The following is a 55,383-nucleotide window of genomic DNA, read 5'->3' on the forward strand; positions in this document are numbered from 1 at the left end:
GAGAAGGTGAGCAGCATCCGACCGCGTCGTTCTTGACAGAGACCTCGCGCTCCCTAAAGTGGTTGCAGAACGCAACCGCTATGGGGGATGAGGGATGGGCCGATGCTGAGGCAGGTCGCGGAGGGTGTGCTCGTCCACCAGAGCGAGTTTCTCCAGAGCAACACCATTGTCGTGCGGGGCCTCGACGGCGTGTTGCTCATCGACCCCGGGCTGCAGGACCACGAGATGGCCTGCCTCGCGGACGACCTGTCCCGGGCCGGCCAGACCGTGGTGGCCGGGTTCTCCACGCATCCGCACTGGGACCACCTGCTCTGGCACGTCCGGCTCGGGACGGCCCCTCGTTACGGCACCGAGCGTTGCGCGGCGACCGTCCGCGAGGAGCTGTCCCACCCGGACGCGAAGGCCGACATCACCGCCCACCTGGAACCGACCGGCATCGCCGAGCAGGTCTCGCTGGACCTGTACGGGCTGATCACCGGCCTGCCCGCCGGCACGGAGCGGATCCCGTGGGACGGGCCCCGGGCACGGATCATCGAGCACCAGGCGCATTCACCGGGCCATGCGGCGGTGCTCGTCGAAGGGGTGCTCATCGCCGGCGACATGCTCTCCGACGTGTTGATCCCGATGCTCGACCTGAACGGGACCGCCGACCCGGTCGACGACTACCTCGTCGCGCTGCGCCTGCTGGAGGGCGTGGCGGGTGACGTCGAGGTCGTCGTGCCGGGTCACGGCTCGGTCGGCGGAGCCGATGAGCTGCACGCGCGGATCGAGCGGGACCGGGCCTACGTGCTCGCCCTGCGCGACGGCCGGGTTCCCGACGACCCGCGGATCGGCCCGTCGGCCAAGCCCGGCTGGGAGTGGGTCAGCGACGTGCACGACGGGCAGGCCGAGCGCCTGGCCGGACAGAACCAGGCGCGGTGAACCACTACCGTTGAGCGGTGACGTTGGGAGAGCTCGTCGAGCGGGTGGCCGGGTGGCTGGAACGGCTGATGCCGGCCGACGATCGGCGGGATCAGCTCGTTCTGGAGCTGCAGCAGCGGTTCGGGGCCGATCCGACCGAGGTGACGGCGGCCGCCTGCCGCGAGGTGGAGCGTGTCGCCTGGGCGTACAGCCGGCATCTGCTCCTGGTCTTCGAACCCGACGGGACGGATCCCGCGGACGAGGTGAGTAAGGGGTGGCCGCCGCCGGACGGCGAGGACATCAAGCGGCGCGCCGGTGGGGTCGGCGAGGTGCGGCGGCTGGCTGGCGGGACCGCGCTGATCCGGGTCGACGCGCTCGACGCGGTGGGACCGGCGCGGCCGTTCGTGGAGGCGGCCGTCACGCTGGCCGGTGGCGCCGAGCGGATCGTTCTTGATCTGCGCGGGAACGGTGGCGGTGATCCGGCGACGCTGGCGCTGATCGCGGGGCGGCTGCTGGGCGACGAGGCCACGAAGCTGTCCGAGGTGGTCTACCGGGATCGGCGGCGGCAGTGGTGGACGCCGGATCTGGCGCCGGGGACCGCCCTCACCCAGCCGGTCGCCGTGCTGGTGGGTGAGGGGACGTTCTCGTCGGGGGAAGCGCTCGCCTATCACCTTCAGGCGCGCGGGCGGGTCACCGTGGTGGGAACGCGGACGCCGGGGGCGGCCGACCACATCACCCCGATTCGGCTGGGGCCGAGCGTGCTCGGGCTGCTGCCGGAGGCGTACGTGGTCGACTCGCACACCGGGACCAACTGGGAAGGCCGCGGCGTCGTGCCCGACGTCTCCTGCCCGGCCGACGAAGCTCTCGCCGCCGCCCTCAGGCTCTAGCACCTCCGTCGACGCGCAGGACCGTGCCGGTGACGAAGGAGGCGCGGTCGCTGAGCAGCCACGCCGCCGCCTCGGCGATCTCGGACGGGTCGGCGCCCCGGCCCATCGGTGTGGCCGCGACGATGCGTTCCTGGAGGCCGGGCGACTGCCTTCCTGGGACCGCACCTGTTCGGGGTGTCCGACCTCGACGCGTTCCGGGGGCACGCCGCGCTCAAGCTCCGGGCCGCGGCCGCCCGCTACCCGGGCGATCCCGAGGTCGCCGACCTGGTCGCCGGCCTGCTCGCGGGCAGCCCGGAGTTCGCGGCCCTCTGGAACGCCCACGACGTCACGGCCGGGCCGGCGATGGTCAAGACGTTCGACCATCCGCAGGTCGGGCCGGTCACGGTCAACTGCGACCAGCTCGACATCACCGACCGCGACCAGAACGTGGTGATCTACACGGCCGAGCCGGGTTCGCCGGCCGAGGCGACGCTGCGTCTGCTGTCGGTCATCGGGACTCAACGGATGGACGTTCCCCGGTAAGCTGCCGCCTCGACGTTGGGGGGCGGTCGATGGCTGGGACGGGAGATGCCGCGCGGCGGGGGCGCCGGGAGGCCACGATGGACGCCGCGCTGCCCGAACATCGGGTCGCCTTCGCGTCGCGGTTGCGTGATCTGCGGCGGGACTGCGGGCAACCGACCTACCGCACGATGAGCGAGCTCGCGCACTGCAGTCTGGCCTCGCTCTCGGGGGCGGCCGCGGGCCGTCGTCTGCCGACCTGGGAGACCACGCGGGGGTACGTGATCGCGTGCCTCCGCCACGCCGGACGGCCGGACGATGTCGACGCCGTCCTTCCGCAGTGGCGCCGCCTGTGGGAGGACGCCTCGCTGCGGGAGAAGGCGCTGCGCGTCCCGGCCCCGGCGGCCGCTCCCCCGCCGCCGGTCCAGCGCCGGCACCGGGCCTGGTGGCCGGCCGCCGTGCTGGTCGTGGTGGCCCTGCTGGTGACCATGGCCGGGGCGAGCGCCCGGCCGCCCGCGCCGGCCCCGATGGCCGGGCTGTTCAACATCCTGGTGATGCCGTCGGCGGCGCTGCCGGCGCTGGAGAACACGCTCTCCCGGGAGTTGGAGCAGTGGGCGCGCGACGAGCCGATCGTCGCCGTACGCGGGCCCGACGGGGTTGATCCGGCCCCGTCCGCGGCGCTGGTGGACGTGGGCCGGAAGCATGGCGCCGACGTGGTCCTCAGCGGACGGCTGACCGAGGCGGGCGACCTGTGGACGATGACGATCGACGTGGTGCTGACCGAGCGGGTGTTCAGCGAGACGCCCGAGTTCGTCGGCCGCCACGAGATCAGCCTGACCGAGCCGGCCGACGTGATCGGCGGCAACGTCGAGGTCAACCGGCAGCTGGCCGGCGACGCGGTGCGCTACGTGCAGTCGGTGGTGGCGTTCGTGCGGGGGCTGGGCCGGTACGCGCTCGACGACTATCCCGGGGCCGAGCGTGACTTCCGGACGGCCGACCGGATCCGGTCCGGGATCACCGACACCGTCCGGGCCGAGGTCGTGCTGCTGATGCTCGGCAACGCGGTGGGCCGGGCCGGGCGCTACGGCGAGGCGGCGACGATCTTCCGGCGGGCGCTGGCCGAGCAGCCCGGGTACGCGCGGGCCACGGTCGGGCTGGCCGAGGCGTTGCGGGCGGGCTTCCACTCCGACCCGGCCGACCTCCGGCAGGCGATGGACCTGTACCGGGCGGCGCTCGGCCACCCGGGGAACGCGCTGCTGGAGATGAAGGCGCGGCTCGGGCTCGGGCTGACCTACCAGCGCCTCAGCATCGCCGGGCCGCCACGCTGGGCCGAGGCGGACGCCGAATTCGGGGCGGCGCTGCGGGCGTACCGCGGATCGGCCGGGCTGTCGCCGGAGGCCGGGCGGCAGTCGATGCGGCTGGCGGCGGAGGCACGGGCCGGCCAGGCGCTGTCGGCGTGGATGGCCGGGCGGAACGCGGAGGCGACGATCGGGTACGAGGAGGCGCTCGGCCTGCTGAGCCGGATCGGGGTCGACCGGCCCACGATCCGGGAGCGTGAGCTGCTGTTCCTGCGGAATCTGGGTGACGTCTACCGGGCCATGCGGGCGACCGGCCGGGCCGAGGAGATCGACGCCCGGATCCGGCGCGCCGGGGGTGAGCCGTGATCCGGCGGCGGTTCCTGTGGGCGGCGCCGGTGGTTGCCCTGGTGGCCGGCTTCGTCGTCCGGGCCGGTGGCGCCGGGACGGCCGCCGCGCCGGTGCCGCCACCGGCCGCGACCTCGGCCGGGCCGGACGCGTCACTGTCGCCCGTGGCGTCGCCCTCGGTGTCACCGGCCACGACCTCGCCGCCGCCGCGACGTCCGATCGATCGGCGGGCCGGGCCACAGCCCGGGGTGCGGCCGGGCTCGCCCACCCCCTCGTCGTCAACGGCGCCCGCGCCCGGGCCTTCGCCGTCCGCCGGGGGCACGCCGTCGCTGGACGACCTGCTGGAACGCCACGATCCGGTCCCGCCGGGCGTCGCCGAGCAGATCAGCATCTTCTCCGGCGGCGGCACGGACTGCCAGGGGATCCTGCCCGAGCCGCTGAGCGTGGGCGTGACCGACGTCCGTACCGTGCCCGGCGTACCCGTCATCTGTGTCAATGGTTTCGGCGACGCCGACCTGACCGTGACCGTCACCACGCCTTCCGGCCGCCGCAAGGTCATCACCCGCGCGGGCACGGCCGAGGGTGGCGACTCGATCCCCTACCCGCTCGGGCCCGGCAGCGAGACCGGCAAGTACCTGGTGCGCGTCGACCAGAACAAGGAGACCGCGGCCACCGAGTTCAAGGTGGAGCGGGCGACCACGCCGACGCTGTGGATCACCCCCGAGCATGTGGCCAAGGGCGAGGGCGTCGACGTCCTGCTGGGCGGCTTCCCGGCGGCCGGCCCGGTCAGCCTGCACCTCTACGTCTGCGGCCGGCAGCTCCGGTACCGCACCACGCTGACCGCCGCGGTCGATGCCACCGGCCAGGCCCGCGTGACGCTCCCCACCAGCACACGCACCCCGGACAACTGCTACGTGCTGATCAACCCGCTGGTGTACGACCCGCTCGCGCCGCGGGTCGGCAGCCTCCCGCCGCACCTGATGTTCTGGGTCGACTGAAAGACTCGAGCCGGCGTGCGGGCGGACCCGCACACCGGCTCGACCTGTCCTATCCGATCTGGCCTAGCCGATCGCGTACGCCCGGATGACCGTGATCGCCGCGGTGTTGCCGGCGCCGTCGATCAGGTGGACGCGCAGCGAGACCGCGCCCGAACCCGGGTTGGTGACCTTGATGATCCGGCTGTCACCGTCGCCGGTGACCCGGGCGGGCTGCCAGCTGTTCCCGTCGTCGGTGGAGAACTCGGCCGTGAACTGCCGGTTCGGCTTGGCCGCCGAACCCTTGGGCCGCTCCACCGTCACCGGCACGTTGAACGCGCCGGCCGGGGCCGCGTTGGTCTGGTCCAGCTTCGGGCTGAACCGTGCCGTGGACAGCGGGAGCCGGTATTCGCCGGTGCCCGAGGTGAACGTCCACGACCCGCTGACCGAGGTGGTCAGGCGGTGCGGAGCGCCGCGCGAAGCCGACATCTCCAGGCGGTACGGCTTCGCCTCGGCCGGAACCTCGAAGATCCCGTAGTCGGTGTCGCTCTCGCCGATCAACTCGTTGCCGGAGTAGAGCGCGGTCCGCGCCTTGTCCACCACCGACCAGCCGAGCTTGCCGTCGGCCTCGGAGAACAGCGGCACGCCGGCGTAGATCTCGTCGCCGAACCGTTCGGCGACGGTGATGTCGCCGCCGGTGAACGGGGCGAACGGCGCCCGGTTCCAGTCCTGCTTGTAGACCTTGCCGGCCTGATACCTGGTGTCGCCGACCGACGAACCGCTGAGGAAGTCCGCGAACTCGTTCGGGTCGGGCTGGTAGTCCTGCTCGAAGTCGGCCGACCAGGACTTCGGGCCGTCCGTGTTCAGGTATTCGTTGCGCTGGAACGGCAGGTGGAACGGGAGGCCCGCGGCCCAGCCGCCGATCTCGCCCAGGTTCGGCCAGTTGATCTTGATGCCGATCACGCCCTCGCCGGCCGCCTCCAGGTTGTAGTTGGCCTTGACCTGGGCCAGCGTGGCCGGGTCGATCTCCTTGACGAACCCGTTGTAGAACGAACCCTTGCGCAGGTACGAGGCCTCGTAGGTGTACGGGCTGTCCAGCGCGCTGCCGTCGGCGTCCAGCTTGGCGAACGCCGAGTTGATCGAGGCGGTGAAGGCGTCCGTCCGCTCGGCCCCCGGGACCTGCGCGGCGAACGTGTCGTCCTTGCTGAACGACAGGGCCGACGCGCCGGCGCCGAACTCCTCCCCGCTCCAGTCGGCGTTCAGGGCGACCAGCGCCTGGCCGGCGTCCTTCTTGGGCGGGGTGATCGCGACCGGCTTGCCACGGCGGGCGTCCAGCTTGATCGAGTCCGGGCCGTCCACCACGAGCTTCGGGGCGACCAGCATGGTGGTCGTCGAGAAGTCCTCGGGGCTGATCCAGCTGAACAGGCCGTACTCGCCCTTGGGCACGCGGGCCGTGGTGGTCGGCTCGCCGAAGACGTCGTACGAGGTGCCGTCGGTCAGCGAGACCAGCACGGTCAGGTAGCCCTCGTTGGGCGTGCCGTCCCGGCCGATGTGCTCGAAGGTGACGTCGTAGCTCTCCACCTCACGATTCACCGCGACCGGGGTCTCCACCTGGATGCCGTCGCCGGTGGCGACCACACGTCCGGTGAGGAAGCCGTCCGGGCCGTCGCCGCTGGTGTCCGCGGTGACGGTGGCCTGGGCGGTGCCGCCGGCCGGCACGGTGACCGTGGTCGTGCCGAGCGCGAACGCGTCCGACTCCGACTCGAGCGCCAGGTTCAGCGTGACCGCCGCGGCGCCGCCGTTGCGGTACGTGATGGTCTTGCTGACCGGGGTGTCGTCGCCGTGCGGCCACTCCTGGCGGCCGAAGCTGACGCTGCCCTCGTCCACCGAGACCGCCTGGTGCACGACCCGGGCCACGTCCACCCGGCCGGCCCCCTGCTCGAAGACGCTCGCGCCGGCGGTCGGCTTGGCCGCGCCCATCAGCAGCGTCTTGCGCTGCTTGGGGGACCAGCCGGGGTGCTGCTGGGTCACGATCGCGGCCGCGCCGGCCACGTGCGGGGTGGCCATCGAGGTGCCGGAGAGGCTGACGTACCCGTCGCCGGCCGGCTCGCCGATCACGCCGTTGGCCGCGCCGGCCGCGACGATGTCCACGCCGGGCGCGGTGATGTCCGGCTTGATGGCGTCGTCGCCGACCCGCGGGCCGCGGCTGGAGAAGTCGGCGATCTGGTCCTGGTCGTCGACCGCGCCGACGGTCAGGGCCGAGTCGGCGCTGCCGGGCGAGCCGACCGTGTGGTCGCCGAAGAAGCCCGAGTTGCCGGCCGCGATCACGAACAGCGCGCCGTGCGCCGCGGTCAGGTCTTCGACCGCCTGCTCCATCGGGTCGATGCTCGGGGCGTCGCCGCCGCCGAGGCTCAGGTTGACCACCGGCGCCACCTGGGCGCCCCACTGCATGCCGGCCAGGATCGCCGACTCCTCACACCAGTCCTGCTCGCACACCTTGCCGATGGCCAGCTTGGCGCCGGGCGCCACGCCCTTGTACTTGCCGCCGGACTTGGCCCCGCTGCCCGCGATGATCGAGGCGACGTGGGTGCCGTGGCCGACGTTGTCGTCCGCGGTCGGCAGGTTGGTGAAGTTCTCCGTCGCCACGATCTTGCCGGCGAAGTCGGGGTGGGTGGCGTCGATGCCGGTGTCCAGGACCGCCACCGTCACGCCGGCGCCGTCCAGGCCCTCGGCCCACGCGGTCGGCGCGCCGATCTGCGGCACGCTGACGTCGAGGTTGACCTTGCGCTTACCGTCCAGGTAGATCCGCTCGACGTTCTTGTCCTTGCGCATCGAGACCCACGAGTCGCCGCGGTCGGCCTGCGGGACATCCACGGCCAGCACGCCGACCCCGGTCAGATCGCGGGTGACGCGGGCGGTCGCGGTCGCCGGCCTGCTCTTGCTGTTCTTCGGGTACGCGAGCAGCACCGGGAGCGCGGCGTTGCCGGTGTAGCCGAAGTCCTTGAGCGCGGTCAGGTCGAACAGCCGCTGGTCGACCTTCCCGGCCCGGATCAGGGGCAGGGCGTCGGTCGGGATCACGTACCGGTGACCGTCGGTGTTCCGGCCCAGGAACCGGATCTTGTCCCGGCCGGGCCCGCGCCGCACGCTGACGCCCTTGTCGGTGAACGTGACCCGGTCGCCGGTGATGAGCGTGACGCTGGTGGTCTTGTCGTCGGTGGCGTGCTTCGGTGCCGGCGCCGCCTGTGCGGCCGCCGGGGCGACCGCGCTGAGCGCGGCGGCCGTCCCCACGGCTACCAGAGCGGCGGAAAGTCTTCTCAGGCGCATACCCAGCCTCCCCGTCGGCCGAGCCCCCTTTTGCCCGGCGCATCGATGCCGGTAACTCTCCCACAACAGCGCAACCATCCCCTGTAGACCGGATCACATCCCGTCCCTGCTGGTCATGTCCGCTTTGTTGACACGGCGTTGACGATCACGGCTGGGAGTTCGTGCACATACCCGGAAACCCGGGTCACCCCTGCAACGCGTTGGCCAGGGTGCGTTCCACCTGGTCGACGCGTTCGGCCGCCTCGGCCGCGGTGGCGCCGTGCAGCTCGATCTCGACGGCGTGGATGATGCCGCCGGCGCTGACGATCGGGTCCGGCGCGAAGAGGATGCCCCGCTCACGCAGCAGGTCGGCGGTGCCCGGGGCGTCGAGCTGGTTGTTGGCCGGGCCGGCGACCGCCGCGCAGCGCAGGACGGGCACGGTCGCCGGGGTGAGCAGGCCGCCGAGCGCGGCCGGCACGAGCACGTCGACCTCGGCCGCGAAGCACTCGGCCGGCGTCGTCCAGGTGGCGCCGTACTCCTCGGCGACCGCGCGGCGGGCCGGGTCGATGTCGCTGACGATCAGCTTGGCGTGGCGTTCGGCCAGCATCCGGACGAGATGGCTGCCGACGTGGCCGAGGCCGAGCACGGCGAAGCTACGGCCGGCCAGCTCCGGCGACCCGAAGAGGTGGGCGCAGACCGCGCGCAGGGCGGCGACGGTGCCGGCCGCGGTGCCCTCCGACGGGTCGCCCGACCTCGACGGCCGGCAGAAGACGTGCTCGGTGCGCTCGGCGATCACGTCCATGTCGGCCGGGCCGGTGCCGACGTCCGGGCCGGTGGCGTAGGCGCCGTTCAGGCTCGCGATGACGTCGCCGGCGTCCCTCAGCGCGTCGTCCCGGTCGAACGGCCCGTCCGGTGCGACGATCACGGTCTTCCCGCCGCCGTTGCGGAGGCCGGCCGTGGCGGCCTTGGTGGTCATGGCCTCGGACAGCCGCAGCGCGTCGGTCAGCCCGTCCCGCCAGTCCGGGTAGTGCTTGAGGCGGCAGCCGCCGATGGCCTGGCCCCGTTCGGTCGAGTGCACGGCGACGATGATGGTCAGGCCGGTGCGCCGGCCGCGTTCGATGACGATGCGTTCGTGATTCATGCCCTCAGTCCAGCGTCCGTTCACCTTCTCGGCGGCCGTACCGAACGAAATTCGGTTTTCGTGGCATGATCTTGGCCGTGGACGAACTTGATGCGGCGATCGTGCGCGAGTTGCAGTCGGATGCACGGTTGACCAACCGCGAACTGGCCGGCCGGGTCGGCCTCGCGCCGTCGACCTGCCTCGAGCGGGTACGCCTGCTCCGCCAGCACGGCGTGATCGGCGGCTTCCACGCCGACATCGACCTGGCCGCCCTCAACCGGCATGTCCAGGCGCTGCTGAACGTGCAGATCAGGCCGCTGAGCCGGGACGTGATCGAGGGCTTCAAGGCGTACGCGACCGCCCTGCCCGAGGTCCTCGAGGTCTTCGTGGTGGCCGGCGGCGACGACTTCCTCGTCCACGTGGCCGTGCCCAGCGTCGACGCCCTGCACGGGTTCCTGATGGACAAGTTCAGCAAGCGCCGCGAGATCGTCAGCTTCCGCAGCTCGGTGATCTACCAGCACGCCCGCAACCACGTGATCGCGGCATTGTGATGGTCGCCTTCGAGCTGGCCGTGCAGGACGCGCACGGGCTGGCGGTGGCCGCGCGCCTCGGCGTCGACCGGGTCGAGCTGTGCTCGGCACTCCCCCTCGGCGGCGTCACGCCGTCCCTCGCGCTGATCGAGGCGGCCGCGCCCGGCCCACCGGCGCACGTGCTGGTCCGGCCCCGGGCCGGCGGTTTCACCTACTCCCCCGACGAGGTCGCGCTGACGGTCTCGGACGTGCGCCACGCGGTCGCCGCCGGCGCGGCCGGGGTCGTGGTCGGCGGCCTGCGCTCGGGGGTCGTCGACCGCGACCTCGTGGCGCGGGTGGTGGACGCGGCCGGCGGGGCGGCGGTGACCTTCCACCGGGCGTTCGACGCGCTGGCCGACCCGCTGACGGCCCTCGACACGCTGGCCGCGCTGGGCGTCGCGCGGATCCTGACCTCGGGCGGGCCGGGTGCCGCGGCCGACGGGCTACCCGGCCTGGCCAAGCTGGTCGAGGCGGCGGCCGGCCGCATCGAGATCATGGCCGGCGGCGGGGTGCGGCCGGCCCTTGTCGAGGCGCTCGTGGCCACCGGCGTCGACGCCATCCACGCCTCGGCCAAGCGCGCGGTCGCCGACGCCACCGGCCTGTCGCTGGGCAGCGCGGCGTCCGGTGTGGCCACCCGAGAGACCACCGACGAGGACGAGGTTGCCCGCCTGCTGGCCGCGCTGACCGCCTGACGCGCTCGGAGTCAGGCAGTCCAGACCCAGGTCAGGCGCTCGTACCGGGGCGTGAAGCCGGCCCGGACGACGTTGCGGGCCGACGAACCGTCGGCGTACGCCTCGGTGATCAGCAGCCGGCTTCCCGCCGCCTGGGCGTCCCGGACCCGGGCCGCGATGAGCGCCGACTGCAGGCCACGGCCGCGGTAGCCGGGGCGGACGGCGCCGGAGACCAGGTGGGTCTCCTCGGCGTCGCGGTAGGCGAGCGCCGCGGCCACCATCTCGGTCCCGTCCCAGCAGGCCCACGCCTGGAAGCGCGGGTCGGCCAGCGCCGCCGTGGACAGGGCGATGTGCGGCTCGGTGGCCAGCCCGAAGGCCTCCCACGTCAGCGTGGCGCAGCGTTCGAACGACGGAGGATCGACCAGGCCGGTACGCAGCGCGGCGCCGGCGTCCGACGGCGAGAGCGGCGGCCGTCCGGAGTAGGCGATCACCCGGGACCCGAGGGTCATCCCGTGCTTGGCGACGATCGGCTCGACATCCCCGTTCTCGAACCGCGGCATGACGAACTCGGCCCGGCGTACCCCGCGGTCCCGGAAGTGGGCGACGATCTCCTCGATCAGGTCGGCCGTGGGCGGCGTCTCGAAGCCGACCGCCCGGCACCAGAAGCCGGCCGCCGTGACCGGTGTGCTGATCACGGTGATCCCGCCGATGGTGGTGACCTCGATGTCGTAGCGGCGGCGCAGCGACGACGGCGTGGCGAGCATCGACACGGTGGCGACCTTGGCCAGCGACTGCTCCAGCATCAGGCGGTCCACAGCCAGGTCTGGCGTTCGTACTGCGGGACGAAGCCGGCCCGTATCAGGTTGCGGGCCGAGACGTTGTAGCCGTCCGGCGCCGTGCCCGTCTCCACGACGATCACGGGGCAGCCGGCCTCCTGGGCGGCGGCCATCCGGGCCGCGATGATCGCCGCCTGCGCGCCTCGTCCGCGGTGGGCCGGGACGGTGGCGCCCGAGAACAGATGGGCGGCCTCGGGATGCAGCCGCACCAGGCCGGTGGCCACGATCTCGTCGCGATCCCAGCAGGCGTACGCGCGGAAGTGCGGTTGCGACAGGGCGGCCACGGTCAGGTCGATGTTGGCCGGGGTGCTCATGCCGAACACGCCCCACATCACCGCCGACCACTGCTCGGCCTCGGCCGGCGTCACCAGCGCCGTGCGCAGGCCGGGCGGGTCGGCGGGAACCTCGAACGGCGCGTGTACGGCCAGCTTGAGGCTTCCGCCGCCCTCGGTCAGGCCGTACTTGTCGGCGATCGGCGCCCACTCGTCGGTCCGGGCCTGCGGCGGGATGATCAGCCGGGCCTGGGCGACGCCGCGGGCGCGGTAGTGCTCGATGATCTCGCCGATCAGGTCGGCCGTGGGCGGCGTCTCGAAGCCGACCGCCTGGCACCAGAACGACATGTCGGGGCCGGGCCGGCTGAGCACCGCCACCCCGCCGATGGTGATCCCCTCGAGGCCGTACCGGTGGCGCTGTTCCGGTGATGAGGCGTTCACCAGGTCGAGGAAGGCGTGGGCCTCGGATTGTTCGAACACACCTCAAGAGACGCGACGGAGGCGGCCACGTTCACGTGATCACCGACACAGACGGTGAACGGGCGTGCCCGGGAGAAGCTGACGCGCGCCACGCCGAATGACCGGGTAGCGGGGCTATTTGTCCGCATTGGACTAGCTTGTGATCATGACCGAGCTGGTCTCCACCAGGGTGGCCGTGCCCGCTGTGCTGGGCCGGGCGCGAGACCACCTCCTCGCGCGGCAGGACCGGGCCGGCTGGTGGCGCGGCCTGCTCGAGACCAACGTGACGACCGACGCCGAAGACCTGCTGCTGCGCGAGATCATCGGCCTCCGGCGGCCGGACGACACCGCCGCCACCGCCGCCTGGATCCGGTCCCGCCAGCGCCCGGACGGCACCTGGGCGACCTTCCCCGGCGGGCCACCGGACCTGTCCACCAGCGTCGAGGCGTACCTGGCCCTGCGCCTGGCCGGCGACCCGCCGGAGGCGCCGCACCTGACCCGCGCCGCCACCTGGATCCGCGCCAACGGCGGCCTCGGCGGCACCCGCGTGATCACCCGCTTCTGGCTGGCCATGGTCGGCCTGTGGAGCTGGGACGCGCTGCCGGCGCTGCCACCCGAGCTGATCCTGCTGCCGCGATGGGCGCCGCTCAACGTCTACGACTGGGCGTCGTGGGCGCGGCAGACGATCGTGCCGCTGTCGGTGATCCGGGCCTACCGCCCGGTGCACCGGCTGCCCGTCGACCTGGCCGAGCTCGGCGGCCGGGTCCCGAAGGCGTCCCGGCGGGTGCTGGGACCGCTGCGCCGGGTGGCTCTGCGCCGCTGCTGGGACTGGATCCTGGACCGGCAGGAGGCGGACGGTTCATGGGGTGGCAGCCGGCCGCCGTGGGCGTACTCGATCCTCGCCCTGCCGGCCGGCCATCCCGCGCGGGAGCGGGCCATCGCCAACCTCGACCGGTTCACCGTACGCGGCGCGGCCGGCCGCTGGGTGGAGGCGTGCCAGTCGCCGGTGCGGGACACCGTGCTCGCGGTCGTCGCGCTCACCGACGCCCGGGTGCCGGGCGACCATCCGGCGCTCGCCACGGCCGCCGACTGGATCCTGGCCGAGGAGGTCCGGCGCACCGGGGACTGGGCCGTGCGCCGGCCGTACGCCCGCGCCGGGGGCTGGTCGTTCGAGTTCGAGAACGACGTCTATCCGGACACCGACGACACCGCCGCGGCCGTGCTGGCGCTGCTGCGGGCGCGGACCGTCCGCAACGCCCGCCGGGTGGACGCCGCGGTCCGGCGCGGCTGCGACTGGCTGATCGCGATGCAGTCGGCCGACGGCGGCTGGGGCGCGTTCGACGCCGACAACACCAGCCGGTTGCCGGGCGCGCTGCCGTTCGCCGACGTCGGCGCGGTGATCGACCCGCCCTCGGCCGACGTCACCGCGCACGTGGTCGAGGCGCTCTGCCACGGCGGCGCGGGCGGCACCACGGCGCTCCGGCGCGGCGTCGACTGGCTGCTGCGCGAGCAGGAGGCGGACGGTTCCTGGTTCGGCCGGTGGGGCGTCAACCATGTGTACGGTACGGGCGCCGCCCTGCCCGCCCTGGCCGCCGCCCGCACGGCCGCCGGCGGCGACCGCGGCGACCGCATCGACGAGGCCGTCGCCCGGGGCGTTGCCTGGCTGACCGCCTGCCAGCAGCCGGACGGCGGCTGGGGCGAGGACCCGCGCTCCTACCGCGACCGCTCCTGGATCGGGCGTGGCCCGGCCACCCCGTCGCAGACCGCGTGGGGCCTGCTGGGCCTGCTGGCCGGTCGCGCGAGCCCCGAGGCGATGGCCCGGGCCGCCGGCTGGCTGGCCGAGCACCAGCGGGCCGACGGTGGCTGGGACGAGCCGCAGCACACCGGCACCGCCGTCCCCGGCGACCTCTACGTCAGCCACCACCTGCACCGCGTGGTCTTCCCGATCAGCGCGCTCGGCCGCTACGCGAGCCTTGGTCCCGGCGACTGATCTTCTCGTCCCGAAGATCAGATCCCGGCGGCCCGGCCGGCCTTCTCAGATCCCGTCGGCCCAGTCGGCGAGGACGCTCAGCACCGGGGCCCGGCCGGTGAACCGGCCGGCCATGTCGCGGGGGTCGTAGCTGTAGCCGTTGCTGGTGGCCGTCTCGCCCGCCGCGGCCACCATGCGCGGCGCGAGCCAGAAGAACTTGGCCGCGCCCGTCACCCGGATCGCCCGGCGCACCACGTCGGGGGCCACCGTGCCGCGCATGCCGCGCACGTACGCGTCGGTCACCGTCGCCAGAACCTCGTCCAGCCGGGCCACGTCGATCAGCCCGTCGAAGAACGCGTCCAGGGCGAGGTTGGCCGCGTCCTCGCCGATCGCCCCCGGGCCGACGAACGTCCAGTCCAGCAGGACCGGCCCGCGTGGCGCGCCGATCAGGTTCAGCGACCACACATCGTGGTGACACATCGTCTGCGGCAGCGCCCGCGACGCCGCCAGCACGTCGTGCCGCCGCTCCCACAAGCGCCGCAGCCCCGCGCGCAAGGCCGGCGGCCAGGCCGACGTGACCAGCGGATGATCCCAGTCCAGGGTGTCCGGGACCGGCTGGGCCAGGGTGCCGTCGGTCAGGAAGTTCCGGGGCATCCACGCCGCGTCGAACGGCGGGATCCCGGTCCAGCGCGCCTGGGCCACCCCCAGCCGGTACGCGATGTCGCCCAGCTCGGCGGCGCCCCACTTCAGGCCGGTCTCGCCGGCCACGTCCTCCAGCCACATCGCGACCGAACCGTCCGCCCGGTCCCGCACCGCGAGGCACTCCGGCGCGGACAGCCCGCCCTCGGCGAACAACGTTCCCGGCACGCCCGCCTCGTACGCGCACGGCTCCCGCCGCCAGTAGTTGAAGTGCCCCGGGTCGGCACTGGCCGCCATGTGCGCGGCCGCGCCGTCCCGCCTCGGCGTCGCCACCTTGAGGATGGCCGGCCCGTCGTCACGCACCACCCGCCAGACCCCGCCGGTGGTCTCGTTGGCCGAGCCGTGCTCCAGCTCCTCCGCGGCCCAGCCGTCGCGAACCAGATCGTCCGGAACCTTCATGCCGGGAAATCTAGCCGCGCTCGGGGCCCGGACGTAGTTGAGTGGGCCCGATGGACAGATCTTTGTACGCACATGCGCTCCGGTCGCACCGGCTCGACGCCGACGCCCCGCTGCCTCGTGACGGCTATCCGTTCCCTGATCAGGACGCGCATCCCCGGCTGTGGGTGACGCCCCGGCCGGCGGATCCCCGGCTCGAAGGCGTGGACGTCGCGGCGGCCCTGGACCGGCACCTCGCCGAGAAGTCGTTCCACGGGCTCAACGTCCCGCGTTATCGCAACGACCACATCGCGGCCGCGGCGCTGCGGGGTGACCGGGAGCTGGTGCGGTCGGCCGGGCGACGGCTGGTGCGGCACGGGACCGACCGGTGTGACGTCACGGTCGGGCTGGCGCTGCTCGCGGCGGACGACGCGGCGGAGGACGTTCCGCTGATCCAGACCATCGGGCTGCTGTCGGATCACTTCGGCGGGCTGGCCGCCGAGGCGCTGAGCCGCCGGCCCGGCGCCGAGCGATCGCTGCTCTGGCTGGCGCAACGGTCCGCCGGGTGGGGCCGGGTGCACGTGATCGACGCGATCTGCCGCCTCGGCGTCGGCGAGTCGCGCGACTGGCTGCTGCGCCACGCCTGCCAGAAGGGCGACTACCTCGCGGGCCACTACGCCTACCGGGTCGCGACCGCGGCGCATCTGCACGAGGCGATCACCCGGGACGACGCGGACGACGCGCTGGTCGATCACACGGGACGGCTGCTGAGGGCCATGACCGAGTTGCCGGGGATGGGACCTGCGTTGGCCGACTACCCGCCGGGGGCCGCCGTCATGGAGGCTTGGGCCGGGCACGTGGCGCGGCGGCCGTCCCACGCCGCAGGCCCGGACGAATTAGGCTCGCGCTCATGACCGACAGCGACTGGCGGGACGGCGAATTCCGACAGCGCCGGCCCTCCGCGGAGACCCTCGCCTGGGTTGCGGCGTCGATGGGCCGGGGCAGTCGCGTCGTCGGCCATCGCCGACTGACCGGTGGCGTCTGCTCCGCCGTGCATCGGCTGACGGTCGAGCGACGCGGAGTGCGGACGTTCGTCGTCCTGCGGCAGTACCCGGGCGGGCTTGACCTGCGAGGGAGCCTGGCGAAGGAGATCGCCAACCTTGGTGTGGTGGCGGGAAGCGGGCTCCCGGTCCCGAACGTCCTGGCTGCTGATGTCGCTGGTGCTTCGACCGGTGGCGCGCCATCGTTGCTGATGACACGGTTGCCGGGGCATGTTCAGCTCAGCCCGGCCGACCCGCGGTCGTGGCTGACGAAGATCGCGGAGCTTGCTGTACTGCTGCATTCCCTCGATCTCCCCGCGAAGACCTTCAGACCGTGGACGGACTCCTGGATCGCTCCTCGAGACGGGTTCCAGGTGCCGGTCGACGCGTCGAAGCCGGCTGTGTGGAAGGCGGCGTTCGGTGTCATGGCGGCGCCGCCACCGAAGGACACCGCCGTCTTTCTGCACTGCGATCTTCTGCCCGTCAACCTGCTGTGGTCACGCGGGAAGATCACCGGACTGACCGACTGGAACTCCATCCATCGGGGGCCGCGCGCGCTTGACGTCGGGCACTGCCGGCGATACCTGGCGGCGCTCTACTCGCCCGACTGGTCGGAGCAGCTCCGGTCGCTGTACGAGTCGATCGCCGGGGTGACTCTCGATCCGTGGTGGGACCTGTACGCCCTGCTGCACTACGACGACAGCGGGCCGAAGTGGATCAGCGGCCAGGTCGCGGGGCGCCGTCCCGTCGATGTGCCCGGCATGACCGCCCGGGTCGAGGCCGCTGTCGAGACAGCGCTACGGCGCCTCGGATAAGGTCGATACCCCGCTAGAGGGTGGTCCAGAACTCGGCCATCCGCCGCTGGGCGACCGTTCCCCGCTGTGAGTTGCGCACCTCGTCGAGCAGGGCGAAGCGGCGGTTGCGGAGCTGGTCGACGATCTCGATCACCGGCGTACGCAGGACCGCGAACAACGCCCCGGCCAGCGGCGACGCGTACGAGATGAGTTCCCGGGCCGGCGCCGGATCGGTGGCCGGGCCGACCGTGCCGGTCAGGCGAAGGCCATAGCGGCGCAGGTCGGCCAGGGCCTTCTCGACGCGGGGGCGGTCGCCCTCGTGGATCGCCAGCTCGACCGTGCCGCAGAACTCGCGGAAGCGGCGCGCCTGGCGGCTCTGGCGTACCTCCAGCGCGATCGTCAGGCACTCGTCGCGGCTGCCGGCGCGCTGGATGATCGCGTCGGCCACCATCGGCAGCGGGGACGGCATCGCCTCGAAGCGCAGGGCGCGGTTCAGGTCCTCGTCGCGGGCGCGTTCGAGCTTCTCCAGGTCGCGGACGACCAGTTCAGCGAAGGAGCGCCGGGACGCCTCCTTGACCGCCGCGTCGATCACGCCGGCCCGGATGCTGTCGCTCCGGTAGACGCAGCCGTAGCGATCGGCCAACAGCAGATAGAACATCGCCCGGGCCAGCAGGGCGCCCCCGGCGGACCGGGCCGATGTCCGTGGCCGGGTCGGGCGGGCCCGTTCCGCCCGGCGGATGTCGTGCGAGGACCCGTCCAGGAAGCCGTGCAGCCTCGCATTGAAGTAAGCGCCTCGCGACGTCCGGTAGGCCACGCGCGGAATGCCGGCCACCTCGGCCAGGAGGTCGTCCCGGCCGACGCCGTCACCCAGCGCCTCGGCCACCTCGTTGAACTCGGCCGCCCGCAACGCTTCGTGCCGGGCCAGGTCCAGCAGGCAGTCCTTCGCCCGCTCCCCGAGCCGGACCTCAGCGGCCGGGTCGAAGAGCCCGAACGTGCCCAGGTCGAGCGAGAAGCCCTCGCCGACGACGATCCGATCGTGCAGGACGAGGCACTCCAGCATCGCGCTGGTGGCGTGGCCGATGGCGGGAAGGCCGTAGTGCCGGGCCAGCGCCGCCTCGCCCCGTTCGCCGGTCAGGAAGATCCGCGCCAGCTGATAGGTGGTCTCGTCGAACAGGGCGCCGGTCAGAGCCGGGAACGGCGCCGCCTGGAGCATGGCCGGCCACTCGTCGGGGATCGACACCTCGGGCGGGAGCGCGAAATCCTCATCGGACGGTTCGGGCATCCGCCCATCGTGCTGCATCCCGGCCGGAGGCGGCAAACACCGCCAGGACCCCGCCGCGCGGCTCCACGGCCTCGTCGAGCATCAGCCGGGCGATGGTGGCCCGCGGTGCTCCGGCCGGAAAGAACTGCCGTCGCATCGAAGCTGGCGGCCGCAGCGTGACGCGGGTGTCGTCGGGCTTGTCGGACAACGGCCCGCTGTGCACCACCGTGCCGCCCGCGTCGAGGATCGCGGTGTCCGCGGTGACCTTGTCGCCGTACTCGGCGCCGAAGCCGACCCGGAGAATCCGCCGGGTGAACGCGCTCACGGAGGCCGCCGACGGGCCGGTGCCCATCGCGCCCAGCCAGATGATGTGCCGGGGCTTCGCTGCGATGACGGCTCGGGCGCCGGCGGTCAGCGTGCCGGCCTCGGAGCGCCGGGTCACGCCGAGCGCGGAGATCACCACGTCGTCGGGGCCGATGACCTCACTCAGACCGGCGTGCACGTCCGCGCCGAGCGAACGGGCGAGGGCGCGCACCTCCAGGCCACGATCTTCTGCCTGGCGTACGAGCTGACGGCCGGTCCCGCCGGTCGCGCCGAGGATCACGACCGCCATCAGCCGGCCTCGGCCAGGGCGTCGCGCGCCGGACCGTGCACGCCCGGCGCGGCGGCCAGGATCGAGTCGGCGTGCGGCGTCCACGGCTCGCCGCCGATCGTGGTCACGACGCCGCCGGCCTCGCTGATCAGCAGGGCCCCGGTGGCCACGCCGGGCAGGACCGTCTCGTACTGCCAGAAGCCGTCCATCTGGCCGGCCGCGACCAGCAGCATCGGGAAGGTCGACGGGACGGTGGCGCGGACCAGGAACGCCCGGTCCAGCATGGTGGTGATCGAGCGGCCGATCCGTTCGTACGTCCGGGTCTGTCCGGCCTCGGCCTGGCCGGTGCCGACCACCGCGATCTCCAGCCCCCGCTTGGCCGAGACGGCGAGCTTGCGGCCGTTGAGCCACGCGCCGTGCCCGCGCCGGGCGGTGTAGGTGAGGTCGCCGACCGGCTGCCGGAACACCGCGAAGGCGACCTGCCCGTCCTCGACCAGCGCGATGCTCACGCCCCACTCGGCCAGCCCGTGCACGTGGTTGACGCTGCCCTCGGCGTTGTCGACGACCCACCACGCGCCGTCGCCGGGGAGCGTGTCCCCGGCGAACCCGACGTCGGGGCGCAACGCGGCCAGCGCGTCCCGCACCTGGGCCACCTGCTCGTTGCGCTCGGCCGCCACCAGCATCTGCGGCAGGTCGGCGGGGCGGGCGTCGGGCGACCAGACCGCCAGCAACCGGTCGCCGGCCGCCGTCGCGACCTTCGTGACTTCCTCGATCAGATCCATGCGTACGACGCTAGGAACGTTCCGTCCATGAGTCCAATGCATGTTGTTGATGGGACGCATTACCCTCGATCATGTGGATCTCAACCTGCTGGTCGGCCTGGACGCCCTGCTCGAGCAGCGCAGCGTGCAGGGCGCGGCCACCCAGCTCCACCTGACCCAGCCCGCGGTGAGCCGCATCCTCGGCCGGCTCCGGGCCGCCACCGGCGACGCGATCCTGGTCCGCAGCGGGCGTGAGATGGTGCCGACCGCGCGTGCCCTCGCGCTCCGGGACGAGGTCCGCGACCTGGTCACCAGGGCCCAGGTGGTGCTGGCCCCGTCGCACCGGCTCGACCTGGCCGGGCTGGAGCGAACCTTCACCATCCGGTGCCACGACGCGCTGCTGACCTCGGTGGCCCCGGGCGTGGTCGGCGCGGTCGCCGCGGCGGCCCCGGGCGTGCGGCTGCGGCTGCTGGGCGAGCGCCCCTCGGACGACCGCGACCTCAGCCGCGGCGAGGTCGACATCGAGGTGGGCGGGCCGCCGGCCACGGACGGTTCGATCGTCAGCCGTACGGTCGGCACCGACGAGATGGTCCTGGTGCTGCGGCGGGGCCACCCGATCGACGTCGCCCGCCCGTCGGCCGAGCAGATCGCCGAGGCGCCGCACGTCGCGGTGTCCCGCCGCGGCCGCGGGTACGGCCCGGTCGACGACGTGCTCAAGTCCCTCAACCTCGAACGGCACGTGCTGGCGACCGTGCCCACCGTGGCCGCCGCCCTGGCCGTGGTGGCCGGATCGGAGGCGGTCACCGTGCTGCCGCGCCGGCTCAGTGACCCGATCGGGCCACGGTTGCGCGCGCGGCCCCTCCCGTGGCGGCTGCCCTCGGAGCCGGCGGCGGTCAGCTGGCACCGGCGTCACGACGCCGACCCGGCGCACACCTGGCTGCGCGAGCTGGTGGCGTCGACGCTCGCCGCGAGGCTGGGCCAGAGCCCTCAGAACCCGATCGGCAGCCCGGCGTAGTTCTCGGCCAGGCCCGCCGCCCCGGCCTCGCTGCCGGTGACCCAGCGCAACTGGGAGAGCTGGAGCTGGGCGTCGAACGGGTCGTCGCCGATGTGCAGCATGGTGGTCATCCACCAGGAGAAGTGGGTGCAGCGCCAGACCCGCCGGGACGCGTCGTCGCCGTACCGGTCGGCCAGGGCCGGGTCGTTGTTCCTGAGCAGGGCGGTCAGCGCGGGCGCGAGCAGGGCGACGTCGGCGATGGCCAGGTTGAGGCCCTTGGCGCCGGTCGGCGGGACGATGTGCGCGGCGTCGCCGGCCAGGAAGAGCCGGCCGTACCGCATGGGGGTCTGCACGAAGCTGCGCATCGGCAGGACGCTCTTGTCGGTGACCGGGCCGGGGGTCAGCTTCCAGCCGTCCTGGCCGTGGCCGAGCCGGGTCGCCAGCTCGTCCCAGATCCGCTGGTCGGACCAGTCGCCGGCGGACGTGCCGTTGGGCACCTGCAGGTAGAGGCGGCTGACCGACGGCGACCGCATCGAGTGCAGGGCGAAGCCGTGCGGGTGCCAGGCGTAGATCAACTCGTCGGTGGACGGCGCCACGTCGGCCAGGATGCCCAGCCACGAGTACGGGTACGTGCGCTCCCACGTCGTCGCCACCGAAGCGGGGACGACGGCACGGCTGGGCCCGAACGAGCCGTCACAGCCGGCGATCGCGGACGCGTCGATCCGGCCCGGCCGCCCCTCGGCGTCGAGGTAGGTCACGTACGGGGCGGATGAGTCCACGTTGCGCACCTGGACGTCGCTCACCTCGTACACCACGGAAGCGGTGTTGGCGTTGACCAGGTCCTTCTGCACCTCGGTCTGGCCGTAGACCCAGACCGACCGTCCGATGAGATCGACGAAGTCGAGGTGGTGCCGCTCCCCCGGCCACTGCAGGTAGATGCCTCGGTGCGGGAAACCCTCGGCGCGCAGCCGGTCGCCGAGGCCGGCCGACGTGAGCAGGTCGACCGAGGACTGTTCGAGGATGCCGGCCCGGATCCGGGACGCGACGTACTCCTGCGACCGGGTCTCCAGCACGACGGCGTCGACATCGGCCCGGCGGAGCAGGTGGGCGAGCAGCATGCCGGCCGGTCCCGCGCCGATGATGGCGACCTGGGTACGCATCCCGTCAGCCAACGGGCGCACGGCCGGGCCGGGCAAGCGCCGCCTACCGCTGAGCGGAAATGCTCCGGCCGATCCCCCGCGCCGCCACCTGCAGCGCCGACACCAGCCGGGCCCGGTCGCGCTGGAAGCCGGCCACCACGATGCCGAGCGCGGCCACCACCTCGCCGTCCCGCCCCCGCACCGGCACCGCCACCGAGCAGGCCCCGAGGCTCATCTCCTCGCTGGTCGTGGCGTAGCCGTCGCTGTGCACCCGGCGGATCTGGTCGAGCAGCCGGCCGGGCTGGGTCACGGTGTACGGCGTCACCCGGGTCAGCTGGGCCAGCACACCGGTTCGCACGTCCTCCGGCGCGTACGCCAGCAGAACCTTGCCCACCCCGGTCGCGTGCAGCGGAAGCCGCGACCCCACCTGACTGACCACCGGCACCGACGCGTGCCCGGAGACGCGATCGACGTACAGCGCCTGGCTCCCGTCGCGCACCGCGAGGTGGACCGTGGCCAGCGTGGCGCCGTAGAGGTCGTGCAGGAACGGCGAGGCCGCCTGGCGCAGCCCGGTCTCCACCGGGGCGAGCAGCCCGAGGTCCCACATCCGGCGGCCGATCACGTACTCGCCGTCCGCCCGCCGGACCAGCGCCTCGCCCCGCACCAGCTCGCCGACCAGCCGGTGGGCGGTGGCCAGGGGCATGTGGGCGCGGCGGGCGAGGGCGGTCAGGCTGAGGCTGCGGTGCTCGTCGTCGTACGCGGCCAGCAGGTCCAGCACCCGCGACGTGACGCTGACCCGGGGGTGGGAGCTGTTGCCGGCCACCGCGCGCTCCTTTCGCTGGACGGAAGGCAAGTCTCGCTCATATCGGGCGTTCCTGCCTAGCGTCGCGGGTGTGACCGAGACGCAGGCCGAGATCACCGCGGAGATCCGGCGCATCGAGGCGGGCGACGCCGGCCGGGGGGTCGAGCAGCCCCGGCGCGACTACCCGCCGTACCGCAGCAGTCTCCTGCGCCACCCGACGAAGAGCATGGTCCACGCCGACCCGGAGACCATCGAGCTGTGGGCGCCGTGCTTCGGGCACCAGGACGTGGGCGCGGCCGAGGCCGACCTGACCATCCAGCACGCCGGCGAGCCGCTGGGCGAGCGGATGGTGGTCGCCGGCCGGATCACCGACGGCGACGGGCACCCGGTCGCCCACCAGCTGGTGGAGGTCTGGCAGGCCAACGCCGGCGGGCGGTACGCGCACCAGCGCGACCAGCACCCGGCGCCGCTCGACCCGAACTTCACCGGCGCCGGCCGCTGCCTGACCGACGCCGACGGCCGCTACCGGTTCCTGACCATCCGGCCGGGCCCGTACCCGTGGCGCAACCACACCAACGCCTGGCGGCCGGCGCACATCCACTTCTCGTTGTTCGGCCGGGACTTCACCCAGCGCCTGGTGACCCAGATGTACTTCCCCGGCGACCCGCTCTTCCCGCTGGACCCGATCATCCAGTCGGTCACCGACCCTGCCGCCCGTTCCCGGCTGATCGCGGAATACGACCACGACCTGACCCAGCCCGAGTACGCGACCGGCTACCGCTGGGACATCGTGCTGACCGGCTCGCACCGGACACCTCTGGAGGATGACGCGTGACGACGCCGGGCCAGACCGTCGGTCCCTTCTTCCACTACGCGCTCCCGTACGCCGGAGGCGGCGACCTGGTGCCGCCCGGCCGCGCCGGGGCGATCCGGCTGCACGGCCACGTCTACGACGGCGCCGGCGACGTGGTGCCCGACGCCCTCCTGGAGCTGTGGCAGCCCGGCCCCGACGGGCGCGTGCCCCGCGCGGGCGGCTCGCTGCGCCGGGACGGCTGGACGTTCACCGGGTTCGGCCGCGCCGGGACCGACGCGACCGGACACTACTCGTTCTCGACGCTGATGCCCGGGGCCACGTCACCGCGGCGGCTGCCGTTCTTCGCGGTCACGGTGTTCGCCCGCGGGCTGACCCACCGGCTGTTCACCCGGATCTACCCGCCCGTCGACGCGGCCGCGATCGCGAACGATCCGCTGCTCTCCGGGCTCGACCCGGCCCGGCGGGACACCCTGGTCGCCACGCCGGACGAACAGGGGCTGGTGTTCGACGTACGCCTGCAGGGCAACAATGAGACGGTGTTCCTCACCTTCCCCGGGCACCGGTGACGGGCCTGCTCTGGCCGGGCGCCTCCCGCTGCGACGGCCTGCTCACCGACTCGTCGTTGCTGTCGGCCATGGCCCGGGTCGAGACGGCCTGGCTTTCCGCGCTGGTCTCCGCCCATGTCGCACCGGCCTCGGCCGCGGTCGACCTCTCGACGGTGCTTTCGCCGGACGATGTCGCCGCGGTCGCCGCGGCCTCGGAATCCAGCGGCACCCCCGTCCTGCCCCTGCTCGACCTGCTCCGTTCGCGCCTCGACGGTCCGGCCGCGGAATGGCTGCACAAGGGCCTGACCAGCCAGGACACGCTCGACACGGCGCTCGTGCTGGAGTTGCGGGCGGCCTGTGACCGGATCCGCGCCGACCTCGCGGCCCAGGTGGCCGCCCTGGCCGGCCTGGCCGCCGCCCACCGCGACACACCCCGGGCCGGCCGCACACTGACCCAGCCGGCCGTACCCATCGTCTTCGGTCTGACCGTGGCGTCCTGGCTCGGCGGCGTGCTCGACGCGGCGCCCCTGCTCACCGCCGCGGCCCGCCTCCCCGTGGCGATCGGTGGGGCGGCCGGCAGCCTGGCCGCCGCCTCCGCGCTGTCCGACGACCTCGTGTCCCACGCCGCCGACCAGCTCGGCCTGCCACCCGCCCTGCCGTGGCCGACCCGGCGCGGCGCGATCACCCGCCTCGGCGACGCGCTGACCGGCTGCACCGACGCCTGGGCGCACATCGCCAACGACGTGCTGACCGCCGCCCGCCCCGAGATCGGCGAACTGACCGAGGGCTCCGGCGGCGCGTCCTCGACCATGCCGCAGAAGCAGAACCCCACCCTGTCCGTGCTCATCCGCCGCGCCGCCCTGGCCGCGCCCGGCCTCGCGGCCACGCTGCACACCGCGGCCGCCGAGCAGCGCGACGAACGGGCCGACGGCGCCTGGCACGTCGAGTGGGACACGGTCCGCACGCTGGCCCGCCGTACCGTGATCGCGGGCTCCCAGACCGCGTCGCTGCTGGCCGGCCTCCAGGTACACACGGACCGCATGGCCACCAACCTGGCCGCCGCCCGCCCCGGCATCGACGCCGAGCAGAACACGATCACCGGGGGTACGGACGGCCCGTACCGAGGCGCCACCGACGCGATCATCGACGCCGCCCTGCGCCGCGCCACCGTCTTCCGGGCCGCCTCGTGATTCCCGCGCTCACCGCCTTCCGGGCCGTCACGTGATTCCCGCGCTCACCGCCTTCCGGGCCGTCACGTGATTCCCGCGCTCACCGCGACGGTGCTCGCGGACGCGCCCGGCCGCCCGCTGCTGGTGGTCGGGCCGTCGATCGGCACCACGGTCGAGACGCTGTGGGGCCGCTGCGTGGCCCGGCTCGACGGCCGGTTCCACGTGATCGGCTGGGACCTGCCCGGCCACGGCCGCAGCCCGTCCCCCTCCGGCCCGTTCACCGTCGCCTCGCTCGCCGTGGCGGTGCTCGCCCTCACCGGCGGCGCCCCCTTCCGCTACGCCGGCGTCTCCATCGGCGGCGCCGTCGGCCTGGAACTCCTGCTACAGGCCCCGACCCAGGTCTCGGCGGCCGCCCTGCTCTGCACCGGCGCCCGCATCGGCACCCCTTCGTCCTGGCGCGAACGAGCCGGCCTGGTCCGCGCCTCCGGCACCGCCGTGATGATCGACGGCTCGGCCAAGCGCTGGTTCGCACCCGGCTTCCTGTCCCGCGAACCCGGCGTCGGCTCGGCCCTGCTGCACGCCCTGCGCGACACCGACCGCGAGGGGTACGCCCTGGCCTGCCTCGCCCTCGCCACCCACGACGTAGGTTCCCGCCTCGCATCGATCACCACCCCCGTCCTGGCCATCGCCGGCGCCGACGACGAACCGACCCCACCGTCGTCCCTGGCCGAGATCGCCTCCGGGGTCCGCTACGGCCGCCTCGCCGTCCTCGACGACACCGCACACCAGGCGCCCGCCGAGCGCCCCGCCGAGGTGGCGTCCCTGCTCCTGTCCCACCTGCTGCAGCCCGGCATGGCGGTCCGCCGGAGCGTCCTCGGCGACGCCCACGTCGATCGGGCATCCGCTTCGGTCACCCCGCTCACGGCCGGCTTCCAGGACCTGATCACCCGGTACGCCTGGGGCGAGATCTGGTCGCGCCCCGGCCTCGACCGGCGCAGCCGCTCCCTGATCACGCTGACGGCGCTGGTGGCCCTCGGGCACCAGGAGGAACTCGCCATGCACGTGCGAGCGGCTCGGACGAACGGGCTGACCGACGCCGAGATCGAGGAGGTGCTGTTGCAGACCGCGATCTATTGCGGGGTTCCGGCGGCGAACACGGCGTTCCGGATCGCCCAGCGGGTGCTTTCCGAATGGGACGAAGAAGCGAATCGCGCCACCGCCGAGGGCGTGACCAGCACCGGAACCCGACCGGGCTCCGCCGCCCCTGTGGACAACGCCGTGGAACCGTCAGACCCGCGCGCTACATTCTCGCCCACCCAGAGGGGTGGGGGCGGTGGCGGTGGCCGCGATCTTGGAAAAGACGATCTTGGAGAGCCTGCCTCATGAGCCGGACCCGGGTGTCGACCGCGGCCGAGGCGGTCGCCGATGTCAGCGACGGCGCCACCGTGCTGGTCGGCGGCTTCGGGATGGCCGGCATGCCGGTGGCGCTGATCGACGCGCTCATCGAGCAGGGCGCGAAGGACCTCACGATCGTCAGCAACAACGCCGGCAACGGTGACACGGGACTCGCGGCGCTGCTGGCGGCGGGCCGCGTACGCAAGGTGATCTGCTCCTTCCCCCGGCAGTCGGACTCCTGGGTCTTCGACGGCCTGTACCGGGCCGGGAAGATCGAGCTCGAGGTGGTGCCGCAGGGCAACCTGGCCGAGCGGATGCGGGCGGCCGGCGCGGGCATCGGCGCGTTCTACTCCCCCACCGGCGTCGGCACGCTGCTCGCCGAGGGCAAGGAGACCCGCACCATCGACGGCCGCGACTACCTGCTGGAGTGCCCGATCCACGGCGATGTCGCGCTGATCGGGGCACACACCGGCGACCGGGCCGGCAACCTGGTCTACCGGAAGACCGCCCGCAACTTCGGCCCGGTGATGGCGGCCGCCGCCACGACCACGATCGCGCAGGTCCGGAGCATCGTGGACGCGGGTGCGCTCGATCCGGAGGCGGTCGTGACGCCGGGCATCTATGTGGAACACCTGGTGGAGGTGGCGGCATGAGCCTGGACCGCGACGGCATGGCCCGGGTGATCGCGCGGGACATCCCGGATGGGGCGTACGTGAACCTGGGCATCGGCCAGCCCACCAGGGTGGCCGACCACCTGGACCTGACGAAGGTGGTGCTGCACACCGAGAACGGCATGCTCGGCATGGGCCCGCTCGCCACCGGCGACGACGTCGACCCCGACCTGACCAACGCGGGCAAGCAGCCGGTGACCGAGCTGCCGGGGGCGGCGTACTTCCACCACGCCGACTCGTTCGCGATGATGCGCGGCGGGCACCTGGACATCTGCATCATGGGCGCGTTCCAGGTGTCGGCCGGGGGCGACCTGGCCAACTGGCACACCGGCGCGCCGGACGCGATCCCGGCCGTCGGCGGCGCCATGGACCTGGCCACCGGCGCCCGGGACGTCTTCGTGATGATGACCCTGTTCGCCAAGGACGGCAGCGCCAAGCTGGTGCCCGAGTGCACGTACCCGCTGACCGGCCTGGCCTGTGTCAGCCGGGTCTACACCGACCTGGCGACCTTCCACCTGACCCCGGACGGCGTCGTGGTGACCGAAACCTTCGGCATCGAGTTCGACGAGCTGGCGAAGCGGCTGGACATCGAGATCACGCGACCACGGTGAGGTTGGCCCGCACCTCGGCGAGCACCCGGGAGCGGGCGGGCCCGATGTCCGGCACCGGGATGCCCAGGGCCCGGCTGATCTCCGCCTCGGACAGCGGCGGGTCGGCGGCCAGCATGGTCAGCAGGTCGCGGTCGGCCGGCACCAGCCGGTCGAGCGTCTCCCGCAACGCCTGATGCCGCGAGGCGGCCTCCAGGACGCCGTCCGGGTCGGGGCGCAGACGCCGCACGTGCGCGCACTCCTCCCGCGTGACCGCGGCCAGCCAGGCCGGCAGCGCGCCGGCGTCGATCCGGTCGAGCCGCTCGACCAGGCGCAGCCACACCAGCCGGCTGACCGCCTCCTCGTCCTCCGGCGACAGACCGTGGCTGCGGACCACGAACAGCACCAGCCCGGCGTACCGGCGCACCAGCTCGTCCCAGGCCGAAGCCGTCAGTTCAAGGCCTTGACGTTGCATGCGTGCCCCCCACACAGCGGATGGATCTACGGGACAAGGGTGATCGATGGCGCCGGGTTTGACGACCAGCTTGCCCCACATGTGCAAGTACGCCGCCGTTCGCGCAGGTCAGCGATTTGTTCGCGGCTCTTTCTCGAACAATTCGAGCCGCCGGACGATGGCCGCGGAGGTGTTCTCGTACGCGGCGTCGACCGCGTCGGCGGCCCAGGAGCGCGGGAACTCACCCCCGGCGTACGGGCTCGGCGGCCGTCGCGGGCCGAGGCGATCCCGCCGAGATGCGGCGACTGCCGGCGGATGTCGATACGTCACGGTGGGATGCTACGGACGGGCCGGGGACGGCACGACCGGGTCAACCGCCGCGCGAGTGGGGCCGACGACCGCCGCGCAGGCCATGCCGAGGGCGGCGACCAGCGCGAACACGTAGAAGCCCCACGGGTAGCCACTGTCCGCGGTGAGCAGCGCGCCGATGATGATCGGGCCGACGATGGCGCCGATCCGGCCCACGCCGGCCGTCCAGCCCAGGCCGGTCGCCCGGTTGCCGGCGTCGTAGACCAGGCCGACGTAGGCGTACACCAGCGCCTGGGCGCTGAAGACGAACGCCCCGGTGACGAACACCGCGGCATAGAGCGGCGCCGCCGGCATCTTGATGCTGAGCAGGGCCAGGAAGACCGCGGCGAGGCCGAACCAGCCGAGCGTCGCCGGGCGCACACCGGCCCGGTCGGCCACCCGGCCCGCGACCAGCAGCCCGCCGATCGCGCCCAGGTTGAGCGTCAGGAGCAGGCCGAGGCCCTGTTCGAGGGGGTAGCCGGCGACGATCATCAGGTTGGGCAGCCAGGTGTTCAGGCCGTACACCAGGATCAGCCCGAAGAACGACGTGAGCCAGAAGGCGACCGTGGGCCGGGCCATGCCACCGGCGAAGAGCGAGCCGACCGGGTTCTTGACCGGCGCCTTGAACTCCCGTGACTCCGGGAGGTAGCGCCACATCAGGGGCGCCGCGATCAGCCCGGGGAGGCCACCGATGACGAACATCCACGGCCACCCGTGCCCGCCCCGGCCCATCACCAGCAGCCCGAGCACCGCGGTGAGGATCGCGCCCACGTGGTAGCCGGTCATCACCCTGGTGGTCGCCCCGGCCGCCCGGCCCGGCCGGGAGAACTCGGTGGCCAGCGTGATCGCGGTGGGCAGACAGCCGCCCAGCCCCAGGCCGGCCAGGAACCGGAACGTGCCGAGCATCCCGATCGACGTCGCGGCCGCGCAGGCCAGCATGAACACCGAGAACATCGTCACCGAGAAGATCAGCACCCGGCGGCGTCCGAAGTAGTCGGTCAGGGTGCCGATGGCCAGCGCCCCGATGGCCATCCCGGCCAGGCCCGCGGTGGCGATCGCGGTGGCCCCGGCCGGGGTCAGACCCCAGACCTTGTCGCGCAGCAGCACCGGGATGACCGTGCCGAGCACGACCAGGTCGTACCCGTCCAGGAGCACAGCGGTCCAGCACAGCACGGCGGCCAGCCGGCGGTCACTCGGAGCGGTCATCGACCCAGGCTAGGAAGCCACCCGGGTCGAGGGACATCGATGACTTCCGCTGACCGGAACAGAGAGGACCGGGACGCGGGGCCGTCAGTCTCCGGTCAGATCCCGGCGGATGGCGATCACCGCGCCCAGCAGGGCGGCGCCCGTCCAGGCGGCGAAGACCCAGAGCAGATGGGTGTCGCCGGCGGCGGCGCGCAGGAACGCGGAGAACGGCAGCGGGCTCTCCAGGCGGCCGAACAGGCCCTCGACGAAGATGACCCAGCCGGCCGCCGCCCCCAGCAGCCACAGCGGGCGGCGGAGCACGGACGCGGTGGCGACGCCGAACACCGCCACGAGCGGCACCGCGGCCAGGGTGGCCCGGTACTCGGCCAGGTCACCCCAGTTGATCACGCCGAGGCCGCTGACCACCGCGATGACCGTAGCCACGGCCGCGGCGCTCAGGCACTGGGCGGCCAGCACCAGCAGGCGGCGGGGGCGGCCCAGGAACAGCAGCAGCGCGGTCCGGTGCTGGTAGTGCTGGGCGGTCAGCATCACGGCCAGCCCGAACGAGCCCAGGCCGGCGAACAGCGACCAGAACGCGGTGTCGAAGATGCCGAAGGTCAGGCCGAGCGCGACCGTCACGCCGATCGACACCCAGCCCGAGCGCAGGGCGAACGTGCGGTACAGCTCGCTGCGCAGCAGGCCGATCATCGGGCGCCGGCCAGGCTCAGGAAGATCTGCTCCAGGTTGGGGCGCTCGGACACCAGCTCGTACAGCGGCACCCGGGCCCGCAGGGCGATCTCGCCGGCGTCCTCGGCGGTCAGGCCCTCGACCAGCAGCGCCCGGCCGTCGGTCTCGACGAAGGCGCCGGCTTGCGCGTACGCCTGCCGGAGCAGTTGGTGATCGCCGCCGCGTACCCGGATCCTCTGGGTCTGCGCGTCTTCCAGCTCCCGCAGCGAGGTCTGCAGCCGCACCCGGCCCGCGGCGATGATCACCACGTCGTCGACCAGCTGTTCGAGCTCGGCCAGCAGGTGGCTGGAGATCAGCACGGTGCCGCCGCGGCCGGCGTGCTCGCGAAGCAGGTCGCGCAGCCAGGCCATGCCGGAGGGGTCCAGGCCGTTGGCCGGCTCGTCGAGGACGAGTACGGGCGGCTCGCCGAGCAGCGCCGTGGCCACCGCGAGGCGCTGCCGCATGCCCAGCGAGTAGTCCCCCGTCCGGGTGGTGGCGGCGCCGGCCAGCCCGACGTACTCCAGCAGGTCGTCGACCCGCCGCCGGCTCGCGCCGCACAGCAACGCCTGCGTGGTCAGATGGCCGCGCCCGGTCAGACCCGGGTGGCTGATTCCCTGCTCGAGGACCGCGCCGATCTCCCGCTGCGGCCGCCGGAGCTTCAGGTAGTGGCGGCCGTTGATGAGCGCGGCGCCGCTGTCGGCCCGGGCCAGCGCCAGCAGGATGCGCATCGTGGTCGTCTTGCCCGAGCCGTTCAGCCCGAGGAATCCGGTGACCCGGCCGGGCGCGGCGCCGAACGTGACGTCCTCGATCGCCGCGACGCGCCGGTACCGCTTGGTCAGCTCCCGGATCTCGATCATGGGTGGGTATTAAACACGGATTCCGAGGTGCGGACGGTACGGTTCCGGCGTGCGCACCAAGCAGCAGCTGACCGAGGACATCCGGCAACACCGGCGCGCGGCCCTCGTGGTCAACGCGCGGTCGAGGCGCGGGCGGCGGCTCTACGAGGCGGTACGCACGCGCCTGCTCGCCGCCGGGGTCACCCTGCTCGCCGACCTGCCGGTCGAGGGCGACCTCGAACAGGCGCTCGACCAGGCCCTGGCCGGCGGCGCCGACCTGATCATCGCGGGCGGCGGCGACGGCACGATCAGCACGGCCGGCCGCATGCTCGCCCACCAGGACATGGCCCTGGGCCTGCTGCCGTTGGGGACGACAAACAATTTCGCGCGTACGGCCAGAGTGCCGCTCGCCCTCGACCAGGCGGTCGCCACCCTGGTCGGCGGCAAGGTGGTCGACGTCGACCTGGGCCTGGCCGACGGTGTGCCCTTCACCAACCACGTCGGCGTGGGCCTGTCCGCCGACGTCATGCTCAAGTCGCCGCACCTGCTCAAACGGGTCTCCGGCCGGCTCGCGTACCCGCTGACCGCCCTTGGTCTTCTCACCCGGCACCGCCCGATGAAGGTGGTGGTGCGCGCCGACGGCCGCGAGCACTCCTTCCACACCCACCAGCTGTACGTGGCCAACGGCGGCTTCCACGCCGGCCGCCCGATCACCGCCGACGCCGACGCCGACGACCGCCTCCTGGTGGCCTACGCGGTGGGCGGCCCCGGCAAGGCCGGCCTGCTCCGTGAAACCGCCCGCAACGCGGCCACCGGCCACCGCCGCTCCCAGCACCACGACCCGTTCCTGGCCGTCGGCGAACTCACCCTGGAGACCGACCGCCCGGCCCGCGTCGAGGTCGACGGCGAACTACGAGGCCAGACCCCGCTGCGCATCGGCCTCGACCCCAACGCCTTGCGCATCATGGCCCCGGAGGACACCCCGGACCGCTAGCCGCGCGGCGCGGTCTCAGGGGCGGCTCAGGGTGTTCCCCCGATCTGTCTGAGCCACAGTGGACGGCAAGCTCGGCGCATGCGATTCATCCCTGTTTCTCTGCTCGTGGCCGCTCTGGTCGTGGTCACACCCGGCGCGGCGACGGCCGCCCCGGTCTCTCCTCCGCTGAATACCGCCGCGCTGGAGGCGGCTCTCGACGACCTGCCCGACGATGAGGCCAGCGCCGCTCTGATCCAGGTCCGCGGGTCGTCCGGGGAGTGGTCGGGCACGGCCGGGCGGATCTCCGTAGAGTCGGAACGCCCGCCCAGCATCGACAGCCGGTTCCGGATCGGGTCGATGACCAAGACGTTCACGGCGGCCGTGGTGCTTCAGCTGGCGGCGGAGGGCCGGCTGCGACTCGACGGCACCGTCCAGCAGTACCTGCCCGGACTGCTGCCCAGCTCCTATCGGCCGATCACGGTCCGGCACCTGCTCACGTTCACCAGCGGGCTGAACGGCCAGGAACTGCCGCACAAGACGCCCGAATGGTTCTTCGAGCACCGGTACGACCACTGGGCCCCGGGCAGCCAGCTCGACCTGACCAAGCCCCTGGCGTTCAAGCCGGGCTGCCGCCAGCGCTACGGCAACATCGACTACATCGTGGCCGGGCTGGTGATCGAGAAGGTGACCGGCCACCGCTGGGCCGACGAGGTGACCCGCCGGATCATCCGCCCGCTGGGCCTGACCGGCACAAGCGTTCCCGGCGACGACATCCGCATCCCGGAACCGCACGTACACGGTTACGAGGCGACGGCCGAGGGATGGCGCGACGTCACCCTGGCCAACCCGTCGCTGCAGTGGTCCGCCGCCTCGATGATCTCGACCGCCGACGACCTCGACCGCTTCCTGGTCGCCCTGTTCACCGGCCGGCTGGTCCCGGAGCCGCAGCTCGCCGAGATGTTCACCGTCCCCGCGGTGACCGACTTCAGCACCGGGAAGCCGGCCGTGTACTCCGCCGGCCTGACCCGCCTCGACCTGGGCGGTCAGGTGCTGTGGGGGAAGAGCGGCGACCGCCCCGGCTACAACAACGGCATCGGCGCCACCCGTGACCTGTCCCGGCGCCTGGCCTACTCGGTCAACACGCTGCGCATGGGCGGCGACCAGCCGGCCCGCGCCGAGCGCATCATCATGGCCGCCCTGAGCTAGCCGGACATCGCCTTGTAGCTCCCGTCCCGGGCGACGGTCACCGGATCAGGTCGGTGGCCGTTGCCTGGTCGGTGATCAGGACGCTGAGCCAGCCGCCCTGCAGGGCGGCCCGGATGGCGTTCCACTTGCGTTCGCCGCCGGCCACGCCGACCCGGCGGGGGACGGCCCGCAGCAGGTCGGCGGTGATGCCGAGGACGCGGTCGTCCAGTTCGGACGGCAGGTGACGGCCGGCGGCGTCGAAGAAGCGCATGCACACGTCGCCGATGGCGCCCTGGTCGCGGAGGCGGTGTTCCTCCTCGGCGGCGATGGCGTTGCCCGACTCGCGGAGCAGGGTGGACGGTTCCAGGCTGCCCACGCCGACCAGGGCCACGGTCAGGTCCTCGCAGGCTTTCAGGACCTCGGCGATGGCCGGCTCGCGGACCAGGGCCTCGCGCATCGACGGTGTCGCCACCAGGCCGGGGGCGACCAGGTAGACCGCCTCGGCGCGGGTGTTGCGGGCCAGGCCGCCGGTCAGCCTGGTCGCCTGGCTCTGGGCCGCGCTGGTGCCGACGCCGCCGAGGATCTGGACGACCCGCTCGGCGGCCAGGCTGGGGGCCGGGTGCATGGCCTCGACGGTGGCCAGCAGGGTGGCGCTCCACGAGGAGATGCCGATGCGGTCGTCGCGGGAGATGGTGGTCTCCAGGTAGACGGCGGCGGCCGCGGCGATGGCCCGGGTGACCGCCCGCTCCTCGGCCAGGCCGTCGGTGTCGGCCACCACGACCTCGCTCAGGCCGTACTTCTGCTCGACCGCCTCTTCCAGCTCGGCGTGCACGCCACGCGGGGTGATCACCGCGGTGCGCACGATGCCCGCCGCGACTGCCTGCTTGAGCAGCCGGGACACCCGAGGCTGGGAGATGTGCAGGTGCTCGGCGATCTGCGGCTGGCGCAGGCCGCGCTCGTGGTACATCCGGGCGACCTTGGTGAGGAGGCGGACGTGCTCGGCCGCGACCCCGAGGTGCGGGTCGACCTGTGGGCTCACTGAATGCCTCCTGTTCCGTCGCCGAAGCGTAGCGAAACCCTGCGAAAACCCGGCCGGGACCAGCCCGTTGACAGACCGGACACCTCCAGTTCACAGTAGGAGCATGTCCAATCGCCAGTGAATGGATATTCACATGAAGATTCGCCTGGCCCTCGCCGGCCTCCTCCTGATGGGGTCGCTCACCGCCTGCTCCCGGGTCCCCGGGGTGTACGCCTACGAGAAGGACGGGACGGTGCGAGCCGGCGCCGCGGCGCCCTTCGACCCCAGGACGTACGTGGACGGCATCTGGGCGAGCAAGGTCCTGCCGACCGTCCAGCAGAACGCGGTGGACGTGACCACGGTCGCGGCCGCGATCGAGAAGGACCCGGCGGCGGCCGGCCGGCAGTACGGCAAGCGGACCGGCACCGGCAGCCCGTTCGCGTACCTGGTCAAGGGCACCGGCACGGTCACCGAGGTCGACACCGACGCGCCGACCGGGCCGCTGACCGTCGAGATCCCGGGCGCGAAACCGCTGAAGATCTCGATCGCCACCGGGCCGGTGATCGCGGGCACGGCGATCCGGGACGGCGTGGGCTTCATCAAGTTCGGCGACTTCACCAACCAGATCGACTACCAGAACGTCGCCAACCAGCTCAACAACCGGGTCAAGACCGACGTGATCGCCAAGGTCCCGGTCAAGGACCTGAAGGGCAAGAAGGTCACCTTCGCCGGGGCGTTCTCCGCGCTCGCGCCGGGCTCGATCCTGGTCGTGCCGACCGATTTGACGGCGTCATGAACGAGGTCGTGCAGGCGAAGAACGTCAGCAAGAGCTACGGCGGCGTCCGAGCTCTCAAGGACGTCACGTTCACCGCCTACCGCGGCAAGGTCAACGTGCTGGTCGGCGAGAACGGCGCCGGCAAGTCGACGCTGATGAAGATCCTCTCCGGCTCGGAACAGCCGACCAGCGGCGAGATCCTGCTCGAGGGCGAGCCGGTCACGCTGAGCACGCCGCGAGACGCACAACAGCGAGGCATCGGGATCATCCACCAGGAACTGAGCCTGTTCCCGAACATGACCGTCGCCCAGAACATGTTCGCCGGCCGGGAACCGCGGCGGAAGGGCCGCTTCGTCGACGACCGGGAACAGCGCCGCCGTACCCGCGAGGTCCTGAACCGGCTGGGTCAGGACCTCGATCCGGACACCCTGGTCGGTGACCTGCCGATCGGCCAGCAGCAGCTGGTCGAGATCGGCCGGGTGCTGCTCGAGGACGTTCGCGTGCTGATCATGGACGAGCCCACCTCGGCGCTCTCCAACCACGAGGTGGACGTGCTGTTCCGGGTGATGGGCGACCTCCGCGCGGAGGACGTCACGGTCATCTACATCTCGCACAAGCTGGACGAGTTCCGGCGGATCGGCGACTTCGTGACCGTCTTCCGCGACGGCGGCCTGGTCGCGCACGAGCCGATGAGCGAGACCGACACCGCGTGGATCGTGCGGCAGATGGTCGGCCGGGACCCCGACTCGCTGTACGTGCGGAACACCTCGGCGACCGGCGACGTGCTGCTCGACGTGCGGGGGCTGACCGTGCTCGGCCCGACCCGCCCGCTGGTCGACGACGTCTCGCTGAGTGTCCGCGCCGGCGAGGTGGTCGGCGTGTACGGCCTGATGGGCGCCGGCCGCACCGAGCTGGTCGAGTGCCTGATGGGCATGCGCCCGGCCGACGCCGGCCAGGTGTCGGTCCGCGGCCGGGTCGAGACCCGGGCCACCGTGCAGGCGCGGATGGACGCCGGCCTGGCCCTGGTGCCCGAGGACCGGCAGCGCGACGGCCTGGTGCCGACCATGTCCGTACGCGACAACATCCTGCTCGCCACGATCGGCGACCTCACCCGGGGCGGCCTGCTGCGGGGCGGCCGGGAGCAGTCCACCGCCGCGGCCAAGGTCGCCGAGCTGGCCATCAAGATCCCCGGCCTGGCCGCGCTGGTCACCTCGCTCAGCGGCGGCAACCAGCAGAAGGTGGTGCTGGCCCGGGCGCTGCTCACCGAGCCGGCCGTGCTGCTGCTGGACGAGCCGACCCGCGGCATCGACGTCGGCGCCAAGGCCCAGATCGCGAAGCTGATGGCCGAGCTGGCCGCCCAGGGCTACGGCGTGCTGTTCATCTCGTCCGAGCTCGCGGAGGTGATCGCCATGGCCGATCGGGTGCTGGTGATGGCCCGGGGCCGCCTGACCGCCGAGTTCACCGCGGCCGATGTCACCGAAGAGGCGCTGGTCAGCGCTTCCGCGAGCGAAAAGGTCCTGGAATGACTGACACCGAAGTCCGCACCCCCGCCCCGGCGTCGGCGCCACCGGCAAAAGGGAACGTCGCGCTGGCCAAGGCGGCTCTGTGGCTGCTTCGCGGGCGTACCCTCATCGTTCTTGTCGTTCTGGTCGTGATCTTCAGCGCGATCTCGTCGGAGTACCTGACGCAGAGCAACCTGATCCTGATGACCAAGCACGTGGCCATCAACGCGATCCTCGCCATCGGCGTCACGTTCGTCATCCTGACCGGCGGCATCGACCTGTCGGTGGGCTCGATCGCCGGCCTGTCCAGCATGATCGTCGGCGGGCTGCTGTTCAGCGGCCTGGACGTCGGCACCGGGCACATCTTCTTCTCGGTGGCCGTGGTGATCGTCATCGGGATCGTCGTCGGGGCGCTGGTCGGCGGGCTGAACGGTCTGCTGGTCACCCGGTTCAAGGTGGCGCCGTTCATCGCCACGCTGGGCATCCTCTACGTGGCCCGGGGCGCGGCCCAGCTGCTCAGCGACGGCGGCACCTTCCCGGACCTGTCCGGCACGCCGGAACGCGGCAACGAGGGCTTCCGCTTCATCGGCGTGGACAGCCTGCTCGGCATCCCGGTCGCCGTCTGGATCATGGTCCTGGTCGCCGCCGCGGCGATCGTCGTGACCACCCGCACCCCGTTCGGCCGGCGGATCTTCGCGGTCGGCGGCAACGAGCGCGCGGCGGTGCTGTCCGGGATCCGGGTCAACCGGGTCAAGATCGCGGTGTACGTGATCTCGGGCGCCTGCGCCGCGCTGGCCGGCCTGCTGCTCACCTCCGAGCTGGGCGCGGCGTACCCGGACACCGCCACGACGTACGAGCTGAACGCGATCGCGGCGGCGGTCCTCGGTGGCACCGCCCTCGCCGGCGGCCGCGGCACGATCATCGGCACCGTGATGGGCGCCTTCGTGATCGGCTTCCTCTCCGACGGCCTGGTCCTGGTCGGCGTCTCCACGTTCTGGCAGTCCGTGGTCAAGGGCGCCGTGATCATCTTCGCCGTCGTCACCGAGCAGGCGCAGCAACGCCTCCAGTCGAGCCTCAACAAACGAACCGCTTAGAAGGGCGTACCCCCATGAAGGTCTTTCGTAAGACAGCGCTGGCCGCCTCGGCCGCGACGCTCCTGCTCCTGACCGCCGCCTGTGGTGGCGGCGACGACTCCGGCAGCACGTCCGGTGGCGGGAGCGCCGCGCCGGCCGCGTCCAAGCTCATCGTGATCATCACGCCCTCGCCGGACAACGTGTTCTTCAAGGCGGAGCAGGTCGCGGCGGACGCGCAGGCCAAGAAGCTCGGGTACGAGACGCTGGTGCTCAGCCACGACGACGACCCGACCAAGCAGAGCCAGCAGTTCGACACCGCGATCTCCCGCAAGGCGGCGGCGATCATCCTGGACAACGCCGGCGCCGACGCCTCCGAGGCGGCCATCCAGCGAGCCAAGGACGCCAAGATCCCGACCTTCCTGGTCGACCGGGAGATCAACAAGACCGGCGTCGCGGTGGCGCAGATCGTCTCCAACAACGCGCAGGGCGCCGGCCTCGGCGGCCAGGAGTTCGCCAAGCTGATGGGCAACAAGGGCGAGTACGCCGAGCTCACCGGCAAGGCCACCGACACCAACGCGGGCGTCCGCTCGCAGGGCTACCACGGCATCCTCGACCAGTTCCCGGACATGAAGATGGTGGCGCAGGAGAGCGCCAACTGGGACCAGGCCGAGGCGCTGCAGAAGACCCAGACGATCCTGCAGGCGCACCCGAACATCAAGGGCATCATCGCCGGCAACGACACCATGGCGCTCGGCGCGTACGCCGCGGTGCAGGCCTCGAAGAACAAGAAGATCATCGTCACCGGCTTCGACGGCAGCCCCGACGTGGTCGGCTCGATCCTCAAGGGCGGCATCAAGGCCACCGTGCTCCAGCCGGCCAGCCAGATCTCGCAGATGGCCGTCGACCAGGCCGACGCCTACCTCAAGGCCGGCGGGAAGACCGACCAGGCCGAGAAGCAGTCGATCGACTGCGTGCTGGTCAACGCCGACAACGCCAAGCAGGTCACGGACTTCGCGGTCAGCGGCTGACGTTGCCGCGGCTCGCCCCTCTCGTCCCTGGAAGGAAACCCATGCTGCTCGCCGATCCCCGCGCCGCCGCACTGTGGCAGCGGTTCCGCGCGGAGCTCATCGACGCCGACCCCGGCCGGCGCCGCGAACTCCTGCGACAGCGGGCGAATCAGTCCCGCGTGACCGATCTGGTCATGATCAGTCACGCGGGCCTCGGCCACGCCGGCGGTGACATGTCCGTCCTCGACATCCTCACCACGCTCTACTTCGGCGTGCTGCGCGTCGACCCGGAGAAGCCGGACTGGGCCGACCGCGACCGCCTGGTGCTCAGCAAGGGCCACACGGCCGGCGCGCTCTACACCACCCTGGCCGCGGCCGGGTTCTTCGCCGAGAGCGAGCTGGAGACCTTCGCCGGCCCGCTGTCCGCGCTCAACGGCCACCCCAACCGGGTCAAGGTGCCGGGCGTGGAGACCAACACCGGCCCGCTCGGGCACGGCCTGCCGGTCTCGGTCGGCATGGCCGTCGGCGCGAGGCTGGCCGGCTCGGCCCGGCACGTCTACGTGGTGCTCGGCGACGGCGAGCTGCAGGAGGGCAGCAACTGGGAGGCGGCGATGACGGCCGGGCACCGCAGGCTCGCCAACCTCACCGCGGTGGTCGACCGCAACCGCCTCCAGCAGGGCGCGGGCACCGAGGACACCAACTCGCTCGACCCGCTCGACGACAAGTTCCGAGCCTTCGGCTGGGACGTGGTCGAGCTCGACGGCCACGACCACCTGGCGCTGCTGGACGCGTTCCAGGCCTCGCGCGGCGAGCGCCCGCTCTGCGTCATCGCCAACACGATCAAGGGAAGGGGCATCTCCTTCATGGAGGACCGCGTCGAGTGGCACCACAAGGTGCCGACCCCCGAGCAGATCACCCTCGCGACCGCGGAGCTGGCCCGATGACCACGACCACCGAACCGGTGTACGACAACCGGGTGGCCTTCGCCGAGGAGCTGATCGCGCTGGCCCGGACGGACGAGCGGATCGTGGCGGTGTGCAACGACTCGGTCGGCTCCAGCAACCTCGGCGGGTTCGCCCGGGAGTTCCCGGACCGGCTGATCAACGTCGGCATCGCCGAGCAGGACATGGTCGGCATCGGCGCCGGGCTCGCCCTCAGCGGGTACGTGCCGTTCGTCTGCGCCGCGGCGCCGTTCCTCACCGGGCGGGCGCTGGAGCAGATCAAGGCCGACGTGGCGTACAGCCGGTCGCCGGTCGTGCTGTGCGGGATGAGCCCCGGCCTGGCGTACGGCGAGCTCGGCCCCACCCACCACTCGATCGAGGACCTGTCCTGGCTGCGGGCGATCGCCGGCCTGGGCATCGTGGTGCCCGCCGACGACGCCGAGACCCGCTCCGCCGTGCGCTGGGCGGCCGGCGCGGCCACGCCCGTGTACCTGCGCATCGGCCGGTTCAAGGTGCCGTCGGTGGGCGCGGATTTCCGGTTCGGCGTCGCGGGGAGCCTGCGCGATGGTACGGATGTCACGGTGGTCGCGACCGGAACGATGGTGTCCCGCGCCCTGCGGGCCGCCGAGGAGGCCGCCGCCGAAGGGGTGTCCGTGCGGGTGCTGAACATGTCGACGATCGCGCCGCTCGACGAGGACGCGATCCGCCGGGCGATGCGCGAGACCGGGGCGATCGTGACCGCCGAGGAGGCGACCACGACCGGTGGGCTGGGCGCGGCCGTCGCCGCGGTGGTCGTCACCGAGCCGCGGCCGGTGCCGATGCGCCTGCTCGGCATCCACCGCGAGTTCGCGCCCACCGGCGCCACGGCGTACCTGCTGGAACACTTCGGCCTGACCGCCGGCGACATCCGCGCGGCGGCGGTTTCACTCGCCCGTTCTCTCACCCGGCCCGATGGCTGACTATGTCGTGGCCATCGACCAGGGCACCAGCTCGACCAAGGCGTTGCTGGTCGACCGGTCCGGCGCGGTAGTCGCGTCGGGCTCGGCGCCGGTCGGCATCGCGTACCCCTCACCGGGTTGGGTCGAGCAGGACGCCCAGGACATCCTCCGGGGCGTGCGCCTGGCCGCCGCCGCAGCGTTGCGGGATGTCGATCCGGCCCGGGTGGTCGCGGTCGGGCTGAGCACGCAGCGGGAGTCGGCGCTGGTCTGGGACCGTGTTTCGGGCGAGCCGCTGGGGCCGGTGCTCGGGTGGCAGGACCAGCGCTCCCGCGACATCTGCATCCGGTTGCGCGGTTCTGAGAAGGAGATCGCTTCGCTGAGCGGCCTCCCGCTGGACCCGATGTTCAGCGCGGCCAAGCTGCGGTGGCTGCTGGATGCGGCGCCGTCCGCGTCGGCGGTGGGCACGGTCGACAGCTGGCTGGTGTACGCGCTGACCGGCGCCCACCACATCGAACGGGGCAACGCGTCCCGGACCCAGCTGCTGGACGTGCGGACCGGGACCTGGTCGCCGCGCCTCCTTTCCCTCTTCGGCATTCCCGCGTCCGTGCTGCCGGAGATCACCCCGTCGAGCGGCGACCTGGGCGTGATCGGGCCGGCCGGTGGCGTCCTCGCGTCGCTGCCGATCCGCGCGATCCTCGGCGACTCGCATGCCGCGCTGTTCGCCCACGCCTCGTCGTCGGGCGGTTCGTTCGGCGGCGCTTTCGGTGGGGCCAAGGTCACCTACGGCACCGGCTCGTCCGTGATGGGCCTGCTGTCCTCTCCATCGACCGGCCTGGGCCTGACGATCGCCTGGGACGCGCCGGACGTGGTGCGTATAGGTGCGCAGAGCAAGAACACTGATGTACAGCTTGCGGCGGAAGGCAACATTCGCTCCAGCGGTGCCACGATCGGCTGGCTGGCGACGCTGCTCGGGGTATCGACGGAGCGGGTCGCCGAGCTGGCGCGGGGCGCGAGCAGCGACGGCGTGTTCCTGGTGCCGGCGTTCGGCGGGCTGGCCGCGCCGTGGTGGGACGACGCCGCCTCCGGGCTGATCACCGGCCTGTCGCTGGGGAGCGGCCCGGCCCAGCTGGCCGCGGCCGCCCTCGAATCGATCGCCCATCAGGTGACCGACGTCCTCGACGACCTGCCGGACGTGAGCCAGGTGCTCGCCGACGGCGGGGCGAGCGCCAACGACCACCTCATGCAGATCCAGGCCGATCTGGCCGGTGTGCCGGTGCGCCGCGCGCGTACCCGGAATCTCTCGGCCCTGGGCGCCGCGAACCTGGCCGCGCCCTGGCCGGCCGCGCCGATCGCCTACGACGAGTTCCGGCCCCGCATCGACCAGGACGACCGGTCCGCCCTCCGCTCGGCCTGGCGCGCCGCCGTCCACCGTGCCCTCACCACAGCAGTTGGGAGCTGACCCACATGACCGACTACCCGCGATTCGGCGCCGGCCTCTGGCACTTCGCCAGCTACCTCGACCGGTACGCCACCGACGGCTACGGCCCGCCGCGCACCACCCTGGACGCCATCAAGCTGGCCGGCGAGGTGGGCGACCTGTCGGTGGTCGACCTCAACTACCCGTTCACGCCGGGGGTCGGGCTGGCCGAGGTCAAGGACGCGCTCAAGGCCGAGGGCCTCACCGCGATCGGCATCACCCCCGAGATCTACCTGCGTAAGCACAGCCGGGGCGCGTTCACCAACCCCGACCCGGCCGCCCGGAAGGACGCGCTGGACCTGATGCACGAGGCCGCCGGGATCGTCCGGGAGCTGGGCGCCGACTACGTGAAGATCTGGCCCGGCCAGGACGGCTGGGACTACCCGTTCCAGGTCAACCACAAGCAGCTGTGGAAGCTGGCCGTCGACGGCATGCGCGACCTGGCCGGCGCCCACCCCGACCTCAGGTTCGCCATCGAGTACAAGCCGCGCGAGCCGCGGGTGAAGATGACCTGGGACTCGGCCGCCCGTACCCTGCTCGGGATCGAACAGATCGGCCTCGACAACGTCGGTGTGCTGCTCGACTTCGGCCACAGCCTGTACGGCGGGGAGTCGCCCGCGGACGCCGCCCAGCTGATCATCGACCACGGCCGCTTGTTCGGCATGGACGTCAACGACAACCTCCGCGGCTGGGACGACGACCTGGTCGTCGGCACCGTCCACCTCACCGAGATCTTCGAGTTCTTCCACGTCCTGCGCCAGAACAACTGGGAGGGCGTGTGGCAGCTCGACCAGTTCCCGTTCCGGGAGGACAGCGTGGACGCCGCGAAGACGGCGATCGCCACCCTGAAGCGCCTGCACCGCTCGCTGGACCGGCTGGACACCGCGGCGCTGGCCGAGGCCCAGGAGCGCCAGGACGCGATGGCCGCCCAGCGCATCGTCCAGGCCGCCCTGTTCGGCGACGCCTGACTCTGGCCGCAAGTACTACGGCGGGGCCCCGGCCGGTACTTCCGGCCGAGGCCCGCCGTCTGCTCCCGGGCGAGTCGGACGCATGAGACGCATAGTCGCCCTGGACGTACTGCGGGGCTTCGCCCTGTGCGGCATCCTGTTCGCCAACGTCAAACCGATCGCCCATCGCGGCGCCCCGCTCGGCGCCACCGATCTTCCCGCCTCGTGGGCCGAGACCGTTCTGCATCTGCTCGTCGACCAGCGCTTCTTCCCGATCTTCGCGCTGCTCTTCGGCATCGGCTTCGCGCTGATGGCCCGCTCCGCGCCGCGGGTCGTGCTCGTGCGCCGGCTGCTGGCCCTGCTCGCCATCGGGCTGGCCCACTTCTTCCTGCTGTGGAGAGGCGACATTCTCTCCGTGTACGCGACGGTCGGCCTGCTCGTCCTCCTGCCCTCGACGTGGCTGCCGCGTCGCGTGGTCGCGATCGCCGCCGTGGCACTGATCGTGCTGTCGGTGACCCTGCTGGGCGGCTACTACTCGGTCGTACCGGGGCTGTTCCTGCTCGGCTCGGCGCTGGTGCGCTACGACGTGGTCACCCGGCTGGACTCGGCGCCCTGGACGGCCGGGGCTCTCTTCCTGGTGGCCGCCGTGCCCGTGACGATCCTCCAGCTGCACGAGGTGGCCGTCCGGATCACGTGGCCGGTGGCCGGCCTGCTGACCGCCGGGGCGTACATCTGCGGGATCTTGATCTTGCTCAGAACCCGTCTCGCGGGGACGGTGACCGCGGCGTTCCGGCCGCTGGGGCGGATGGCGCTGACCAACTACCTGACCGCGACCGTGCTGGTGCTGGTGATCGCGCGGGTGGTGGGCGACCCGGACAGCTGGGCGACCGGCCAGGTGGTCGCGGACGTCTGCCTGGTCGACATCCAGATGCCCGGCCTGACCGGGCTGGACGTGACCCGTGCGCTGTCCGGGTTTCTCAAGGTCGTGATCATCACGACCTTCGACCTCGACGAGTACGTCCACGGCGCCCTGCGAGCGGGCGCGGTCGGGTTCATCCTCAAGGACTCCGGGCCGGCCATGCTCGCCGACGCGGTGCGCGCCGCGCACGCCGGCGACGCGATGGTCTCGCCGTCGATCACGATGCGCCTGATCCGCCACTTCGGCGCCCGCTCGCCCGGTCCGTCCGGCGCACCGCTGACCGATCGCGAGGTCGAGCTGGTCAGGTGCGTGGCGCGGGGCCGGACCAACCAGGAGATCGCCGACGAGCTGTTCCTCTCGCTGAGCACCGTGAAGAGCCACGTCGCGAACATCCAGACCAAGCTGGGCCTGCGCAATCGCACCGAGGTGGCCGCCTGGGCCTGGGCGAACCGGCTCATCACTTAGCCCTTGCGCTAACTATGGCCGCACGCAATACTTAGCCGCATGGCACAGTATTCGGCCGAGCTGGACGGGGTGTTCGTCGCCCTGGCCGACCCGACGCGGCGCGGCATCGTCCGGCGGCTGGGTCTCGGCCCGACCAGCGTCGGCGACCTCGCGAGCGAGTTCCCGATGACCCTGCCGTCGTTCATGAAGCACGTGCGCACGCTGGAGATCAACGGCCTGATCAAGACCACCAAGACCGGCCGGGTACGCACCTGCGTGCTGAACCGCCCGCGTCTGGCCCTGGTCGACGACTGGCTGGCCGAGCAGCGCCGCCTGTGGACCGAGCGCACCGACCGCCTGGAACGTTTCCTCGAGGAGGACCAACCGTGAACCCCGAACTCGACCTGACCGTCGACCGCGTCATCCGGGCGCCGCGCGCCGCCGTGTGGCGCGCCTGGACCGACCCCGACCGCCTGGCCCGATGGTTCCTGCCGGCGCCGAGCAGGCTGCGCGTCGAACGCCTCGACGTCCGGCCGGGCGGCGCCCTGGTCACCAGCATGAGCGACGACGGTGTCGCCTTCGTCCCCCACCTCGACGCCACCTACCTGGTCGTCGACGACCAGGTGCGGATCGTGTTCACCAACGTCATCGACAGCTCCTGGCGCCCGGCCGACGCGCACCCGGTCCCGATGACCGCCGAGATCGCCCTCGCCGACCACCCCGACGGCACCGACTACCGCGTCATCGTCCGCCACGGCGACCCGACGGCCCGGGCCCAGCACGAGAAGCTCGGCTTCGCCGACGGCTGGGGCATGGTCACCGCCCAGCTGGCCGCCCTGACCGAGGCCGAGTAGATCACCATCCGCTAGCGTGGCCGGTGATGGATCGAGACCTTCACGCGGCCCGCGACCTCGCCGCCGGCCTGGCCGTCCGGGCCGGCCGGCTCCAGGTCGACCGCCGCGACACCCTGCGGGTGGGCGCGCCCAAGGCCCACGCCAACGATGTCGTCTCCGACGTCGACATCGCCAGCGAACGCCTGATCGTGGACGCCATCCGGGAATCCTGGCCGGATGACGCGATCCAGGCCGAGGAGGGCCACGGCGGGGACGGCTCATCCGGCTGGAAGTGGGTCATCGACCCCCTCGACGGCACCCGCAACTACATCAGCCGCACCGGCCCGTGGTCGGTCTGCATCGCCCTGTACGAGGGTTCGGAGGCCCGCGTCGCCGTCGTGCACGAGCCGGTGGCGGCGGAGACGTTCAGCGCGATCGACGGCGGCGGCGCCGCCCTGAACGGCGAGCCGCTCTCCGTCTCCGGCGGCCCGCCCCTGGCCGAGGCCCTGGTGGGTGTCAGCTTCCAGCCCAACCCGGCCACCAAGGCCCGCGCCGGCCGCCTGATCCGGGAACTCCTGCCGGTGTCCGGCGACATCCGCCGCCTCCCGGCCGCGCTGAACCTGGTCTACCAGGCCGCCGGCCGGCTGAACGGCGGCGTGGCGCTGGACACGAACCTGTGGGACATCGCCGCGGGCGCCCTGATCGCCCGCGAGGCCGGCGTGATCCTGGGCGGCCACGGCCCCGACTTCACCACCGACCTGACCATCGGCGCCGCCCCCGAACTGTGGCCCGGCCTGTCGGCGAAGGTGCGTGCCGCCGCCTGACGGGCGACCCTGGGAGGGGCCCCGCCGTCGTCGATCTTTGGTACTGTCCGGCGGCGCTGCGGCGGTTCATCCAGCTGCGCACAGTAATTGTTCGGGGACGCCGCCCTGGTCGGGCGGCGTGATGACTGATGCGAGGCTTTCGTGGGACTACTGATCCACCTCTTGATCCTGCCCTTCAAGCGCCCGATCATCGGGCTCCTCATCGGCCTCGCCATCCTCGGCGGGGTGTTCACCCACGACTGGGAGAACGAGCAACCGAGCTGCGGCGGGTCCACGATGGAACCCGGCGATGTCTGCCACAAGCTGAGCGACACCGACGGCAGCCTGGACAAGTCCTTCGACGACGTGAAGGCCCAGGACAAGCAGCTGCCGTACATCTTCGGCGGCCTGGGCGGCATCCTGGTGATCTCGGGCGCGGTGACCTGGCCCCTCAAGCGCCGTCGCGAGGCCGCCGCCCGCGAGGCCGCCGCCACCGCGGCCGCCACCGCGGTCCCCACCACGCCCTGACCCACCGGAACGACGGCACCTCGCGGGGCCCCGGTCGAGCGGCAACGGCCTGGGCCCCGCGAGCATGGCCACCACGAGTGTTGACGCGAGGATCCCGAAAACCGATGGGGCCGGCGACCTCCCTTCACCAGGGTGGGCGCGTGGCTCTGGTTCCGCCGACGGTGCCCTCCTGCTCGCAGCCGTCGTGATCGCCTCGCGCCCCGCCGGCGAAGCCCACCCGAGCCACCCGATCATCCGCAACGCCGGTCCCGGCGCCACTCGGACCCGGCCGTTGCGGCGAAGCCACCGCGCGGACTCCTAGGCACGATGGTCGGCATGCCGTTCCAGCTCCCCCACGCCCTGTCCACGCCCGATGACCAACCGGCGCTCGAACTCCTCCGGCGTTACTACTTCGGAGATCCGGAGACGGGCGCCCAAGCCGCCGTGGGAGCGGCCTTCGACGGCTGGGACAGCACGGGCACCCGGGCGGCGGATGCCGACCGCTTCACCGCCGATGACCTGGTCGCGGTCACCTTCCTCTCGGTCAACGTGCCGGCCACCGCGGCGGCGGCCCTTCTGGGTGACCGCGCCGCCGAGTTCAGCGGCCTGCTCACCGAGCTCGGCGAGGATCGCGATCTGGTGGCCGAGGAGGCGCTGGAGGACGACCGCTGGGAACTTCAGAAGAGGCTGTGCGGGCTTCGAGGGGTCAACACGACGATCGCGACCAAGCTCATCGCCCGCAAGCGGCCGCGGCTGCGTCCGATCTGGGACAAGGTCGTCGCCACGGTCACGGGGACCCATCAACGTCAGTGGGAGCCGCTTCGCGTCGAGCTCGGCAAGGACGACCGCGCCCTCCACCAGCGTCTTCTACGCCTTCACCACGACGCCCGCCTGCCCGCCGCCGTGACACCTCTGCGGGTGTTCGATGTGATCGCGTGGCGGGAGGGCAAGGACCGCAAGCTCGGTTAGTGGCCGGCTCGACGACGTGTTCCGGCAGATCCAGATGAGCTTGTTCTTCTTCAGGTCTAATTAGATGAGCTTGTTCTTCTTCAGGTACTTGGCCAGATCGCTGTACGCGCCGTCCTCGTTGGCGAACATCGCGACGTTGCGGGCGGTCTGCAGCCAGGGGCCGGTGGAGGGGCGCACCTCCTGCAGGGCCGCCTCCATGTCGCGCTGTTCGATCATGCGGACGTGGCCGCTGGTCACCGAGTCGTGCATGGCGTACTCGGCGGCGGTCTCGCAGAGGTGGGCCAGGTCGGCGCCGGAGAACTTGTCGGTGGCCGCGGCCAGGCGCTTGAGGTCGATGCCGGCGATCGGGCGGTCGCGCAGGTGCACCTCGAGGATCGCGGCGCGGGCCTCGGCGTCCGGCGGGATCACCAGCACCGTACGGTCGAGCCGGCCCGGCCGGCGCAGGGCGGGGTCGACGTCCCAGGGCGCGTTGGTCGCCGCCAGCACGAACACCCCGTCGTTGGTGCCCTCCATGCCGTCCAGCTCGGCCAGGAGCTGATTGCCGAGGGTACGCATGGACGAGCTCTGCATCTGGCTCCGCTTGTGGCCGAGCGCGTCCACCTCGTCGAGGAACAGCACGCACGGCGCGTTGCGCCGGGCCGCCTGGAAGATCTCGTGCAGGTTGCGCTCGGACTGGCCGATCCACATGTTCAGCACGTCGACCAGGGACACGGTGACGAACCGCGCGCCCATCTCCCCCGCCACCGCCCGGGCCAGGAAGGTCTTGCCGCAGCCGGGCGGACCGTACAGCAGGAGGCCGCCACGCAGGCTCTTGCCGTACATGGACCGCAGTTTCTCGTTCTTGAGCGGGGCCAGGAAGGCGAGGTCGAGGCGCTTTTTGACGTCCTTCATGCCGCCGACGTCGGCGAGCTTCACCGCGGACAGCTCGATGTCGATGGTCCGGTCCTGGTCGCCCTCGATCGGGTCGGGCTCGTCGTCAGCGCGGGCGAAGCGCGGGGGCACGGCGCCGTCCAACTCCTTCTCGTACGCCTTCCAGTCGACGCCGCGCTTCTCGTCAGCCGGCGGAGAGGCCGGCGGAGAGGCCTCAGGAGGGGCGCCGCCGAGGGCCTGAGACATCAACGCCTGGGTGCCGGAGTCGGCCGGCTCCTGGGCCAGCGCCACGGCCAGGTGGCTGACCGCCTCGGGGCCGCGACCGGCCGCGATGAGCAGCTCGGCGAGGTGCCGGCGCAGCGGCAGGTCGTCGGGGCTGGCCTTGACCGCGGCCATCATGCTCTCGATCAGCGAGTTGCTCATGGCCGACCATTATGCTGTGCGTCCGACCGACGAGACGGGACCGACCGATGACCGACGACCTGTTCAGCCCGACTGTCCGGGAACGTCCGGTTTCCGGCAGGCGTCCGTGGCGACCGGAGTCGATCTTCTACCCGGCGTTCTTCGGTGGCCCGCTGACCGCGGGGGTGCTGGGCGCGATCAACGCGCGGCGGCTGGGCCTGGCCGGCTCGCGGGTGGCGCTGATCGGGCTGGCGGGGATGGCCGGCTTCGCCCTGTGGATCGTGGCCGCGCTGATGACCGACGCCGACAACGTGGTGCGGCTGTTCGGGTCGATCACCGGCTCGCTGGCCTGGCTGGCGGTGATCGCGTTCCAGCGCGGGCCGTTCCGGGCCTACCTGTACGGCGACGGCGAGCCGGCGAGCCTGGTACGGCCGGGCCTGCTGAGCGCGATCGGGCTGGTTCTCCTCCAGGTCATCGTGATCTACGCGGTGGCGCGATGAGCACCGAGGTCTTCCAGCGCGCCACCGCCCTGCTGGGTGCCAACCGCCCCGAGCAGGCCCTGGCCGAGCTGGCGACGCTGCCGGCGAGCGACGCGATCAGCGCACGGGCCCACTACCTGCGCTGTGTCGCGCTGGCCAACCTGGAGCGCTGGCCCGAGGCGGCCGAGTCGGCCCGGCAGGGGCTGACCGCCGGCGGCCCCGACCCCGATCTGCTGCGCCTGCTGGGCCGGGCCGAGCAGGAGCTGGGTCATCTCCAGGTGGCGGAGCGGGCGCTGCTCGACGGCCTGGCGCTGGCGCCGAACGACGCCGACCTGCTCTGCGCGTACGCCCGGCTCTGCATCGCCGACAACCAGATGGACAAGGCCGCGAAGCTGGTCGATCGCGCCGCCGCGCAGGACCCGCACGCGCCGACGGTCTATGCGACGCGGGTGCAGCTGGCGTACGCGAGGGGCGACGACCGGGCGGCGCAGCGGATCGCCCGCGAGTTCGTGGCCGCCTATCCGGAGAACCCGGCCGCGCACGCCCTGCTGGGCAGCACCAGCGCCGCCCGCGGCCAGGTCGGCGACGCGTACTCGGGGCTGCGCCAGGCGGCCGCCTCGGCGCCGGGTGAGCAGGCGTGGGCCGAGTCGGCGCTGGAGGCGAAGATCGCCAGCCACCCTCTGCTGGTGCCGATCCGCCCGATCATCCGCTTCGGCCCGCTGAAGACCTGGATCGCCGCCATCGTGATCATCTACGGCCTGCGGGCGGTCGGCCTGGCCGGTCTGTCGGCGGTGTCCGCCGGGCTCTGGCTGATCCTCTGCGTGTACTCCTGGGTGGTTCCGCCCCTGGTCAGTCGGTCGATCAAGCGCCACTGGCGCTGATCGATGTCCCGGCACACAGTGGACATCCCTGACACATTGACCAGCGTTGTTACACCGGAGTAAACGCTTTTTGCCGGTGGACCTTTACTTTCGTCTATGGAGACCATAAGTTCTTCTCAACCACCGAAAGTTCTGAGTCAGCCGAGCCAAAGCCCCCGCGAGCACCACTCGACCCCACCATATCGAGCGGTGCGGATTCAGCGTGCCGGTCGACGTATCGTCCCGTGCACGCAATTCTGTCGCGCGCGCCTTTCGCCCGGCCGCGAAACGGAGAGAGATGGACGAAGCGTCCGGCATGGACCGCGAACCCCGCGGTAACGGCCTCACGTTCTCCCGCCGCACGCTGATCGCCGCCGGCGGCGTCGGCCTGGCCGCGCCGGCCATCGGCCTGGCGGCGTCCACTGTGCGCACCGGCCCGGCGGCCGCCGCGACCGGCGCGACGAAGAAGGTGACGATCTACGCCGAGTCCCTCGGCAACAACCAGTACGGCTACGGGCTCGCGCCCGGCCAGGCCTCGATCCCCGGTCCGCTCCTCGAGATGTACGAGGGCGACACGATGGAGATCACCCTGGTCAACAACACCACGCAGCGACTGTCCATCCACGCCCACGGCGTCGACTACGACACCGTCTCGGACGGCGCGCCGCTGAACAACTCGTTCAACAACCCGGGCGAGACCCGCACCTACATCTGGCGGTCGCACGAGATGACCGCGGCGGCCGGGCGCCGGTTCATGCCGGGCAGCGCCGGCTACTGGCACTACCACGACCACGCGATGGGCACCGACCACGGCACCGCCGGCGTCCTGCGCGGGCTCTACGGCGGGCTGATCGTGCGCCGCCGCGGCGACATCCTGCCGGACAAGACATTCACCGTCGTCTTCAACGAAATGATGATCAACAACCGGCCGACGACCAACACGCCGACGTTCGAGGCCAATCTCGGCGAACGGGTGGAATGGCTCGCGATCGGCCACGGCAATCTGATCCACACGTTCCACCTGCACGCCCACCGGTGGGCCGACAACCGCACCGGAATGCTCGAGGGGCCGAACGACCCGAGCATTGTCACCGACAACAAAGACCTGAATCCGGGCAGCTCGTTCGGCTTCCAGGTGATCGCCGGCGAGCACGTCGGCGCGGGCGCCTGGATGTACCACTGCCACGTGCAGCAGCACTCCGACACCGGTATGGCCGGGATCTTCCTGGTGCGCAACGCGGACGGCAGCGTGCCGGCCGCCGCCCAGGCGGATATCGATCGGTTCAAGGGCCACATGTCCCAGATGTCCACGGCGCACAACGCCATGGACCACACGAAGTAGGGGGCCAGCGAGGATGAGGCGAGGGCTGAGACAAGCTAGAGGCGGTTTCGGGGGCCGGATACACAGGGCTCTCGCCGGAGCCGCGGCTGCCGTGGTCGTGGTGTCGCTGACGCCGACGATGACAACGTTGGCACAGGCGGCGCCGAAGACCGCGGCGGCGGCAGCGGACATCAAGGTGCTGGTCTTCCACGGACCGGCCGCCGACCAGCAGGACCCGGTCGCCACCGCGGCCCAGACCATCGAGGATCTGGGCGCGGCGGCCGGCGCCGACGTCACCGTCACCAGCGACCCGGCCGCGTTCACCACGGCCGGACTGTCCGCGTACCGGTCGGTGGTGTTCCTGTCGGCCAACAAGGCGACCCTGAACGCCGCGCAGGAGCAGGCGCTCCAGGCCTACGTGAAGTCCGGCGGCGGCTTCCTCGGCATCGGCGACGCGGCCCAGGCGCAGCTCGACTCGGCCTGGTTCACCGGGCTGATCGGCACCCGCCCGGTCGGCGCGCTGCCGAACGCCGAGCCGGTCTCGGCGGTCACCGCCAGCGCGGAGAACCCGCCGAACGAGACCAAGGAGAAGCTCACCGACGGCGACTCCGGCACCAAGTGGCTGACCTTCAACCCGACCGGGTGGGTGGCCTACGACCTGGGCAGCGCCAAGGCGATCACCGGATACGCGCTGACCTCGGCCAACGACTTCCCCGGGCGCGACCCGAAGGACTGGGCCCTCCAGGGCTCGACCAACGGCTCGGACTGGCAGAACGTCGAGACCCGCGCGGGACAGAGCTGGGCCGAGCGCTTCCAGAACAAGCGGTTCGACCTGGCCACGCCGGCCACCTACCGCTACTGGCGGCTGAACATCACCGCGAACAACGGCGAGCCGCTGATCCAGCTGGCCGACTGGCGGTTGTTCGCCGGCAGCACCACCGCGCCGCAGCCGCCGGCCGCCGTGCAGTCGGTGGTCGACATCCTCGATCGGCAGCACCCGTCCACCAAGTCGCTGCCGCTCAAGGTCACCCGGACCGACCGCTGGTACAACTGGGACCCGAACCCGATCGGCACGGTGCACACCGTCGCGCAGGTCGAGGAACGGCACTACAACCCGGGCCAGGGCGCGAACGGCGCGTTCCACCCGGTCTCCTGGTGCCGTGACTACGAGGGCGGCCGGTCCTTCTACACCGGCATGGGCCACACCTCGGGCAGCTACGGCGAGGACGCCTTCAAGAAGCACCTCTCCGGCGCCCTGCAGTGGACCACCGGCATCGTCCGCGGTGACTGCCAGGCGACCATCGCCGCCAACTACAAGACCGAGCGGCTGACCGCGCGCAACCAGACCGGCCAGCTCGACCAGATCGGTGAGCCGCACGGCCTGACCATCGCGCCGGACGGCACCGTGTTCTACGTCGGCAAGGCGGCCTGCCCGTCCGGCTTCATCGAGAGCTGGGACAACCCGAACGTCGGCAAGGGCTGCGGCACCATCCACCAGTGGGACCCGGTCACCAAGACGGTCAAGCTGCTCACCACGCTCGAGGTGATGGGCAACCGCGGCGCCGGCGGCGAGCTGCAGAAGAACGAGGAGGGTCTGCTCGGCATCGTGCCGGACCCGAAGTTCGCCGAGAACCACTGGCTCTACGTCTACTGGATGCCGCACAACAGCATCGACCGGGTCAAGCGGGTCGGCCAGCGGACCGTCTCGCGGTTCACCTACGACCCCGCGGCCAAGACCATCGACCAGGGTACGCGCAAGGACCTGCTCCAGTTCCCGGTGCAGATCCACAGCTGCTGCCACGCCGGTGGCGGCATGGCGTTCGACGCGAAGGGCAACCTCTACGTCGGCTCCGGCGACAACAACTCGTCCGAAGGCTCCAGCGGCTACTCCGGCAACAACTGGACGCAGGAGTACCAGGGCATCTCGTTCCAGGACGCCCGCCGTACCTCGGGCAACACCAACGACCTGGCCGGCAAGATCATCCGCATCCACCCGGAGGCGGACGGCACGTACACGATCCCCGAGGGGAACCTCTTCCCGCCGGGCACCGACAAGACGCGCGCCGAGATCTACGTGATGGGTGTCCGCAACATCTCCCGTCTGCAGATCGACCCGGTGACCCAGTGGCTGACCGCCGCCTGGGTGGGCCCGGACGCCGCCTCGCCGAACCCGGAGCTCGGCCCGGCCAAGTACGAGACCGCCACGATCATCACCTCGGCGGGCAACCAGGGCTGGCCGTACTGCATGGGCAACAAGCAGCCGTACCGCGACCGCAGCAACACCGACGCGACCGTCCTGACCGGCTGGTACAACTGCGACAACCTGAAGAACAACTCGCCGCGCAACACCGGCCTGGTGGACATCCCGCCGGCCCGGAACAACATGATCTGGTACGCGCCGGACGGTGGCGGCCCGATCTTCCCGCCGCGCGCCGACGGCAGCGGCATCCCGTCGTACATCGCGGCGCAGGCCACCTACACCGAGCCGTACCTGCGGGGCGGCGGCCAGGCCGTGATGTCCGGCCCGACCTACCACACCGAGCTGGTCGACCAGAACAGCGGCGTGGCCTGGCCGAGCTACTGGGACAAGAAGTGGTTCATCGGTGACGAGTCGAACTCCCAGAACCGCGTCGCGGTGACGGTCGACCCGGCCGGCGTGCCCACCCAGTCGCCGCCTCCGTTCGCGGAGACGCTGCGGGCGATCTTCCCCGGCGGCAGCGCCGACAACCGGGTGCAGGACTGGATGGACGCCAAGTTCGGTCCGGACGGGGCGCTCTACACGCTGGACTACGGTGGCGGCTTCTTCAGCCTCACCCCGAACCAGAAGCTGCAGCGCACCATCTACACCGGCGGACCGGCCACCCCGGCGCCGGCCGCGACCTCGGTCGCGGTGCAGAACCGGGCGCTGACCTACCAGTTCACCGGCTCGAAGTCGGGCGGCGTGAGCTGGGCCTGGGACTTCGGCGACGGCACCACGTCGGCCGAGGCGAACCCGCGGCACACGTACACCCGGACCGGGTCCTTCACGGCCAAGCTGACGATCACCTACGCGGACGGCATCAAGTCCACCGTGCAGACCGTCGTCAACGTCGGCTGTGCGGTGCCGGACCAGCGCGGCACGGTGTTCCTCGAGGACACCGACACCGGTGTGCCGAACAAGGCGACCACCGGCGGCTGCACGATCAACGACCTGATCGACGACGAGGCCGCGTGGGACGACCACGACAGCTTCGTCCGCCACGTCACCGCGGTGGCCAAGGCCCAGCAGGACGCGGGCCGGCTGACCGCTCGTGAGGCGGGCACGCTGACCCGGCTCGCGGCGGCGTCGGCGATCGGCCGCGAAGGACACGCGGACACCGAGGCGATCTACGACGGCACCTCCCTGAACGGCTGGGAGATGGCGCCCTCCGGGCAGTGGAACATCCAGCCGGACGGGTCGCTGCGCTCCTCGGGCGGCCTGGGAATGCTGTACTACACCAAGAACTACGCCAACTTCTCGATGAAGACGCAGTTCAAGGACATCGCGCCGGGCACCGGGCGGGCCAACAGCGGCCTGTTCGCCCGGTTCCCCGACCCGCGGACCCCGCTGGCCCAGCGGCCGGCGGGCCGATGCGACACCATCGGGTCGGCACGTGACTCGCAGGCCTGGGTCGCCATCTACTGCGGGCACGAGATCCAGATCTACGACGGTGAACCGGGCGAGCCGCAGAAGACCGGGTCGATCTACAACTTCGACCCGAACAACCTGACCCAGGCCCGGCCGACGGCCAAGAACGTGTGGAACGACTACGAACTCCGGGTGGTCGGCCAGCGCTACACGATCATCCGCAACGGCGTCGTGATCAAGCAGTT

Annotated in this window: 53 protein-coding genes and 3 pseudogenes (1 of these 56 running past the window's edge); 38 read left to right on the forward strand and 18 right to left on the reverse strand. The window is 72.2% G+C overall.

Annotated features, from left to right (window positions below; all coding sequences use genetic code 11):
- Positions 1–102: 102 nt before the first annotated feature.
- Together AB0O15_RS22190 and AB0O15_RS22195 are read left to right on the forward strand one after the other, a co-directional pair.
- Positions 103–921: an MBL fold metallo-hydrolase gene (locus AB0O15_RS22190; protein ID WP_364321467.1), complete on the forward strand. Its 819-nt coding sequence runs from the start codon at positions 103–105 to the stop codon at positions 919–921.
- A gap of 17 nt (positions 922–938) precedes the next feature.
- A complete protein-coding gene (locus AB0O15_RS22195) occupies positions 939–1,787 on the forward strand; it encodes a S41 family peptidase (protein WP_364321470.1) in 849 nt (282 codons plus the stop codon).
- On the opposite strand, the pseudogene AB0O15_RS22200 reads toward AB0O15_RS22195, so the two are convergent.
- Positions 1,777–1,902: pseudogene (locus tag AB0O15_RS22200) on the reverse strand (SDR family oxidoreductase); the annotation flags it as partial. The gene AB0O15_RS22195 and the pseudogene AB0O15_RS22200 sit on opposite strands and share 11 nt — an antisense overlap.
- Positions 1,903–1,961: 59 nt before the next feature.
- Here AB0O15_RS22200 and AB0O15_RS22205 point away from each other — a divergent pair.
- From AB0O15_RS22205 to AB0O15_RS22215, 3 genes are read left to right on the forward strand one after another with little or no spacing between them, the layout of a single operon-like run.
- Entirely contained in the window at positions 1,962–2,309 is a 348-nt protein-coding gene (locus tag AB0O15_RS22205) for a hypothetical protein (RefSeq protein ID WP_364321473.1), read from the forward strand.
- A 29-nt stretch (positions 2,310–2,338) separates the two neighbouring features.
- Positions 2,339–3,949 carry a hypothetical protein gene (locus AB0O15_RS22210; RefSeq protein ID WP_364321475.1) on the forward strand — a complete coding sequence of 537 codons (1,611 nt, stop codon included), beginning with the start codon at positions 2,339–2,341 and terminating at the stop codon, positions 3,947–3,949.
- A complete protein-coding gene (locus tag AB0O15_RS22215) occupies positions 3,946–4,926 on the forward strand; it encodes a hypothetical protein (RefSeq protein WP_364321478.1) in 981 nt (326 codons plus the stop codon). The genes AB0O15_RS22210 and AB0O15_RS22215 overlap by 4 nt, the downstream gene beginning before the upstream one ends.
- Positions 4,927–4,989: 63 nt before the next feature.
- Here the strand turns inward: AB0O15_RS22215 and AB0O15_RS22220 are convergent, their stop codons facing one another.
- Together AB0O15_RS22220 and AB0O15_RS22225 are read right to left on the reverse strand one after the other, a co-directional pair.
- Positions 4,990–8,226: a S8 family peptidase gene (locus tag AB0O15_RS22220; protein ID WP_364321481.1), complete on the reverse strand. Its 3,237-nt coding sequence runs from the start codon at positions 8,224–8,226 to the stop codon at positions 4,990–4,992.
- Positions 8,227–8,410: 184 nt separating this feature from the next.
- Positions 8,411–9,346 (reverse strand): Glu/Leu/Phe/Val dehydrogenase dimerization domain-containing protein, encoded by a 936-nt coding sequence (locus AB0O15_RS22225; protein WP_364321484.1) that lies wholly within the window; start codon positions 9,344–9,346, stop codon positions 8,411–8,413.
- A gap of 77 nt (positions 9,347–9,423) precedes the next feature.
- Here AB0O15_RS22225 and AB0O15_RS22230 point away from each other — a divergent pair, with 77 nt between their 5' ends.
- Positions 9,424–9,876 (forward strand): Lrp/AsnC family transcriptional regulator, encoded by a 453-nt coding sequence (locus AB0O15_RS22230; RefSeq protein WP_364321487.1) that lies wholly within the window; start codon positions 9,424–9,426, stop codon positions 9,874–9,876.
- Positions 9,876–10,586, forward strand: a complete 711-nt coding sequence (locus AB0O15_RS22235; RefSeq protein ID WP_364322112.1) for a copper homeostasis protein CutC — start codon at positions 9,876–9,878, stop codon at positions 10,584–10,586. The genes AB0O15_RS22230 and AB0O15_RS22235 overlap by 1 nt, the downstream gene beginning before the upstream one ends.
- An 11-nt stretch (positions 10,587–10,597) precedes the next feature.
- Here the strand turns inward: AB0O15_RS22235 and AB0O15_RS22240 are convergent, their stop codons facing one another.
- Together AB0O15_RS22240 and AB0O15_RS22245 are read right to left on the reverse strand one after the other, a co-directional pair.
- A complete protein-coding gene (locus tag AB0O15_RS22240) occupies positions 10,598–11,368 on the reverse strand; it encodes a GNAT family N-acetyltransferase (protein ID WP_364321490.1) in 771 nt (256 codons plus the stop codon).
- Positions 11,368–12,153 carry a GNAT family N-acetyltransferase gene (locus tag AB0O15_RS22245; RefSeq protein WP_364321493.1) on the reverse strand — a complete coding sequence of 262 codons (786 nt, stop codon included), beginning with the start codon at positions 12,151–12,153 and terminating at the stop codon, positions 11,368–11,370. The genes AB0O15_RS22240 and AB0O15_RS22245 overlap by 1 nt, the downstream gene beginning before the upstream one ends.
- 145 nt (positions 12,154–12,298) lie before the next feature.
- On the opposite strand from AB0O15_RS22245, the gene AB0O15_RS22250 reads away from it, so the two are divergent.
- Positions 12,299–14,122, forward strand: a complete 1,824-nt coding sequence (locus AB0O15_RS22250) for a prenyltransferase/squalene oxidase repeat-containing protein (RefSeq protein WP_364321496.1) — start codon at positions 12,299–12,301, stop codon at positions 14,120–14,122.
- 45 nt (positions 14,123–14,167) lie between these two features.
- Here AB0O15_RS22250 and AB0O15_RS22255 read toward each other — a convergent pair whose 3' ends face one another.
- Positions 14,168–15,199 carry an aminoglycoside phosphotransferase gene (locus tag AB0O15_RS22255; RefSeq protein ID WP_364321499.1) on the reverse strand — a complete coding sequence of 344 codons (1,032 nt, stop codon included), beginning with the start codon at positions 15,197–15,199 and terminating at the stop codon, positions 14,168–14,170.
- Positions 15,200–15,249: 50 nt separating this feature from the next.
- Here AB0O15_RS22255 and AB0O15_RS22260 point away from each other — a divergent pair, with 50 nt between their 5' ends.
- Positions 15,250–16,089: a hypothetical protein gene (locus AB0O15_RS22260; RefSeq protein WP_364321502.1), complete on the forward strand. Its 840-nt coding sequence runs from the start codon at positions 15,250–15,252 to the stop codon at positions 16,087–16,089.
- The gene (locus tag AB0O15_RS22265) at positions 16,086–17,030 is read left to right on the forward strand and encodes an aminoglycoside phosphotransferase family protein (protein ID WP_364321505.1); all 945 of its coding nucleotides are present in this window, start codon (positions 16,086–16,088) and stop codon (positions 17,028–17,030) included. Before AB0O15_RS22260 ends, AB0O15_RS22265 begins: the two co-directional genes overlap by 4 nt.
- 13 nt (positions 17,031–17,043) lie before the next feature.
- On the opposite strand, the gene AB0O15_RS22270 is transcribed toward AB0O15_RS22265, so the two are convergent.
- The 3 genes from AB0O15_RS22270 to AB0O15_RS22280 are packed head-to-tail and all read right to left on the reverse strand — an operon-like array spanning position 17,044 to position 19,644.
- Positions 17,044–18,291, reverse strand: a complete 1,248-nt coding sequence (locus AB0O15_RS22270) for a hypothetical protein (RefSeq protein WP_364321508.1) — start codon at positions 18,289–18,291, stop codon at positions 17,044–17,046.
- A complete protein-coding gene (locus tag AB0O15_RS22275) occupies positions 18,272–18,883 on the reverse strand; it encodes an NAD(P)H-binding protein (RefSeq protein ID WP_364321510.1) in 612 nt (203 codons plus the stop codon). Before AB0O15_RS22275 ends, AB0O15_RS22270 begins: the two co-directional genes overlap by 20 nt.
- The gene (locus tag AB0O15_RS22280) at positions 18,883–19,644 is read right to left on the reverse strand and encodes an inositol monophosphatase family protein (protein ID WP_364321513.1); all 762 of its coding nucleotides are present in this window, start codon (positions 19,642–19,644) and stop codon (positions 18,883–18,885) included. Before AB0O15_RS22280 ends, AB0O15_RS22275 begins: the two co-directional genes overlap by 1 nt.
- 73 nt (positions 19,645–19,717) lie before the next feature.
- On the opposite strand from AB0O15_RS22280, the gene AB0O15_RS22285 reads away from it, so the two are divergent.
- Complete coding sequence (locus tag AB0O15_RS22285; RefSeq protein ID WP_364321516.1) at positions 19,718–20,638, forward strand: LysR family transcriptional regulator; 921 nt, start codon at positions 19,718–19,720, stop codon at positions 20,636–20,638.
- Here AB0O15_RS22285 and AB0O15_RS22290 read toward each other — a convergent pair.
- Positions 20,611–21,777: a 4-hydroxybenzoate 3-monooxygenase gene (locus AB0O15_RS22290; protein WP_364321519.1), complete on the reverse strand. Its 1,167-nt coding sequence runs from the start codon at positions 21,775–21,777 to the stop codon at positions 20,611–20,613. The two genes, AB0O15_RS22285 and AB0O15_RS22290, sit on opposite strands and share 28 nt — an antisense overlap.
- 43 nt (positions 21,778–21,820) lie before the next feature.
- Positions 21,821–22,579, reverse strand: a complete 759-nt coding sequence (locus AB0O15_RS22295; RefSeq protein ID WP_364321522.1) for an IclR family transcriptional regulator — start codon at positions 22,577–22,579, stop codon at positions 21,821–21,823.
- A gap of 70 nt (positions 22,580–22,649) precedes the next feature.
- On the opposite strand from AB0O15_RS22295, the gene pcaH reads away from it, so the two are divergent.
- From pcaH to AB0O15_RS22330, 7 genes and pseudogenes are all read left to right on the forward strand, one after another.
- On the forward strand, positions 22,650–23,393 hold the full coding sequence (gene pcaH / locus AB0O15_RS22300) for a protocatechuate 3,4-dioxygenase subunit beta (protein WP_364321525.1): 744 nt from the start codon (positions 22,650–22,652) through the stop codon (positions 23,391–23,393).
- The gene (pcaG, locus tag AB0O15_RS22305) at positions 23,390–23,938 is read left to right on the forward strand and encodes a protocatechuate 3,4-dioxygenase subunit alpha (RefSeq protein ID WP_364321528.1); all 549 of its coding nucleotides are present in this window, start codon (positions 23,390–23,392) and stop codon (positions 23,936–23,938) included. Before pcaH ends, pcaG begins: the two co-directional genes overlap by 4 nt.
- The gene (locus AB0O15_RS22310) at positions 23,935–25,107 is read left to right on the forward strand and encodes a lyase family protein (RefSeq protein WP_364321531.1); all 1,173 of its coding nucleotides are present in this window, start codon (positions 23,935–23,937) and stop codon (positions 25,105–25,107) included. Before pcaG ends, AB0O15_RS22310 begins: the two co-directional genes overlap by 4 nt.
- A 123-nt stretch (positions 25,108–25,230) precedes the next feature.
- Positions 25,231–25,896: pseudogene (locus AB0O15_RS22315) on the forward strand (alpha/beta fold hydrolase); the annotation flags it as partial.
- A gap of 42 nt (positions 25,897–25,938) precedes the next feature.
- A pseudogene (pcaC, locus tag AB0O15_RS22320) lies at positions 25,939–26,268 on the forward strand (4-carboxymuconolactone decarboxylase); the annotation flags it as partial.
- Between the two features lie 200 nt (positions 26,269–26,468).
- On the forward strand, positions 26,469–27,134 hold the full coding sequence (locus tag AB0O15_RS22325; RefSeq protein ID WP_364321534.1) for a 3-oxoacid CoA-transferase subunit A: 666 nt from the start codon (positions 26,469–26,471) through the stop codon (positions 27,132–27,134).
- Positions 27,131–27,763, forward strand: coding sequence for a 3-oxoacid CoA-transferase subunit B (locus AB0O15_RS22330; RefSeq protein WP_364321537.1), 633 nt, complete (start codon positions 27,131–27,133; stop codon positions 27,761–27,763). The genes AB0O15_RS22325 and AB0O15_RS22330 overlap by 4 nt, the downstream gene beginning before the upstream one ends.
- On the opposite strand, the gene AB0O15_RS22335 is transcribed toward AB0O15_RS22330, so the two are convergent.
- The 5 genes from AB0O15_RS22335 to AB0O15_RS22355 form a co-directional block, all read right to left on the reverse strand.
- Positions 27,747–28,214, reverse strand: a complete 468-nt coding sequence (locus AB0O15_RS22335) for a sigma-70 family RNA polymerase sigma factor (RefSeq protein ID WP_364321540.1) — start codon at positions 28,212–28,214, stop codon at positions 27,747–27,749. The two genes, AB0O15_RS22330 and AB0O15_RS22335, sit on opposite strands and share 17 nt — an antisense overlap.
- A 108-nt stretch (positions 28,215–28,322) precedes the next feature.
- Positions 28,323–28,523 carry a hypothetical protein gene (locus tag AB0O15_RS22340; RefSeq protein ID WP_364321543.1) on the reverse strand — a complete coding sequence of 67 codons (201 nt, stop codon included), beginning with the start codon at positions 28,521–28,523 and terminating at the stop codon, positions 28,323–28,325.
- Positions 28,524–28,532: 9 nt separating this feature from the next.
- Positions 28,533–29,747 (reverse strand): aromatic acid/H+ symport family MFS transporter, encoded by a 1,215-nt coding sequence (locus tag AB0O15_RS22345; RefSeq protein WP_364321546.1) that lies wholly within the window; start codon positions 29,745–29,747, stop codon positions 28,533–28,535.
- A gap of 84 nt (positions 29,748–29,831) precedes the next feature.
- Entirely contained in the window at positions 29,832–30,434 is a 603-nt protein-coding gene (locus AB0O15_RS22350) for a hypothetical protein (protein WP_364321549.1), read from the reverse strand.
- Positions 30,431–31,309 (reverse strand): ATP-binding cassette domain-containing protein, encoded by an 879-nt coding sequence (locus tag AB0O15_RS22355; protein WP_364321552.1) that lies wholly within the window; start codon positions 31,307–31,309, stop codon positions 30,431–30,433. Before AB0O15_RS22355 ends, AB0O15_RS22350 begins: the two co-directional genes overlap by 4 nt.
- 49 nt (positions 31,310–31,358) lie before the next feature.
- On the opposite strand from AB0O15_RS22355, the gene AB0O15_RS22360 reads away from it, so the two are divergent.
- Both AB0O15_RS22360 and AB0O15_RS22365 read left to right on the forward strand, forming a co-directional pair.
- Entirely contained in the window at positions 31,359–32,282 is a 924-nt protein-coding gene (locus AB0O15_RS22360) for a diacylglycerol kinase family protein (RefSeq protein ID WP_364321555.1), read from the forward strand.
- A gap of 78 nt (positions 32,283–32,360) precedes the next feature.
- On the forward strand, positions 32,361–33,467 hold the full coding sequence (locus AB0O15_RS22365; protein ID WP_364321558.1) for a serine hydrolase domain-containing protein: 1,107 nt from the start codon (positions 32,361–32,363) through the stop codon (positions 33,465–33,467).
- 37 nt (positions 33,468–33,504) lie between these two features.
- Here the strand turns inward: AB0O15_RS22365 and AB0O15_RS22370 are convergent, their stop codons facing one another.
- Complete coding sequence (locus AB0O15_RS22370; protein ID WP_364321561.1) at positions 33,505–34,485, reverse strand: sugar-binding transcriptional regulator; 981 nt, start codon at positions 34,483–34,485, stop codon at positions 33,505–33,507.
- Positions 34,486–34,618: 133 nt separating this feature from the next.
- On the opposite strand from AB0O15_RS22370, the gene AB0O15_RS22375 reads away from it, so the two are divergent.
- From AB0O15_RS22375 to AB0O15_RS22440, 14 genes are all read left to right on the forward strand, one after another.
- Positions 34,619–35,260: a DUF2291 domain-containing protein gene (locus AB0O15_RS22375; RefSeq protein ID WP_364321564.1), complete on the forward strand. Its 642-nt coding sequence runs from the start codon at positions 34,619–34,621 to the stop codon at positions 35,258–35,260.
- The gene (locus AB0O15_RS22380) at positions 35,257–36,765 is read left to right on the forward strand and encodes a sugar ABC transporter ATP-binding protein (RefSeq protein WP_364321567.1); all 1,509 of its coding nucleotides are present in this window, start codon (positions 35,257–35,259) and stop codon (positions 36,763–36,765) included. The genes AB0O15_RS22375 and AB0O15_RS22380 overlap by 4 nt, the downstream gene beginning before the upstream one ends.
- Positions 36,762–37,835, forward strand: a complete 1,074-nt coding sequence (locus AB0O15_RS22385; RefSeq protein ID WP_364321570.1) for an ABC transporter permease — start codon at positions 36,762–36,764, stop codon at positions 37,833–37,835. Before AB0O15_RS22380 ends, AB0O15_RS22385 begins: the two co-directional genes overlap by 4 nt.
- 14 nt (positions 37,836–37,849) lie before the next feature.
- Positions 37,850–38,842 (forward strand): D-ribose ABC transporter substrate-binding protein, encoded by a 993-nt coding sequence (locus AB0O15_RS22390; RefSeq protein WP_364321571.1) that lies wholly within the window; start codon positions 37,850–37,852, stop codon positions 38,840–38,842.
- A 41-nt stretch (positions 38,843–38,883) separates the two neighbouring features.
- Positions 38,884–39,765: a transketolase gene (locus tag AB0O15_RS22395; RefSeq protein WP_364321574.1), complete on the forward strand. Its 882-nt coding sequence runs from the start codon at positions 38,884–38,886 to the stop codon at positions 39,763–39,765.
- Entirely contained in the window at positions 39,762–40,721 is a 960-nt protein-coding gene (locus AB0O15_RS22400; RefSeq protein WP_364321577.1) for a transketolase C-terminal domain-containing protein, read from the forward strand. The genes AB0O15_RS22395 and AB0O15_RS22400 overlap by 4 nt, the downstream gene beginning before the upstream one ends.
- Positions 40,714–42,159 carry an FGGY family carbohydrate kinase gene (locus tag AB0O15_RS22405; RefSeq protein ID WP_364321580.1) on the forward strand — a complete coding sequence of 482 codons (1,446 nt, stop codon included), beginning with the start codon at positions 40,714–40,716 and terminating at the stop codon, positions 42,157–42,159. Before AB0O15_RS22400 ends, AB0O15_RS22405 begins: the two co-directional genes overlap by 8 nt.
- A gap of 5 nt (positions 42,160–42,164) precedes the next feature.
- Positions 42,165–43,145, forward strand: a complete 981-nt coding sequence (locus AB0O15_RS22410; protein WP_364321583.1) for a sugar phosphate isomerase/epimerase family protein — start codon at positions 42,165–42,167, stop codon at positions 43,143–43,145.
- A gap of 82 nt (positions 43,146–43,227) precedes the next feature.
- The gene (locus AB0O15_RS22415) at positions 43,228–44,508 is read left to right on the forward strand and encodes a LuxR C-terminal-related transcriptional regulator (protein ID WP_364321586.1); all 1,281 of its coding nucleotides are present in this window, start codon (positions 43,228–43,230) and stop codon (positions 44,506–44,508) included.
- A 39-nt stretch (positions 44,509–44,547) separates the two neighbouring features.
- On the forward strand, positions 44,548–44,877 hold the full coding sequence (locus tag AB0O15_RS22420; protein WP_364321589.1) for a metalloregulator ArsR/SmtB family transcription factor: 330 nt from the start codon (positions 44,548–44,550) through the stop codon (positions 44,875–44,877).
- Positions 44,874–45,341, forward strand: a complete 468-nt coding sequence (locus AB0O15_RS22425; protein ID WP_364321592.1) for an SRPBCC domain-containing protein — start codon at positions 44,874–44,876, stop codon at positions 45,339–45,341. The genes AB0O15_RS22420 and AB0O15_RS22425 overlap by 4 nt, the downstream gene beginning before the upstream one ends.
- A gap of 26 nt (positions 45,342–45,367) precedes the next feature.
- Positions 45,368–46,144 carry an inositol monophosphatase family protein gene (locus tag AB0O15_RS22430; RefSeq protein WP_364321595.1) on the forward strand — a complete coding sequence of 259 codons (777 nt, stop codon included), beginning with the start codon at positions 45,368–45,370 and terminating at the stop codon, positions 46,142–46,144.
- A 141-nt stretch (positions 46,145–46,285) separates the two neighbouring features.
- Entirely contained in the window at positions 46,286–46,651 is a 366-nt protein-coding gene (locus AB0O15_RS22435) for a hypothetical protein (protein WP_364321598.1), read from the forward strand.
- Positions 46,652–46,966: 315 nt separating this feature from the next.
- Positions 46,967–47,599: a DUF6308 family protein gene (locus AB0O15_RS22440; RefSeq protein WP_364321601.1), complete on the forward strand. Its 633-nt coding sequence runs from the start codon at positions 46,967–46,969 to the stop codon at positions 47,597–47,599.
- A 60-nt stretch (positions 47,600–47,659) separates the two neighbouring features.
- Here AB0O15_RS22440 and AB0O15_RS22445 read toward each other — a convergent pair whose 3' ends face one another.
- Positions 47,660–48,892: an AAA family ATPase gene (locus tag AB0O15_RS22445; RefSeq protein WP_364321603.1), complete on the reverse strand. Its 1,233-nt coding sequence runs from the start codon at positions 48,890–48,892 to the stop codon at positions 47,660–47,662.
- 47 nt (positions 48,893–48,939) lie between these two features.
- Between AB0O15_RS22445 and AB0O15_RS22450 the strand changes: the two genes are divergently transcribed.
- The 4 genes from AB0O15_RS22450 to AB0O15_RS22465 form a co-directional block, all read left to right on the forward strand.
- Positions 48,940–49,371, forward strand: a complete 432-nt coding sequence (locus AB0O15_RS22450; protein WP_364321606.1) for a hypothetical protein — start codon at positions 48,940–48,942, stop codon at positions 49,369–49,371.
- Positions 49,368–50,231 (forward strand): tetratricopeptide repeat protein, encoded by an 864-nt coding sequence (locus AB0O15_RS22455; RefSeq protein ID WP_364321609.1) that lies wholly within the window; start codon positions 49,368–49,370, stop codon positions 50,229–50,231. Before AB0O15_RS22450 ends, AB0O15_RS22455 begins: the two co-directional genes overlap by 4 nt.
- Before the next feature lie 277 nt (positions 50,232–50,508).
- Positions 50,509–51,552 carry a multicopper oxidase domain-containing protein gene (locus AB0O15_RS22460; protein WP_364321612.1) on the forward strand — a complete coding sequence of 348 codons (1,044 nt, stop codon included), beginning with the start codon at positions 50,509–50,511 and terminating at the stop codon, positions 51,550–51,552.
- Positions 51,553–51,670: 118 nt separating this feature from the next.
- Positions 51,671–55,383 carry the 5' portion of a ThuA domain-containing protein gene (locus AB0O15_RS22465; RefSeq protein ID WP_364321615.1) on the forward strand. The gene runs 145 nt beyond the window's last position, so the window shows 3,713 of its 3,858 coding nt (coding positions 1–3,713); the start codon lies at positions 51,671–51,673; its stop codon lies beyond the right edge, outside the window.

Origin of the sequence: Actinoplanes sp. NPDC089786 (assembly GCF_040684855.1) — a bacterium.
Taxonomy (GTDB): Bacteria; Actinomycetota; Actinomycetes; order Mycobacteriales; family Micromonosporaceae; genus Actinoplanes.

Coding starts and splice junctions, on each gene's coding strand:
- AB0O15_RS22255 (WP_364321499.1), bottom strand. CDS start 15,199: ATGAAGGTTCCGGACGATCTGGTTCGCGACGGCTGGGCCGCGGAGGAG.
- AB0O15_RS22455 (WP_364321609.1), top strand. CDS start 49,368: ATGAGCACCGAGGTCTTCCAGCGCGCCACCGCCCTGCTGGGTGCCAAC.
- AB0O15_RS22445 (WP_364321603.1), bottom strand. CDS start 48,892: ATGAGCAACTCGCTGATCGAGAGCATGATGGCCGCGGTCAAGGCCAGC.
- AB0O15_RS22210 (WP_364321475.1), top strand. CDS start 2,339: ATGGCTGGGACGGGAGATGCCGCGCGGCGGGGGCGCCGGGAGGCCACG.
- AB0O15_RS22390 (WP_364321571.1), top strand. CDS start 37,850: ATGAAGGTCTTTCGTAAGACAGCGCTGGCCGCCTCGGCCGCGACGCTC.
- AB0O15_RS22440 (WP_364321601.1), top strand. CDS start 46,967: ATGCCGTTCCAGCTCCCCCACGCCCTGTCCACGCCCGATGACCAACCG.
- AB0O15_RS22405 (WP_364321580.1), top strand. CDS start 40,714: ATGGCTGACTATGTCGTGGCCATCGACCAGGGCACCAGCTCGACCAAG.
- AB0O15_RS22345 (WP_364321546.1), bottom strand. CDS start 29,747: ATGACCGCTCCGAGTGACCGCCGGCTGGCCGCCGTGCTGTGCTGGACC.
- AB0O15_RS22380 (WP_364321567.1), top strand. CDS start 35,257: ATGAACGAGGTCGTGCAGGCGAAGAACGTCAGCAAGAGCTACGGCGGC.
- AB0O15_RS22350 (WP_364321549.1), bottom strand. CDS start 30,434: ATGATCGGCCTGCTGCGCAGCGAGCTGTACCGCACGTTCGCCCTGCGC.
- AB0O15_RS22450 (WP_364321606.1), top strand. CDS start 48,940: ATGACCGACGACCTGTTCAGCCCGACTGTCCGGGAACGTCCGGTTTCC.
- AB0O15_RS22375 (WP_364321564.1), top strand. CDS start 34,619: ATGAAGATTCGCCTGGCCCTCGCCGGCCTCCTCCTGATGGGGTCGCTC.
- AB0O15_RS22400 (WP_364321577.1), top strand. CDS start 39,762: ATGACCACGACCACCGAACCGGTGTACGACAACCGGGTGGCCTTCGCC.
- AB0O15_RS22430 (WP_364321595.1), top strand. CDS start 45,368: ATGGATCGAGACCTTCACGCGGCCCGCGACCTCGCCGCCGGCCTGGCC.
- AB0O15_RS22415 (WP_364321586.1), top strand. CDS start 43,228: ATGAGACGCATAGTCGCCCTGGACGTACTGCGGGGCTTCGCCCTGTGC.
- AB0O15_RS22410 (WP_364321583.1), top strand. CDS start 42,165: ATGACCGACTACCCGCGATTCGGCGCCGGCCTCTGGCACTTCGCCAGC.
- AB0O15_RS22365 (WP_364321558.1), top strand. CDS start 32,361: ATGCGATTCATCCCTGTTTCTCTGCTCGTGGCCGCTCTGGTCGTGGTC.
- AB0O15_RS22280 (WP_364321513.1), bottom strand. CDS start 19,644: ATGGATCTGATCGAGGAAGTCACGAAGGTCGCGACGGCGGCCGGCGAC.
- AB0O15_RS22385 (WP_364321570.1), top strand. CDS start 36,762: ATGACTGACACCGAAGTCCGCACCCCCGCCCCGGCGTCGGCGCCACCG.
- AB0O15_RS22355 (WP_364321552.1), bottom strand. CDS start 31,309: ATGATCGAGATCCGGGAGCTGACCAAGCGGTACCGGCGCGTCGCGGCG.
- AB0O15_RS22330 (WP_364321537.1), top strand. CDS start 27,131: ATGAGCCTGGACCGCGACGGCATGGCCCGGGTGATCGCGCGGGACATC.
- AB0O15_RS22460 (WP_364321612.1), top strand. CDS start 50,509: ATGGACGAAGCGTCCGGCATGGACCGCGAACCCCGCGGTAACGGCCTC.
- AB0O15_RS22250 (WP_364321496.1), top strand. CDS start 12,299: ATGACCGAGCTGGTCTCCACCAGGGTGGCCGTGCCCGCTGTGCTGGGC.
- AB0O15_RS22395 (WP_364321574.1), top strand. CDS start 38,884: ATGCTGCTCGCCGATCCCCGCGCCGCCGCACTGTGGCAGCGGTTCCGC.
- AB0O15_RS22220 (WP_364321481.1), bottom strand. CDS start 8,226: ATGCGCCTGAGAAGACTTTCCGCCGCTCTGGTAGCCGTGGGGACGGCC.
- AB0O15_RS22270 (WP_364321508.1), bottom strand. CDS start 18,291: ATGCCCGAACCGTCCGATGAGGATTTCGCGCTCCCGCCCGAGGTGTCG.
- AB0O15_RS22190 (WP_364321467.1), top strand. CDS start 103: ATGCTGAGGCAGGTCGCGGAGGGTGTGCTCGTCCACCAGAGCGAGTTT.
- AB0O15_RS22290 (WP_364321519.1), bottom strand. CDS start 21,777: ATGCGTACCCAGGTCGCCATCATCGGCGCGGGACCGGCCGGCATGCTG.
- AB0O15_RS22335 (WP_364321540.1), bottom strand. CDS start 28,214: ATGCAACGTCAAGGCCTTGAACTGACGGCTTCGGCCTGGGACGAGCTG.
- AB0O15_RS22240 (WP_364321490.1), bottom strand. CDS start 11,368: ATGCTGGAGCAGTCGCTGGCCAAGGTCGCCACCGTGTCGATGCTCGCC.
- AB0O15_RS22275 (WP_364321510.1), bottom strand. CDS start 18,883: ATGGCGGTCGTGATCCTCGGCGCGACCGGCGGGACCGGCCGTCAGCTC.
- AB0O15_RS22235 (WP_364322112.1), top strand. CDS start 9,876: ATGGTCGCCTTCGAGCTGGCCGTGCAGGACGCGCACGGGCTGGCGGTG.
- AB0O15_RS22265 (WP_364321505.1), top strand. CDS start 16,086: ATGACCGACAGCGACTGGCGGGACGGCGAATTCCGACAGCGCCGGCCC.
- AB0O15_RS22420 (WP_364321589.1), top strand. CDS start 44,548: ATGGCACAGTATTCGGCCGAGCTGGACGGGGTGTTCGTCGCCCTGGCC.
- AB0O15_RS22260 (WP_364321502.1), top strand. CDS start 15,250: ATGGACAGATCTTTGTACGCACATGCGCTCCGGTCGCACCGGCTCGAC.
- AB0O15_RS22325 (WP_364321534.1), top strand. CDS start 26,469: ATGAGCCGGACCCGGGTGTCGACCGCGGCCGAGGCGGTCGCCGATGTC.
- AB0O15_RS22225 (WP_364321484.1), bottom strand. CDS start 9,346: ATGAATCACGAACGCATCGTCATCGAACGCGGCCGGCGCACCGGCCTG.